The 55,638-nt window shown below is 63.7% G+C and carries 55 protein-coding genes and 1 tRNA gene (1 of these 56 only partly in view); 28 read left to right on the top strand and 28 right to left on the bottom strand.

The annotated features are described in order from the left end of the window. Nucleotides 1-53: 53 nt before the first annotated feature. Entirely contained in the window at nucleotides 54-230 is a 177-nt protein-coding gene (locus VSR68_RS17730; RefSeq protein WP_342941086.1) for a hypothetical protein, read from the bottom strand. Nucleotides 231-285: 55 nt separating this feature from the next. Between VSR68_RS17730 and imuA the strand changes: the two genes are divergently transcribed. The 3 genes from imuA to VSR68_RS17745 are packed head-to-tail and all read left to right on the top strand — an operon-like array spanning nucleotide 286 to nucleotide 5,548. Continuing rightward, nucleotides 286-993: a translesion DNA synthesis-associated protein ImuA gene (gene imuA / locus VSR68_RS17735; protein ID WP_342941087.1), complete on the top strand. Its 708-nt coding sequence runs from the start codon at nucleotides 286-288 to the stop codon at nucleotides 991-993. Next, complete coding sequence (locus VSR68_RS17740) at nucleotides 923-2,392, top strand: DNA polymerase Y family protein (RefSeq protein ID WP_342941088.1); 1,470 nt, start codon at nucleotides 923-925, stop codon at nucleotides 2,390-2,392. Before imuA ends, VSR68_RS17740 begins: the two co-directional genes overlap by 71 nt. Before the next feature lie 6 nt (nucleotides 2,393-2,398). Beyond that, entirely contained in the window at nucleotides 2,399-5,548 is a 3,150-nt protein-coding gene (locus tag VSR68_RS17745) for an error-prone DNA polymerase (protein WP_342941089.1), read from the top strand. 5 nt (nucleotides 5,549-5,553) lie between these two features. Here VSR68_RS17745 and VSR68_RS17750 read toward each other — a convergent pair whose 3' ends face one another. Together VSR68_RS17750 and VSR68_RS17755 are read right to left on the bottom strand one after the other, a co-directional pair. Further along, entirely contained in the window at nucleotides 5,554-6,468 is a 915-nt protein-coding gene (locus tag VSR68_RS17750) for an SDR family oxidoreductase (protein WP_342941090.1), read from the bottom strand. 14 nt (nucleotides 6,469-6,482) lie between these two features. Beyond that, complete coding sequence (locus VSR68_RS17755) at nucleotides 6,483-6,692, bottom strand: heavy-metal-associated domain-containing protein (protein ID WP_342941091.1); 210 nt, start codon at nucleotides 6,690-6,692, stop codon at nucleotides 6,483-6,485. Between the two features lie 134 nt (nucleotides 6,693-6,826). On the opposite strand from VSR68_RS17755, the gene cueR reads away from it, so the two are divergent. The 4 genes from cueR (at nucleotide 6,827) to VSR68_RS17775 (ending at nucleotide 9,459) form a co-directional block, all read left to right on the top strand. Beyond that, nucleotides 6,827-7,252 (top strand): Cu(I)-responsive transcriptional regulator, encoded by a 426-nt coding sequence (cueR, locus tag VSR68_RS17760; RefSeq protein WP_342941092.1) that lies wholly within the window; start codon nucleotides 6,827-6,829, stop codon nucleotides 7,250-7,252. A gap of 281 nt (nucleotides 7,253-7,533) precedes the next feature. Next, nucleotides 7,534-7,680: a DUF3563 family protein gene (locus VSR68_RS17765; protein WP_152760862.1), complete on the top strand. Its 147-nt coding sequence runs from the start codon at nucleotides 7,534-7,536 to the stop codon at nucleotides 7,678-7,680. A 198-nt stretch (nucleotides 7,681-7,878) separates the two neighbouring features. Then, complete coding sequence (locus VSR68_RS17770) at nucleotides 7,879-8,226, top strand: hypothetical protein (protein WP_342941093.1); 348 nt, start codon at nucleotides 7,879-7,881, stop codon at nucleotides 8,224-8,226. A 198-nt stretch (nucleotides 8,227-8,424) separates the two neighbouring features. Next, nucleotides 8,425-9,459, top strand: a complete 1,035-nt coding sequence (locus VSR68_RS17775) for an ABC transporter substrate-binding protein (RefSeq protein ID WP_342941094.1) — start codon at nucleotides 8,425-8,427, stop codon at nucleotides 9,457-9,459. Nucleotides 9,460-9,572: 113 nt separating this feature from the next. On the opposite strand, the gene VSR68_RS17780 is transcribed toward VSR68_RS17775, so the two are convergent. Together VSR68_RS17780 and VSR68_RS17785 are read right to left on the bottom strand one after the other, a co-directional pair. Next, the gene (locus VSR68_RS17780; protein WP_342941095.1) at nucleotides 9,573-10,418 is read right to left on the bottom strand and encodes a 23S rRNA (adenine(2030)-N(6))-methyltransferase RlmJ; all 846 of its coding nucleotides are present in this window, start codon (nucleotides 10,416-10,418) and stop codon (nucleotides 9,573-9,575) included. Between the two features lie 243 nt (nucleotides 10,419-10,661). Continuing rightward, nucleotides 10,662-11,633, bottom strand: coding sequence for an aldo/keto reductase (locus VSR68_RS17785; RefSeq protein ID WP_342941096.1), 972 nt, complete (start codon nucleotides 11,631-11,633; stop codon nucleotides 10,662-10,664). A 212-nt stretch (nucleotides 11,634-11,845) separates the two neighbouring features. Between VSR68_RS17785 and VSR68_RS17790 the strand changes: the two genes are divergently transcribed. Further along, entirely contained in the window at nucleotides 11,846-12,643 is a 798-nt protein-coding gene (locus VSR68_RS17790) for a 3-hydroxybutyrate dehydrogenase (protein ID WP_342941097.1), read from the top strand. Nucleotides 12,644-12,658: 15 nt separating this feature from the next. Beyond that, complete coding sequence (locus VSR68_RS17795) at nucleotides 12,659-13,909, top strand: patatin-like phospholipase family protein (protein ID WP_342941306.1); 1,251 nt, start codon at nucleotides 12,659-12,661, stop codon at nucleotides 13,907-13,909. A gap of 203 nt (nucleotides 13,910-14,112) precedes the next feature. On the opposite strand, the gene VSR68_RS17800 is transcribed toward VSR68_RS17795, so the two are convergent. Continuing rightward, on the bottom strand, nucleotides 14,113-15,312 hold the full coding sequence (locus VSR68_RS17800; protein WP_342941098.1) for an amino acid aminotransferase: 1,200 nt from the start codon (nucleotides 15,310-15,312) through the stop codon (nucleotides 14,113-14,115). A 375-nt stretch (nucleotides 15,313-15,687) separates the two neighbouring features. Between VSR68_RS17800 and uvrB the strand changes: the two genes are divergently transcribed. The 6 genes from uvrB (at nucleotide 15,688) to VSR68_RS17830 (ending at nucleotide 21,865) form a co-directional block, all read left to right on the top strand. Then, on the top strand, nucleotides 15,688-17,781 hold the full coding sequence (gene uvrB / locus VSR68_RS17805; RefSeq protein ID WP_342941099.1) for an excinuclease ABC subunit UvrB: 2,094 nt from the start codon (nucleotides 15,688-15,690) through the stop codon (nucleotides 17,779-17,781). 361 nt (nucleotides 17,782-18,142) lie between these two features. Further along, a complete protein-coding gene (locus VSR68_RS17810; RefSeq protein WP_342941100.1) occupies nucleotides 18,143-18,691 on the top strand; it encodes an iron transporter in 549 nt (182 codons plus the stop codon). 75 nt (nucleotides 18,692-18,766) lie between these two features. Further along, a complete protein-coding gene (locus VSR68_RS17815; protein WP_342941101.1) occupies nucleotides 18,767-19,099 on the top strand; it encodes a cupredoxin domain-containing protein in 333 nt (110 codons plus the stop codon). Between the two features lie 66 nt (nucleotides 19,100-19,165). Next, nucleotides 19,166-20,011 (top strand): FTR1 family iron permease, encoded by an 846-nt coding sequence (locus tag VSR68_RS17820; RefSeq protein WP_342941102.1) that lies wholly within the window; start codon nucleotides 19,166-19,168, stop codon nucleotides 20,009-20,011. After that, nucleotides 20,008-21,414 (top strand): 4Fe-4S binding protein, encoded by a 1,407-nt coding sequence (locus VSR68_RS17825; RefSeq protein ID WP_342941103.1) that lies wholly within the window; start codon nucleotides 20,008-20,010, stop codon nucleotides 21,412-21,414. The genes VSR68_RS17820 and VSR68_RS17825 overlap by 4 nt, the downstream gene beginning before the upstream one ends. Before the next feature lie 43 nt (nucleotides 21,415-21,457). After that, on the top strand, nucleotides 21,458-21,865 hold the full coding sequence (locus VSR68_RS17830) for a heme-binding protein (RefSeq protein ID WP_342941104.1): 408 nt from the start codon (nucleotides 21,458-21,460) through the stop codon (nucleotides 21,863-21,865). Nucleotides 21,866-22,164: 299 nt separating this feature from the next. Here the strand turns inward: VSR68_RS17830 and hemP are convergent, their stop codons facing one another. From hemP to VSR68_RS17850, 4 genes are all read right to left on the bottom strand, one after another. Next, entirely contained in the window at nucleotides 22,165-22,449 is a 285-nt protein-coding gene (gene hemP, locus VSR68_RS17835) for a hemin uptake protein HemP (RefSeq protein WP_342941105.1), read from the bottom strand. Nucleotides 22,450-22,588: 139 nt separating this feature from the next. Next, nucleotides 22,589-23,080, bottom strand: coding sequence for an SRPBCC family protein (locus VSR68_RS17840; RefSeq protein ID WP_342934869.1), 492 nt, complete (start codon nucleotides 23,078-23,080; stop codon nucleotides 22,589-22,591). Nucleotides 23,081-23,117: 37 nt separating this feature from the next. Next, nucleotides 23,118-23,516: an OsmC family protein gene (locus VSR68_RS17845; protein WP_342941106.1), complete on the bottom strand. Its 399-nt coding sequence runs from the start codon at nucleotides 23,514-23,516 to the stop codon at nucleotides 23,118-23,120. Between the two features lie 185 nt (nucleotides 23,517-23,701). Beyond that, a complete protein-coding gene (locus tag VSR68_RS17850; protein WP_342941107.1) occupies nucleotides 23,702-24,574 on the bottom strand; it encodes a pirin family protein in 873 nt (290 codons plus the stop codon). A 122-nt stretch (nucleotides 24,575-24,696) separates the two neighbouring features. On the opposite strand from VSR68_RS17850, the gene VSR68_RS17855 reads away from it, so the two are divergent. Continuing rightward, the gene (locus tag VSR68_RS17855; protein ID WP_342941108.1) at nucleotides 24,697-25,677 is read left to right on the top strand and encodes a LysR family transcriptional regulator; all 981 of its coding nucleotides are present in this window, start codon (nucleotides 24,697-24,699) and stop codon (nucleotides 25,675-25,677) included. A 434-nt stretch (nucleotides 25,678-26,111) separates the two neighbouring features. Here the strand turns inward: VSR68_RS17855 and VSR68_RS17860 are convergent, their stop codons facing one another. From VSR68_RS17860 to VSR68_RS17900, 9 genes are all read right to left on the bottom strand, one after another. Continuing rightward, nucleotides 26,112-26,531 carry a biopolymer transporter ExbD gene (locus VSR68_RS17860; RefSeq protein WP_342941109.1) on the bottom strand — a complete coding sequence of 140 codons (420 nt, stop codon included), beginning with the start codon at nucleotides 26,529-26,531 and terminating at the stop codon, nucleotides 26,112-26,114. A gap of 15 nt (nucleotides 26,532-26,546) precedes the next feature. Further along, entirely contained in the window at nucleotides 26,547-27,278 is a 732-nt protein-coding gene (locus VSR68_RS17865) for a MotA/TolQ/ExbB proton channel family protein (protein WP_342941110.1), read from the bottom strand. Between the two features lie 38 nt (nucleotides 27,279-27,316). Then, nucleotides 27,317-28,069 carry an energy transducer TonB gene (locus VSR68_RS17870; RefSeq protein WP_342941111.1) on the bottom strand — a complete coding sequence of 251 codons (753 nt, stop codon included), beginning with the start codon at nucleotides 28,067-28,069 and terminating at the stop codon, nucleotides 27,317-27,319. 239 nt (nucleotides 28,070-28,308) lie between these two features. Then, the gene (locus VSR68_RS17875; RefSeq protein ID WP_087736062.1) at nucleotides 28,309-28,545 is read right to left on the bottom strand and encodes a (2Fe-2S)-binding protein; all 237 of its coding nucleotides are present in this window, start codon (nucleotides 28,543-28,545) and stop codon (nucleotides 28,309-28,311) included. 291 nt (nucleotides 28,546-28,836) lie between these two features. Beyond that, nucleotides 28,837-29,748, bottom strand: a complete 912-nt coding sequence (gene murI / locus VSR68_RS17880; RefSeq protein WP_342941112.1) for a glutamate racemase — start codon at nucleotides 29,746-29,748, stop codon at nucleotides 28,837-28,839. A 104-nt stretch (nucleotides 29,749-29,852) separates the two neighbouring features. Then, entirely contained in the window at nucleotides 29,853-30,332 is a 480-nt protein-coding gene (gene bfr / locus VSR68_RS17885) for a bacterioferritin (RefSeq protein ID WP_342941113.1), read from the bottom strand. A gap of 179 nt (nucleotides 30,333-30,511) precedes the next feature. Then, complete coding sequence (locus VSR68_RS17890) at nucleotides 30,512-32,035, bottom strand: fumarate hydratase (protein ID WP_342941114.1); 1,524 nt, start codon at nucleotides 32,033-32,035, stop codon at nucleotides 30,512-30,514. A gap of 55 nt (nucleotides 32,036-32,090) precedes the next feature. Next, entirely contained in the window at nucleotides 32,091-32,696 is a 606-nt protein-coding gene (locus VSR68_RS17895; protein WP_342941115.1) for a TIGR00645 family protein, read from the bottom strand. 449 nt (nucleotides 32,697-33,145) lie between these two features. Continuing rightward, complete coding sequence (locus tag VSR68_RS17900) at nucleotides 33,146-34,045, bottom strand: DMT family transporter (RefSeq protein WP_342941116.1); 900 nt, start codon at nucleotides 34,043-34,045, stop codon at nucleotides 33,146-33,148. Between the two features lie 486 nt (nucleotides 34,046-34,531). On the opposite strand from VSR68_RS17900, the gene acs reads away from it, so the two are divergent. The 4 genes from acs to VSR68_RS17920 all read left to right on the top strand — a co-directional run bounded on the left by acs (nucleotide 34,532) and on the right by VSR68_RS17920 (nucleotide 39,229). Further along, a complete protein-coding gene (acs, locus tag VSR68_RS17905; RefSeq protein ID WP_342941117.1) occupies nucleotides 34,532-36,514 on the top strand; it encodes an acetate--CoA ligase in 1,983 nt (660 codons plus the stop codon). 182 nt (nucleotides 36,515-36,696) lie between these two features. Then, nucleotides 36,697-37,062, top strand: coding sequence for a DUF4212 domain-containing protein (locus tag VSR68_RS17910; protein WP_342941118.1), 366 nt, complete (start codon nucleotides 36,697-36,699; stop codon nucleotides 37,060-37,062). Beyond that, a complete protein-coding gene (locus VSR68_RS17915; RefSeq protein WP_342941119.1) occupies nucleotides 37,059-39,077 on the top strand; it encodes a sodium:solute symporter family protein in 2,019 nt (672 codons plus the stop codon). The genes VSR68_RS17910 and VSR68_RS17915 overlap by 4 nt, the downstream gene beginning before the upstream one ends. 61 nt (nucleotides 39,078-39,138) lie before the next feature. Then, nucleotides 39,139-39,229: transfer RNA gene (locus VSR68_RS17920), tRNA-Ser, on the top strand. A 93-nt stretch (nucleotides 39,230-39,322) separates the two neighbouring features. Here VSR68_RS17920 and VSR68_RS17925 read toward each other — a convergent pair. Next, the gene (locus VSR68_RS17925; protein WP_342941120.1) at nucleotides 39,323-39,484 is read right to left on the bottom strand and encodes a hypothetical protein; all 162 of its coding nucleotides are present in this window, start codon (nucleotides 39,482-39,484) and stop codon (nucleotides 39,323-39,325) included. A gap of 199 nt (nucleotides 39,485-39,683) precedes the next feature. On the opposite strand from VSR68_RS17925, the gene VSR68_RS17930 reads away from it, so the two are divergent. After that, the gene (locus VSR68_RS17930; RefSeq protein ID WP_090861544.1) at nucleotides 39,684-40,055 is read left to right on the top strand and encodes a DUF2591 domain-containing protein; all 372 of its coding nucleotides are present in this window, start codon (nucleotides 39,684-39,686) and stop codon (nucleotides 40,053-40,055) included. An 18-nt stretch (nucleotides 40,056-40,073) separates the two neighbouring features. On the opposite strand, the gene VSR68_RS17935 is transcribed toward VSR68_RS17930, so the two are convergent. Beyond that, on the bottom strand, nucleotides 40,074-40,346 hold the full coding sequence (locus tag VSR68_RS17935; RefSeq protein ID WP_090861546.1) for a hypothetical protein: 273 nt from the start codon (nucleotides 40,344-40,346) through the stop codon (nucleotides 40,074-40,076). A gap of 478 nt (nucleotides 40,347-40,824) precedes the next feature. Between VSR68_RS17935 and VSR68_RS17940 the strand changes: the two genes are divergently transcribed. Continuing rightward, on the top strand, nucleotides 40,825-42,465 hold the full coding sequence (locus VSR68_RS17940; RefSeq protein WP_342941121.1) for an acyl-CoA synthetase: 1,641 nt from the start codon (nucleotides 40,825-40,827) through the stop codon (nucleotides 42,463-42,465). A gap of 42 nt (nucleotides 42,466-42,507) precedes the next feature. Here VSR68_RS17940 and VSR68_RS17945 read toward each other — a convergent pair whose 3' ends face one another. Next, nucleotides 42,508-43,050 (bottom strand): Lrp/AsnC family transcriptional regulator, encoded by a 543-nt coding sequence (locus tag VSR68_RS17945; RefSeq protein WP_342941122.1) that lies wholly within the window; start codon nucleotides 43,048-43,050, stop codon nucleotides 42,508-42,510. A 174-nt stretch (nucleotides 43,051-43,224) separates the two neighbouring features. Here VSR68_RS17945 and mdeB point away from each other — a divergent pair, with 174 nt between their 5' ends. Then, nucleotides 43,225-45,939, top strand: a complete 2,715-nt coding sequence (gene mdeB, locus VSR68_RS17950; protein WP_342941123.1) for an alpha-ketoglutarate dehydrogenase — start codon at nucleotides 43,225-43,227, stop codon at nucleotides 45,937-45,939. A 37-nt stretch (nucleotides 45,940-45,976) separates the two neighbouring features. On the opposite strand, the gene VSR68_RS17955 is transcribed toward mdeB, so the two are convergent. Both VSR68_RS17955 and VSR68_RS17960 read right to left on the bottom strand, forming a co-directional pair. Continuing rightward, on the bottom strand, nucleotides 45,977-46,363 hold the full coding sequence (locus VSR68_RS17955) for an SgcJ/EcaC family oxidoreductase (RefSeq protein WP_342941124.1): 387 nt from the start codon (nucleotides 46,361-46,363) through the stop codon (nucleotides 45,977-45,979). A 71-nt stretch (nucleotides 46,364-46,434) separates the two neighbouring features. Next, nucleotides 46,435-47,385 carry an EamA family transporter gene (locus VSR68_RS17960; protein ID WP_342941125.1) on the bottom strand — a complete coding sequence of 317 codons (951 nt, stop codon included), beginning with the start codon at nucleotides 47,383-47,385 and terminating at the stop codon, nucleotides 46,435-46,437. Nucleotides 47,386-47,485: 100 nt separating this feature from the next. On the opposite strand from VSR68_RS17960, the gene VSR68_RS17965 reads away from it, so the two are divergent. Next, entirely contained in the window at nucleotides 47,486-48,403 is a 918-nt protein-coding gene (locus VSR68_RS17965; RefSeq protein WP_342941126.1) for a LysR substrate-binding domain-containing protein, read from the top strand. Between the two features lie 276 nt (nucleotides 48,404-48,679). Beyond that, the gene (locus VSR68_RS17970) at nucleotides 48,680-48,883 is read left to right on the top strand and encodes a hypothetical protein (RefSeq protein WP_342941127.1); all 204 of its coding nucleotides are present in this window, start codon (nucleotides 48,680-48,682) and stop codon (nucleotides 48,881-48,883) included. A gap of 240 nt (nucleotides 48,884-49,123) precedes the next feature. On the opposite strand, the gene VSR68_RS17975 is transcribed toward VSR68_RS17970, so the two are convergent. Further along, nucleotides 49,124-49,285 carry a DUF1328 domain-containing protein gene (locus tag VSR68_RS17975; RefSeq protein ID WP_028368672.1) on the bottom strand — a complete coding sequence of 54 codons (162 nt, stop codon included), beginning with the start codon at nucleotides 49,283-49,285 and terminating at the stop codon, nucleotides 49,124-49,126. Between the two features lie 162 nt (nucleotides 49,286-49,447). Here VSR68_RS17975 and VSR68_RS17980 point away from each other — a divergent pair, with 162 nt between their 5' ends. Then, the gene (locus VSR68_RS17980; RefSeq protein WP_342941128.1) at nucleotides 49,448-50,383 is read left to right on the top strand and encodes an endo alpha-1,4 polygalactosaminidase; all 936 of its coding nucleotides are present in this window, start codon (nucleotides 49,448-49,450) and stop codon (nucleotides 50,381-50,383) included. A gap of 45 nt (nucleotides 50,384-50,428) precedes the next feature. Here the strand turns inward: VSR68_RS17980 and VSR68_RS17985 are convergent, their stop codons facing one another. Continuing rightward, nucleotides 50,429-51,052, bottom strand: coding sequence for a LysE/ArgO family amino acid transporter (locus VSR68_RS17985; RefSeq protein WP_342941129.1), 624 nt, complete (start codon nucleotides 51,050-51,052; stop codon nucleotides 50,429-50,431). A 97-nt stretch (nucleotides 51,053-51,149) separates the two neighbouring features. Here VSR68_RS17985 and VSR68_RS17990 point away from each other — a divergent pair, with 97 nt between their 5' ends. Continuing rightward, the gene (locus VSR68_RS17990; protein ID WP_342941130.1) at nucleotides 51,150-52,043 is read left to right on the top strand and encodes a LysR family transcriptional regulator ArgP; all 894 of its coding nucleotides are present in this window, start codon (nucleotides 51,150-51,152) and stop codon (nucleotides 52,041-52,043) included. A gap of 29 nt (nucleotides 52,044-52,072) precedes the next feature. Here VSR68_RS17990 and VSR68_RS17995 read toward each other — a convergent pair whose 3' ends face one another. Beyond that, nucleotides 52,073-53,425 (bottom strand): NAD(P)/FAD-dependent oxidoreductase, encoded by a 1,353-nt coding sequence (locus VSR68_RS17995; protein WP_342941131.1) that lies wholly within the window; start codon nucleotides 53,423-53,425, stop codon nucleotides 52,073-52,075. Nucleotides 53,426-53,551: 126 nt separating this feature from the next. Here VSR68_RS17995 and VSR68_RS18000 point away from each other — a divergent pair, with 126 nt between their 5' ends. Further along, on the top strand, nucleotides 53,552-54,505 hold the full coding sequence (locus tag VSR68_RS18000) for a LysR family transcriptional regulator (RefSeq protein ID WP_342941132.1): 954 nt from the start codon (nucleotides 53,552-53,554) through the stop codon (nucleotides 54,503-54,505). Nucleotides 54,506-54,586: 81 nt separating this feature from the next. On the opposite strand, the gene VSR68_RS18005 is transcribed toward VSR68_RS18000, so the two are convergent. Then, on the bottom strand, nucleotides 54,587-55,638 hold the 3' portion of the coding sequence (locus tag VSR68_RS18005) for an MFS transporter (RefSeq protein WP_342941133.1). The gene runs 217 nt beyond the window's last position; only the last 1,052 of its 1,269 coding nucleotides appear in the window; its start codon lies off the right edge, out of view; the stop codon is at nucleotides 54,587-54,589.

The raw sequence follows: 55,638 nt of genomic DNA on the forward strand, positions 1-55,638 counted from the left end.
CATCCTATTGCCCCGCCGACGCGGCGCCGCCGGTGGTTCGTCGTCTCCGGCGGCTACGCCGCCTGCGACTCCTCACCACCGGCCAAAACAAACGTCAACGACCGGCCACGATAATTGTCGCCGCCCAATTGAAGCGCCTTTAAAGGCTCCAAAGCACAGAAAACCCAATCAGCCACAGCATTTAATTCATAAGAAAAGCAAGCCCAAACCAAAAAAGGGGCGCGATTCATTTCGCAATTTTCCGTGTAGGATACTGTATAAATATACAGGTATTTTCCTACGTCGATGTCAGCTCCCGCCACCCGTGCCGAAGAGATTCATCCGTCGCTATGGCGAGCCTCACAGCTCGCGCGCGGCGGGCGGCGCACGCTCGACACCGGCTATCCCGCGTTATCGACGGAGTTGCCCGGCGGTGGCTGGCCCATCGGCGCGCTTGTCGATTTGCTGGTCCAGGTGCCGGGCGTCGGCGAGATGCGGCTGTTGCGGCCGGCATTGAGCTCACTGGGCGATCGGCCCGTTGCTCTCGTTCAGCCGCCGCATATTCCGGACGGCCTGGGCCTCAATTACATTGGGCTCTCGCTCGACAGGCTGCTGCAGATCAAAGCCCCCAAAAGCGCCGACGCCTTCTGGTCCGCCGAACAGATCCTGCGTGCCGGCAGTTGCGGCGCGCTGGTCCTGTGGGCGCAGCATGCGCAGGCGTCGTCGCTGCGGCGTCTCCATCTGGCCGCGCAGTCGTCGGAGACGCTCTTCATCATGGTCCGGCCGCTCGCCTCGGCTCAGGACTCATCGCCGGCGCTATTGCGGCTGGCGTTACGCCCCTCGGCCGACGGTCTGATGGTCGACATTGTGAAACGACGAGGCCCAACACGCGCGGAGCCTCTGTCGATTCCTCTTCAACCCACTCCTGTTCTGCTTTCTCGCCATGCGCGTCTTTCTCGCCGTCCATCTGCCGAAGTTGCCGCTCGAAGTCTTTCGACCGAGGTGGTCGCCTGAGCCCGTGCACGGCAGCGCGGTGCTGGAGAAGGACAAGGTCGCGATTGCCGACAGCGCGGCGCGCGCGGCAGGCGTGCGACTGGGCATGAAGCGCGGTGGCGTGCTGACGCTGTCACCGGAAACGGCCCTGTACGAGCGCGACATCGCACGCGAAAACGCGGCGCAGCGCGAAGTCGGCGTGGCGCTGATGAAGTTTTCGCCCGATGTCGCGTTGCTCGGCGAAGCGACGGTGCTCGTCGAAGTCGGCGCGAGCTTGCGGCTTTTCGGCGGGTTGTTGTCGCTATGCCGTCAGGCGAAGGCGGTTCTCGACGCGCTCGGCTTGACGGCGCGCATCAGCGCCGCGCCGACCGGGCAGGGCGCATGGCTTCTGGCGAAACACGGCAACCGGCGCGTGCTGCAACTCGCGTCGCTCGAGCGCGTGCTCGCGCCGCTGCCGATGCTCGCCGTGCCGGAGATCCGTCCGTTTGCCGACTGGTTCGGCGGCTTGGGCTGCGAATCGATTGCCGATGTGCGCCGTCTGCCGCGCGCCGGTCTGCAGCGGCGCTGTGGCGAGCATCTGCTGGATTCGCTCGACCGCGCGTTCGGCACCGCGCCGGAACTGTTCGACTGGCTCGAGCTGCCGCCCACGTTCAGCGCGCGCCTCGAATTGCCCGATCGTCTGGAGCATGCGGATGGCGCCGTGTTCGCCGCGCATCGTCTGATCGTGCAGCTGTGCGGCTGGCTGTGCGCGAAGCAACTGGCGGTGATGGCGATCACGTTGTCGTTCGAGCACGAGCGCGGCCGCGAAGCCATCGCACCGACGTCGATCGACATTGCACTGGGCGAAGCCGCCTGGCGCGAAGACCATCTGCTGCGCCTCGTGAAGGAGCGGCTGCATCGTCTCACATTGGATGCACCGGCTATTGCGGTGCGGCTCGATGCGTCGAAGGTCGATACGGCCGCGCCCGCCACCGATCAGCTCTTTCCCGAGCCGGGCGGCTCGCCGGCGGATCACGCGCGGCTGATCGAGCTGCTGGTTGCGCGTCTCGGAGACGAAAACGTATTGCGTCCCGCGCCGACGGCCGACTACCGGCCGGAGATCGCGAACCGCTGGGTGCCCGTGAGCCACGCGGAAAAAAAGATGCAGTTGCCGAAGGGCCTGCCGCGTCCGACATGGATGCTGGCGACGCCCGTGCGTCTGCTGATGCGTCAGCACCGGCCGTTTTACGGCTCGCCGCTGAAGATGGTGTCGCCGGGCGAGCGGATCGAAGCGGGCTGGTTCGACGGCGCATTCGTCACGCGCGATTACTTCGTCATGCAAGGCGAAGACCGCAGTTGCTATTGGGTTTATCGCGAGCGCATCAGCAGCCGCGATGCCGAAGAGGAGCCGCGCTGGTTCCTGCACGGCCTGTTCGGATGACGCGCGATGGACACCACATTCAATGCGTTGCCGGCCTACGCCGAGCTGTTCTGCTTTTCGAACTTCACGTTCCTGCATGGCGCGTCGCATGCGGAAGAACTTGCCGGGCGCGCGTTTCAGCTGGGTTATTCGGGGCTTGCCATCACCGACGAATGCTCGCTCGCGGGCGTCGTGCGCGCGCATGTCGCGGCGAAGGAAGTGGGCTTGCCGCTCGTCATCGGGTCGTATTTCCGGTTGCGTAATGCCGATGGCACGCCCGCGTTCGGCCTGATTCTGCTCGCGCAGAATCGCGAGGGCTACGGCAATCTGTCGGAGCTGATCACGCTCGCGCGCACGCGCGCGCCGAAGGGCGAATATCGCCTGACGCCGCACGATCTGTCGCGGCCCGATCGCGAGAATGCACATCTGCGCGGCATGCCCGATTGCCTCGCGATCCTCGTTCCCGATTTTCCCGCGGACGAAGAGGCGCTCGAAGCGCAGGTCGAATGGCTCGACGAAACGTTTCCCGGCCGCGCATGGGTCGGGCTCGTGCTGCATCAGCGCGCGATGGACGACATTCATCGCGGCGCGCTCGAATATGTCGCGGGCAAGCAGAACGTGCCCGTCGTCGCATTGGGTCACGTCGTGATGCATGTGCGCTCGCGCAAGCCGCTGCAGGACACGATGACGGCGATTCGCGTCGGCAGGCCGGTGCACGAGTGCGGCTACGAGCTTGCGCCGAATGCAGAACAGCATCTGCGTTCGCGTCTGCGCATTGCGAATCTGTATCCCGAGCATACGTTGCGCGAGACGATCAGCGTGCTGTCGCGCTGCGCGTTTTCGCTCGACGAACTGCGCTACGAATATCCCGACGAACTCGTGTCAGAAGGCTACACGCCGACGCAATACCTGCGTCAGGAGACGTATTTCGGCGCGCAGCGGCGTTTTCCTTCGGGCATTCCGCACAACGTGCAGGAGCAGATCGAGCACGAACTCGCACTGATCGCGGACCTCGGCTACGAGCCGTACTTTCTGACCGTCTACGACATCGTGCGTTACGCGCGCAGCCAGCACATTCTGTGTCAGGGACGCGGATCGGCGGCCAATTCGGCTGTGTGTTATTGCCTTGGTGTCACCGAGGTCGATCCGGCGCGCGGCAACATGCTGTTCGAGCGGTTCATCTCGAAGGAACGCGGCGAGCCGCCCGACATCGACGTGGACTTCGAACACCAGCGGCGCGAAGAAGTGATCCAGTACATCTATCGCAAGTACGGACGCGACCGCGCGGCGATCGCGGCGGCCGTGTCGACGTACCGGCCGCGCGGCGCGTTGCGCGAGACGGGCAAGGCGCTCGGCATCGATCCGCAGATCGTCGATGCCGTCGCGAAGTCGCATCACTGGTTCGATACGAGTCACGATCTGCTCAAGCGCTTCGAAGAGTCGGGGCTGGATCCGGAGAAGCCGCTGATTCAGGCGTGGGCGCGGCTCGCGTCGCAACTGCTCAATTTTCCGCGCCATCTGTCGCAGCATTCGGGCGGCTTCGTGATCAGCCGGGGCAAGCTCACGCGGCTCGTGCCCGTCGAGAACGCGGCGATGGCCGATCGTTCCGTGATCGAGTGGGACAAGGACGATCTCGAATCGCTTGGCTTGCTGAAGGTCGATGTGCTCGCGCTCGGCATGCTGTCGGCGATCCGGCGCACGCTGGATCTTGTGTCGGAGCGGCGCGGCGAGCGCTTCGAGATGCAGGACATTCCGCCGGAAAACAAAGAGACCTACGACATGATCTCGCGCGCCGATACGATCGGCGTGTTTCAGATCGAATCGCGCGCGCAGATGAGCATGCTGCCGCGTCTGAAGCCGGAAACGTTCTACGATCTCGTGATCGAAGTCGCGATCGTGCGGCCGGGGCCGATCCAGGGCGGAGCGGTGCATCCGTACCTGCGGCGGCGGCAAAGGCTCGAACCCGTCAGTTATCCGAACGACAAGCTGAAGGTCGCGCTCGAGCGCACGCTCGGCGTGCCGATCTTCCAGGAGCAGGTGATGCAGGTCGCGATTATCGCGGCAGGTTTCACGCCGGGCGAAGCCGATCAGTTGCGCCGCGCGATGGCCGCGTGGAAACGCAAGGGCGACCTCATCAAATATTACGACCGCATCGTCAACGGCATGCAGGAGCGTGGCTACCCGCAGAGTTTCGCCGAGAGCATCTTCGAACAGATCAAGGGCTTCGGCGAATACGGCTTTCCGGAGAGCCACGCGGCGAGCTTTGCGCTGCTGGTCTATACGAGCAGCTGGCTGAAATGCCACGAGCCCGAGGCGTTTCTCGCCGCGATGCTCAACAGCCAGCCGATGGGCTTCTATTCGCCGTCGCAACTCGTGCAGGACGCGCGGCGGCATGGCGTGATCGTCTTGCCCGCCGACGTGACCGTCAGCGGCTGGGACTCGTCGCTTGAAACGGTGGCGGGCAGCGCGCGTCCCGCTGTGCGCCTCGGGCTGTCGCTGTTGCGCGGCATGAAGGACGGCGCGGCGGAGCGCATCGAAAACGCGCGCGCGGTGCGCCCGTTCAGGAGCGTCCACGATCTCGCGCGCCGGGCGCAACTCAACCGGCACGACCTGCATGTGCTCGCCGATGCGAATGCGCTGTCGTCGCTGGCGGGCAACCGACGCGAGGCGTTGTGGCATTCGGTCGCTGTCGTGCCCGACAAGGACATGCTGTCCGCCGCCGCCGTTCAGGACGACACGCCCGAACTGGGCGCGCCGTCGGAGGCGCAGGACATCGTCGCGGATTACCGGTCAGTGGGGCTGACGCTCGGCCGTCATCCGCTGGAACTGCTGCGGCCCGTGTTGCTGGAGCAGCGTTTGATGCCCGCGTCGACGTTGCGCAGCTATCGCAATGGGCGCCTTGCGCGCGGATGCGGGATCGTCACCGTGCGGCAGCGGCCCGGCACGGCGAAAGGCGTGCTGTTCGTGACACTCGAGGACGAGACGGGCAACGTCAATGTGATCGTGTGGCCGAGCCTGCTGGAGAAGCAGAGGCGGGAAGCGCTGGGCGCATCGCTGCTCGCCGTCTACGGCACGTGGCAATGCGAGGGCGAAGTGCGGCACCTCGTGGCGCAACGGCTCGTCGATATGTCGCATCTGTTGGGCGGGCTGCAATCGACGAGCCGCGATTTCCACTGATCGCGCTAACCGCGCCACGGAAACTGGGCGAGCACCTGGCGGATCGCCGTATCGAATGGTGTGCGCCGACCGATGCCGAGCGCTTCGAGCCGCGACGAGTCCAGATGGCAGTTGTGCGGACGTGGCGTCGAGTCCGCTGGCGTGTGCTGCGGCGTGAGTTGCGCGTCGATTTGCAGCGCGTCTGCGAGGCGTTGCGCGATGTCGTACTTCGTCATCGGCTCGTCGCCAGACCACTGCGCCGTGCCGCACACCGCCTCGCCGTGCGCGTGCCGCTCCAGCAATTGCCGCACGACGACGGCCACATCCGGCGTATAGGTCGGATAGCGGATCGCCCACGCGTCCATCACGGCGGCCTTGGCGTCGGGCGCCGCGCTTGCCGACGCGGCAATCGCGGGCACGAGACTCGTCACCGCCGACTCCTGCCAGCCGACGATCGGCCCGAACAGCAGCGGCAAGCGCAGCACGCAGCCCAGGTCAGTCGATTCGCCGAGCGCCCGCTCGCCCTCCAGCTTGCTGCGGCCATACGCGTTGATCGGCGATGGCGTCGCGTCGTCGCGATAGGGCGGCTGCGTGCCGTCGAACACGTAGTCGGTGGAAATGGACAGCACCCACGCGCCGCGCCGCCGCGCAGCCGACGCAATCGCGCGCACGGCGTCGACGTTCAACGCGCGCGCGAGCGCCGGATCGTGCTCGCAGACATCCGGTCGGCGCTCGGCCGCTGCGATCACGATGGCATCGGGTTGCTCGCGCTCGACGAACTGCGTGACGGCATCCACATCGCGGATGTCGAGCCTCACGCTTTGCGGGCCCGGATGGCTGAACGCGGTCTGCACGAGTTGCCAGTCACGCTGCCGGGCGAGCTCGCCGACGACGGCCCGCCCCAGCAGACCCGATGCGCCGATAACGGCAACCTTGAACATCTGCGTTCCCTGGCTCAATGGCCGTCGACGGCGACGACCGTGTAGCCGGCTTCGTCGATGGCGGCCTTGAGCGTGTCGACAGATGCGCCCGACTGGACGGCGACCTTGCCCGCAGGCAGATCGACGTGAACCTGCGCGTGCGCGTCGTGTTCCTGTATGGCACGCGTAACGGCCGCGACGCAATGCTGGCAGCTCATGCCTTCTACCTTGAATTCGATGCTCATGCTTTTTCCTTTGGCTTGTCAGTTCTGCAACCTTGAATTATGCCTGTCGACCGGCAACTAGATGATTGACCTTCCCATCGTGGGAAGGTCAAGAATCGTGCAACATATCGTGCAAGCAGAGTGGGGAACGGGCGATGAATATCGGTCAAGCGGCGCGCGCGTCGGGCGTGACGGCGAAAATGATCCGCTACTACGAGAGCGTCGGGTTGCTCGCGGCAAAGGAACGCACGTCGGCGGGATATCGGGTTTACGGCGCGCAGGAGGTGCATTCGCTGCGCTTTATCCGCCAGGCGCGGCGGCTGGGCTTTCCCGTCGAGGACATTCGCAGGCTGCTCGCGCTGTGGCACGACCGGACGCGCACGAGCGCGGAAGTGAAATCGATCGCGCTGGAGCACGTCGCCGAACTCAATCACCGCATCGCCGAACTGACCGAGATGCGCGATACCCTGGCGCATCTCGCGGAGCATTGCCATGGCGATGACCGGCCGGATTGCCCGATCATCGAAGGCCTTGCCGCCGCTGATCCGGTAGACGGCGCGCCCGATTGTCACAGTCATTGAAAAACAGCGACGCGACGTTGTGCGCAATCGCACGGATTGCACTGAATTGGTGCGTTTATAGTGCCTGTTCCGGGCGATTTTGCGACTAATCTTAAAAATCTGTCGAAAATCAACGGTTTGCCTACGGGATTAAGATGCACCATTCCAAAACGGAATGCACATCATTCGGGCAATTCACTGGCAAGGTTGCACCAGATCGCTATAATTCGGGTTAACCCTCTTACGGGAAATCCCTGATGTCCAACCCACCGGGGATTCTTCATTGATCCTTGGAGTTCATCATGATTGCGTTTCTGGTCGAAAAGCTGAGCAACTGGTTTGAAACTGCCGAACGTAGCCGCCGTGAGGCTTACCTCGCAGCGTCGTCGGATATCGTTCAGCTCGAGCAGCGTATTCGCTCGCTCGAAACCAACGGCTACTCGCTGTAAGCCGATCGCCCCGGCCAAGCGGCACGCTGTTCGCCGCGAGCCCAAAGCGATACGAAAGCCCCGCCATGCGGGGCTTTGTCATATCTGGCGCCAGCAGATCGTGCGCGGCGGCTTCGACGACTAGCCGGAACGCCGTCGTCGCGGTAATGTAGGATGTTTTTGCGATAACCGGCATTCCTACAATCAACCGGGGCGCTCATGTTTTCCAACCAATCGATGTTTCTGCTGCGATCCGCAGCGACCGTCGTGCTGCTGGGGGCGGCATCGGCGGTGTTCGCCGCTTCGCCGGCGAGCCGTCAGCCGCTGATTCTCGATACGCAGAGCGGCATCAGCGACGGCCAGAGCGGCACGATATTGCAGACGGGACCGCTTTCGACGAGACGCATCGTCGAAGCCGAGCCGATCGCGGCGCCCGAAGAATTGCCGTACAACAACGGCTCGACACCACCGTATGTGGTCGCGCCGTATATCCAGGTGCCGGGTGGCGCGCCGGCGCCGTATCCGCCGCCACAGCCGCATCCGCGGCCCGCGCCTCGCTCGCAATAGACCGGCTGGCTTGCCTCGCGCAAGTATTCCTCACTTGTGCGCGGATTGATCACCCATCATTCGGGTTTCGGCGCATGGCGCGCGCCGGATCATCCGACGACAATCGTTGCGCAATCATCGCTCGCGGCACACGCGCGCACACGTTCAGCGCGTCCAACGCAGCGAGACGGACAACTCGAAAAAGACAGGAGACGACGAATGTCTAACCTCTGGTTCCGGCGCGCGATGGGCGCATGTGCAGCGCTGCTCGCGCTCGCGACGTATCCCGCCATCGCGAAAGAGACGCCCGAGAAGCCGAAGCTCACGATGGCCGTCGGAGGCTTGCCCGGCCTCTACTACCTTCCCGTGTTGACTGCGCAGCAACTGGGCTTTTTCAAGGACGAAGGCCTCGACGTGACGCTCGAGGATTTCGCGGGCGGCTCGAAGGCGCTGGAAGCCGTGGTCGGCGGCAGCGCGGATGTCGGCGCGGGTGCCTACGAACACACGATCTTCATGCAGGCGAAAAGCCAGCACTATCGCGCGTTCGTGCTGATGGGCCGCGCGCCTCAGATCGTCGTGGCGGTGACGAAAGAGAAGGCCGGCACGCTGAAAACTCTGGCCGATTTCAAAGGCGCGAAGGTCGGCGTGAGCGCGCCGGGCTCGTCGACTGACCTCGTTCTGACAGTCGCACTGCGCAAGGCAGGAGTGCAGCGCAGCGATATCTCGGTGATCGGTGTCGGCAGCGGCGCGACGGTGATTTCCGCCGTGAGCAACGGACAGGTCGATGCGCTATCGAACGTCGATCCGATGATGACCAAGCTGCAGCGTTCGGGCAACATCAAGGTGCTGGTCGATACGCGCACTGTGAAGGGCACGCAGGAAGTATTCGGCGGAACGATGCCCGCGGCGACGCTCTACGCACCAGATAGCTTCATCCAGAAATATCCGAAGACGACTCAGGCTCTGGCCAACGCGATCGTGCGCGCGGACCGCTGGCTTCAGACGGCCAGCGACGCCGACATCGTGAAGATGGTGCCCCCCGCTTATCTGCTCAACGACAAGGCGTTGTATATCGATGCCTTTCACAACGTCCGCGAAGCCTATTCGCCGGATGGCCTGATGCCCGCAGACGGGCCGCCGACGGCCTTGCGCGCGCTTTCGTCATTCGATACACGGCTCGACGCGTCGAAGATCGACCTGAAGGCGACTTATACGAACGATTTCGCGCGCAAGGCGGACGAGCAAGCCAAGTAGTTCGGGCGTTGCGAGCGAGCAGTGCCTTGTGTGCTGGCTCCTCCTTCTCTAATGCACGCGCTTGTTTTATCGCTTAAGGCTGAGTCCGCGATCGGCGATCGGCCTGACGCGGCTCAGTCGCCGCGATGTTCGATCTTGAACTGCGCGGCCTTGTCTTGACCGAGCGTCTCGACGAGCCACGGCAGCGTTTCCTTCATCATCTTCGGCAGCGTGTAGGGCGGATTCAGAATGAACATGCCGCTGCCGAAGAGTCCAAAGCCATCGCTGGGCGGGCTGCTGACCGTCAGCGACACATGCAGCCAGTTCTTGTCCTGCAGCCGTTTCAGCTGCTCGGGGAAACGCTGCGACTCCGGACGCGCGACTTGCGGATACCAGACCGCATACGTTCCCGTCGCAAAGCGCTTCAGACTTTCTTCGACACACGTCAGCGTGCGCGCGTAGTCGCGTTTGTCTTCATAGGACGGATCGACGAGCACGAGCGCGCGGCGTGGCGCGGGCGGCAGCAGCGTCTTGATGCCATCGAAGCCGTCGCCCGCGAACAGCATCGCGCGCCGGCCGGCATCGCGGAAGTTATGGCGCAGCACGTCGATTTCGGTGCTATGCAATTCGAACAGGCGCATGCGGTCCTGCTCGCGCATCAGCCGCCACGCGAGATAGGGCGAGCCTGGATAGAAACGCAACTCGCCGTCGGCATTCAGCGCGGACACTTCATCGACATACTCCGCAATCACAGGCGGCAAGTCCTTGCGATTCCACAGCTTCGCGATACCCGTTTCGAACTCCGCGGTCTTGGTCGCGTACCCTTCTTTCAGCGAATACACGCCCGCGCCAGCGTGCGTGTCGATATACCAGTACGCCTTGTCCTTCTGTCCGAGATAGCGCAGCAGTTGCACGACGACTGCGTGTTTCAGGACGTCGGCGTGATTGCCTGCATGAAAAGCGTGGCGGTAACTGAGCATGGCGATGAAAAGCGCTAGAAGAGGCGGGTTATGCGGCCGCGTATTGTACGTGAATGAGGTACGCGAACGAGGTACGTGAACAACGTACGCGAACGAGGCAAGCGAACGAGGCAAGCGAACGAGGTGCGCGAGCGGCCAGCGCGGCCGGCGCAGGCGGTGCGCCGTGCCGGCCGGACGCATGATCGGATCGGCGGGTGCCCGATCCGCGCTTGACCCATGTCCGATCCCCGTCCTTTCGAAAGCCTAGTCGTAAGCGTCGCCGACAATCGCTTCAATGTTGAACTTGATCTCCGACGTGATCTGCTCGGCGACATCCTGCGCCTTCATGTTTTCCTCGACCTGCTCGACGCGCGACGCGCCCGTGATGACCGTGCTGACGTTCGGATTCGTCAGGACCCATGCAAGCGCAAGCTGCCCCACGGTGCAGCCAAGTTCATCCGCGAGTTCGCCGAGCTGGCCGACGATGTTGTTCCTGCCCGCGTCGGTGACTTCCTTGCGCAGCCAGTCGTAGCCTTGCAGTTCCGCGCGGCTGCCGGCTGGCACGCCGTTGCGGTACTTGCCCGTGAGCAGTCCCGAAGCAAGCGGGCTCCACGTCGTGAGACCGAGGCCGACGTCCTCGTAGAGCCGTCGATATTCGTCTTCGACGCGCTTGCGGTGGAACAGGTTGTATTGCGGCTGCTCCATCACGGGCTTGTGCAGATGATGCCGCTCGGCGATTTCATAGGCCGCGCGGATCTCGTCGGCGCTCCATTCCGACGTGCCCCAGTACAGCGCCTTGCCGCGCGCGATCATGTCGCTCATCGTCCATACCGTCTCTTCGATGGGCGTGTGCGGGTCAGGACGATGACAGAACACGAGGTCGACATAATCGAGTTGCAGACGCTTCAGCGAGCCGTCGATTGCGTTGAGCAGGTACTTGCGATTGAGCGTGTGATACTGATTGGGCGCTTCGTTGAGCCCCCAGAAAAATTTCGTGGAGACGATATAGCTCACGCGCGGCCAGTTCAGTTCCTTCAGCGCCTCGCCCATGATTTCTTCGGATCGACCACCCGCATAGACTTCGGCGTTGTCGAAGAAATTGACGCCCGCGTCGCGCGCAGCCGCCAGCGATTCCCGCGCGGCGCGCCGGTCCACCTGATTGCCGTAAGTCACCCATGAGCCGATGGACAGCTCGCTGACCTGAAGGCCGGAACGGCCGAGACGTCGGTAGTTCATCCAGATCTCCTTGTAAGTGTCGTCGCCGGAACATCACACATTAATCCGATTCCGCGAGACGTGCCTTTGGTGTTTCATTCGCTTCGGTTCATGCACAATAGCGAAGTCGGCCGCAGCGCAACAATCGGCCGAACGGCATATGCCGTTCGGCCAGCTTCACGCTATCTGCGCGCCATGTTCTCATTGCTCAATCAACCGCATGGAGGTTCTGGATGTCGTCATCGAATGAGAGTCTGAAAGGCAAGGTCGCCGTCGTCACGGGCGCGGCGAGCGGCATCGGCAAGCAGATCGCGTTGACGCTGTCGGCGGCAGGCGCGGCCGTCGCGATCGCTGACCTGAACCAGGACGGCGCAAACGCCGTTGCCGAAGAAATCACGAAAGCCGGCGGCAAGGCGCTCGGCATCGCAATGGACGTGACGAGCGAAGACGCCGTCAATCAGGGCATCGACAAGGTCGCGGCCGAACTGGGCTCAGTGGATATCCTGATCTCGAATGCCGGCATTCAGATCGTCAACCCGATCGAGAACTACTCGTTCTCCGACTGGAAGAAGATGCAGGCGATTCACGTCGACGGCGCGTTCCTCACGACGAAGGCCGCACTCAAGCACATGTACAAGGACGATCGCGGCGGCATCGTGATCTACATGGGCTCGGTGCACTCGCACGAAGCGTCGCCGCTGAAGTCGGCGTACGTGGCCGCCAAGCATGCGCTGCTCGGTCTCGCTCGCGTGCTCGCGAAGGAAGGCGCGAAGCACAACGTGCGTTCCCATGTCGTATGTCCGGGCTTCGTGCGCACGCCGCTCGTCGACAAGCAGATCCCCGAGCAGGCCAAGGAGCTGGGCATCAGCGAGGAAGAAGTGGTCAAGCGCGTGATGCTGGGCAGCACGGTGGACGGCGTATTCACGACCGTTGAAGATGTCGCGCAGACGGTGCTGTTCCTGTCGGCATTCCCGACGGCTGCGCTCACAGGCCAATCGTTCATCGTGAGCCACGGCTGGTACATGCAATAAGAACGGAGGGTGATGATGGCGCAACGCGAATCACAACGCAGCGTGAAGCGGGAGCGCGCCGGCGGCGCCGGTGCAGAGGAGGGCGAACGGATGGGCGCGTCGCCCGGCGTTCGCGCCAGTCATCACATCGAGCTGCCACAGTACGAAACGGTCGCGCTGGTGCTGCAGGGCGGCGGCGCGCTCGGTGCATATCAGGCAGGCGTCTATCAGGGGCTCGACGAGGCGGGCATTTTGCCGAACTGGCTCGCGGGCATTTCGATCGGCGCGCTGAACACGGCGATCATCGCGGGCAATGCGCCCAGGCATCGCGTCGAAAGGCTGCACGAGTTCTGGGAGACGATCTGCCAGCCGGCCTACGGTCCGCCCGTGCCGCCGTCCATCGAGCACGCGCTCTTCAACTCGAACGACTCCGTGCGCAAGATGTTCACGGCGATGCAGGCAGTAGGCGCGCTCGTCGACGGGCAGAAGGGTTTCTTCACGCCGCGCTTTCCGCCGCCGTTGCCTGCCGTGTCGGTTCCGCCTCAAAACGCGAGCTACTACGACACGACGCCGCTCAAGGCGACGCTCGAGCGGCTATGCGACTTCGACCGGATCAATTCGAAAGAGATGCGCGTGTCGGTCGGCGCGGTGAACGTGCATACGGGCAACTTCGCGTACTTCGACAACACGCATACGACGTTGACGCCCGAGCATTTCATGGCATCAGGCGCGTTGCCGCCGGGCTTCGGGGCCGTGGAGATCGACGGCGAGTACTACTGGGACGGCGGACTGATGTCGAATACGCCGCTTGCCGAGGTGGCGCAGGCAAGCCCGCGCCGCGATACGCTCGCCTTTCAGGTCGATCTGTGGAGCGCGATTGGCCCCGTGCCCGACAACATCACCGACGTGCAGGGGCGTGTCAAAGACATCCAGTATTCGAGCCGGACGCGCTTCGTCACCGACACGATGCAGCATTCGCAGCGCTTTCGGCATGTACTGCGCGAAGTGCTCGAGCGCGTGTCGCCCGAGCATCGCAACGATCCGTGGTGCAAGCTCGCGGAGCAACTTGCCTGCTCGAAGCGCTACAACATCATTCACCTGATCTACCGGGACAAGGAGTACGAAGGGCACTACAAGGACTACCAGTTCGGCTTGTCGACGATGCATCAGCATTGGGAAAGCGGTCTGGACGATATCCGCAACTCGCTTGCGCAACCGGGTTGGCTCGACATGCCGGACAACGACGCGAGTTTCGTCACGCACGACATTCATCGCGATTCACGTTGAGCGCATTGGTTCGGCGCGTGGTGATGACGTGTGGCATTGAACGCACCGTTGCCGTCGCGTCGGCATGTGACCGCGAGTCGGCGTGAGGGCAAGTGGACGAGTGGGCACGACATGAAAAAGGCGCTCACGGGAGCGCCTTTTGACTGGCAGCATTAACTGCCATGAGAGAAGAGACGGCGTCATACGCCGTCTCCCGTCACGACTTAGTTCAGGACGGCAGCAACTGCGTTGGCCACAACGTCCAGATTGCGCGTGTTCAGCGCGGCCACGCAGATACGGCCCGTGCTGACGGCGTAGATGCCAAACTCTTCGCGCAGACGGTCGACTTGCGGCGCCGTCAAACCCGAGTACGAGAACATGCCGCGTTGCGCGTTGACGAAGCTGAAATCGCGGTCGACGCCCGCCGCCTTCAGACGCTCGACAAGACCATTGCGCATCGCGCGGATGCGGTCGCGCATTTCGCCCAGTTCCGCTTCCCACGTTGCGCGCAGTTCCGGCGAAGCGAGCACCGCTGCGACGATGGCGCCGCCATGCGTCGGCGGGTTCGAATAGTTCGTGCGGATCACGCGCTTGAGTTGCGACAGCACGCGCGCTGCCTCTTCCTTACCGCCCGTGATGATCGACAGTGCGCCGACCCGCTCGCCGTACAGCGAGAACGACTTCGAGAACGACGACGACACGAACACGTTCAGCTCCGATTGCGCGAAGAGGCGCACGGCAGCCGCGTCGGCGTCGATGCCGTCGCCGAAGCCCTGATAGGCGATGTCGAGGAACGGCACCAGTTCGCGTGCCTTCACGACTTCGACGACCTGGCGCCACTGGTCGACGGAGAGATCGACGCCCGTCGGGTTGTGGCAGCACGCGTGCAGCACGACGACGGTGCCCGGCGCGTAGCTATTGAGCGCCGACAGCATGCCTTCGAAATTCACGCCATGCGTCTTCGCGTCGTAGTACGGGTACGACACGACCGCGAAGCCTGCGCTTTCGAACAGCGCGCGGTGGTTTTCCCAGCTCGGATCGCTGATCGCGACCTTCGCCGCCGGATTGAGACGCTTCAGGAAATCCGCGCCGATCTTCAGCGCGCCCGTGCCGCCCAGCGCCTGCGCCGTCACGACGCGGCCGGCGGCGATCAGCGGCGAGTCGTTGCCGAGCAGCAGCTTCTGCACCGCTGCGTCATAGACGGCGATACCTTCGATCGGCAGATAGCCGCGCGGCAACGCAGCTTCGATGCGCGCCTTTTCCGCTTCGCGGACGGCGCGCAGCAGAGGAATCTTGCCTTCTTCGTTGGTGTACACGCCGACACCCAGATTGACCTTGGTGGTGCGCGTGTCGGCATTGAAGGCTTCGTTCAGGCCCAGAATCGGGTCGCGGGGAGCAAGTTCGACGGCGGAGAACAGAGACATGATGATTCGGCAGTAGTGAAAAGAGGGACGACTTCGGATGCTGCTAGGAACCGCATGCGGCGCGGGCGGCCAGGTTCGGACTATGCGACGGGAGCCATGCTCGGGTCCCGATCAAGCATTCGACGACAGCCGCGCGGGCGCGAACGTGCCATTGTAACGAATCTCGCCGGGGTTTTTTGCGCTGGTCGCGTTGGCAGATGGATTAATTTGCAATGAAAACAGCGATCTGGCGATGTTTTCTGGCTGTGCGCACGCTATTTTCGGTGCAACGGCGTGGGTGGTCCGGCGCGGTTCCAGACGCGAGGCGGGGCGTCGGCTCGACCGTTCGCAAAACGCTAGAATAGTCGTTTGCTCCGGGGCCGAGGTGCCGCTTCCATGTCCGAACATCATCTGAGTGAAGTCAACGACGCTCTCGACGAATCCAAATTCGTCACGTTCAAGGACTCGCCGTTCAGGCTCTATCAGCCGTATCCGCCTGCCGGCGACCAGCCGACGGCGATCGACACGCTCGTCGAAGGCGTCGAGGACGGTCTGTCGTTCCAGACGCTGCTCGGCGTGACGGGCTCCGGCAAAACGTACACGATGGCGAACACAATCGCGCGTCTGGGCCGGCCGGCAATCGTCTTCGCGCCCAACAAGACGCTCGCAGCGCAGCTGTACGCGGAGTTTCGCGAGTTTTTTCCGCGCAATGCCGTCGAGTATTTCGTCTCGTACTACGACTACTACCAGCCGGAAGCATATGTGCCGCAGCGCGACCTTTTCATCGAAAAGGACTCATCGGTCAACGAGCACATCGAGCAGATGCGTCTGTCGGCGACGAAGAGTCTGATGGAGCGGCGCGATGTCGTGATCGTCGCGACGGTGTCGGCGATCTACGGTATCGGTAATCCGTCGGAATATCATCAGATGATTCTGACGCTGCGCACCGGCGACAAGATCGGACAGCGCGACATCATCGCGCGTCTCATTGCGATGCAGTACAACCGCAACGAGGCCGATTTTCAGCGCGGTTCGTTCCGCGTGCGCGGCGACACGATCGATATTTTTCCGGCGGAGCATGCGGAAATGGCGGTGCGCGTCGAATTGTTCGACGACGAAATCGACACGCTTCAGTTGTTCGATCCGCTCACGGGCCGCGTGCGTCAGAAGATTCTGCGCTTCACCGTGTATCCGTCGTCGCACTATGTGACGCCGCGTGAGACCGTGATGCGTGCCGTTGAGACGATCAAGTCCGAACTGCGTGACCGGCTCGAGTTCTTCTACAACGACGGCAAGCTCGTCGAAGCGCAACGGCTCGAACAGCGCACGCGCTTCGATCTGGAAATGCTGCAGGAGCTGGGCTTCTGCAAGGGCATCGAGAACTACTCGCGGCATTTCTCGGGCGCCGCGCCCGGCGAGCCGCCGCCGACGCTCGTCGACTATTTGCCGACCGACGCGATCATGTTCCTCGACGAATCGCACGTGCTGATCGGCCAGTTGAACGGCATGTACAACGGCGACCGCGCGCGCAAGGAAAATCTCGTCGACTATGGTTTCCGGCTGCCGTCCGCGCTCGACAACCGGCCGCTCAAGTTCAACGAGTTCGAGCGAAAGATGCGCCAGGTCGTATACGTCTCGGCGACGCCCGCCGACTATGAGAAAAAGACGGCGGGGCAGGTGGCCGAGCAGGTTGTGCGTCCGACGGGTCTCGTCGATCCTGAAATCAACGTGCGGCCGGCGCGCACGCAGGTCGACGACGTGCTGGCCGAGATCAACGAGCGCGTGGCCGCCGGCGACCGCGTGCTCGTCACCGTGCTGACCAAGCGCATGGCCGAGCAGCTGACGGAGTTTCTCGCCGATCACGGCGTGAAGGTGCGCTACCTGCACAGCGATATCGATACCGTCGAGCGCGTCGAGATCATTCGCGACTTGCGGCTGGGCACGTTCGACGTGCTGGTCGGGATCAATCTGCTGCGCGAAGGACTGGATATTCCGGAAGTTTCGCTGGTCGCGATTCTCGACGCGGACAAGGAAGGCTTCCTGCGCGCCGAGCGTTCGCTGATCCAGACGATCGGCCGCGCCGCGCGCAACGTGAACGGCAAGGCCATTCTCTATGCGGACCGGATCACGGATTCGATGAAGCGTGCGATCGACGAAACCGAGCGGCGGCGCGCGAAGCAGATCGCGTTCAACGAGAAGATGGGCATCGTGCCGCGCGGCGTCGTGAAGCGGATCAAGGACATCATCGATGGCGTCTACAACGTCGACGAGGCGCGCGCCGAACTGAAGGAGCAGCAAGTCCGTGCGAAGTTCGAAGACATGTCCGAGAAACAGATCGCGAAGGAGCTCAAGCGGCTTGAGAAGCAGATGATGGAGCACGCGAAGAATCTCGAATTCGAAAAGGCGGCTCGGGTGCGCGATGAGATTGCCCTGTTGTGCGAGCGGGTGTTCGGTGCGAACGTCGGCGATCATCTGACGGGCACGGATTAGGCTTTCGCAGCGTTCCTCAAGACGCACAGATGATCCGGTGCGGCGCTTTGCCGCCGCGCCCACCCGTTCGCTGGATCGCAACGACGGCATCCTTCTGAAAACGCTGCTTAAGCTTCCCGTAAGACCCTGTTGCAGCAAGGCTTTCCACGCATTCGCATTTGTTCTTCCACTTGAAGAGTGATAAACTGAATCACGTATTGAGAATAGTTCGCATTACCGTTCGTTACTGTTTTCGCACTTGCGCTGACGGCATCGAACAATTGGCGAAAGACGTGAAGAAATGCGCATGCGAAATCTCTGCGACGCGCGTTTTCGTTTTCGGTTTTTCCTTGCTTCAGTCTAAAAAAACAAAGGAGTTTCAATGCGCGTTTCGTCAATTCTGAGCGGCGGGGTTGCTGTCCTCGCTGCCGTTGCCGCGATGTCGGCGTCGGCCGCTGAATATCCGATCGGCAAGCAGCAGATCCAGGGCGGCATGGAAATCGGCGCCGTGTATCTGCAGCCGATCACGATGGATCCCGAAGGCATGATGCGTAAGGCATCGGATTCCGACATCCACCTCGAGGCCGACATCCATGCAGTCAAGAAGAATCCGACTGGTTTCGCCGAAGGCGACTGGATGCCTTATCTGCAAGTGCGCTACGAGCTGACCAAGCCGGGTTCGAGCTACGACCAGAAGGGCGATCTGATGCCGATGGTTGCCGACGACGGTCCGCACTACGGCGACAACGTCAAGCTCGCCGGCCCGGGCAAGTATCACCTGAAGCTGATCGTCGAGCCGCCGATGCAGACGGGCCATATGGCGTTCGGCCGTCACGTCGACAAGGAAACGGGCGTTGGTGCGTGGTTCAAGCCGTTCACGCTCGAGTACGATTTCGCGTTCGCGGGCATCGGCAAGAAGGGCGGTTACTGATCGCCGTCGATCGCATCGCGATCCCCAATGAAGTGAGCGGCGTGTGAGAGCGCGCCGTATTTCTAGGAAGGGTGCATGAGAGTCAACAAGAAGATCGCCGTTCTAGCCTTGGCGGCATCGTTCATCGGGCTGGCGCACGCGGACGAAGCCGTGACGTTCAAGCTGGAAATGACGGACGGCAAGCTGAATCCGGCGCGTATCGAAGTGCCCGCCGGCAAGCGCATCAGAATCGAAGTGAAGAATACGGGTAAGGGCGCGGCGGAATTCGAGAGCGTCGAGCTGCGCAAAGAGAAGGTTCTGGCGCCGGGCGCCGAATCCGTCGTCGTGATCGCTCCGCTCGATCCCGGTACGTACAAGTTTTTTGACGATTTCCATCAACAGGCGCAGGGCGTGATCGTCGCCAAGTGACGTCGTCGCGGCAGCACGAGCCGTAACACGGGCGCGCGGCGTCCACTGAGGCAGTTGGAGGTTTCGATGGGTCAGGTAGTGTTCATCGTTTGGCGGGAGAGCGTCGAGGCGCTGCTCGTCGTCGGGATTCTGTACGCGTGGCTGAAGAATGGCGACGAGCAGGCGCGTCATGGTCTGCCGTACCTGTGGGCGGGCGTGGGGGCCGGCGTGCTGGCCGCGATCGGCCTGGGCGCGGCGCTGGTCGGATTCACCGAGGTGCTGTCAGGCGATGCGCAGGACTATTTCCAGACCGCGATGGTGCTGATCGCTTGCGTGCTGATCGTGCAGATGGTGCTGTGGATGAAGTCGCACGGACGCACGCTCAAACGGGACATGGAACAGTCGCTCAAGAAGAGCACGCAGGACGCGAACTGGTGGGGTGTCGCGGTGCTCGTCGCGCTCGCGATCGCGCGTGAGGGCAGCGAGACGGTGATCTTCCTGTACGGTCTCGGCTTCGGCCAGTCGGGTCATGTGGACGCGAGCCAGGTGATCGCCGTTGTCGTCGGCCTCGGCCTTGCGTTCATCACGTTCTACGTGCTGCAACTGGGCGGCAAGATCTTTTCGTGGCGGCTCTTTTTCCGCATCACGGAAATCATGCTGCTGTTCCTCGGCGCGGGTCTGTTCCAGACGGGCGTCGACAAGCTGATCGACAAGGAAATCCTGCCGACCATTGTCGACCGGCTGTGGAACACGTCGATGATTCTCGACGACTCCAGCACGTTCGGCTCGCTCGTCGCGACGCTCACCGGCTATCGCGCTCATCCGGCGTTGATGAACCTGATCACCTACGCGCTGTACTGGGCCGTCGTCTGGTTGCTGCTGCGCCGCGCGAAGCGTGGCCCGGCGCGGCAACCCGCGGGGCGCGCGGCATGAGCAGTGTCGTTGCGAATCGCCGCAGCCGGCTTGTGGAAGTCGGCCACTGGATGCAGCGCCACGGCGCTGTCATCCGCGGCATTCAGTGGGTGGTCGTCGGCGTCTACGCGTTTCTGATTCTCGTGCCCGCGTTCACTGAACTGCCGGGCGACACCGCGCATCTGTGGAACAACCTGACGCTCGCCGCGCAGTTCGTTTTCTGGGGCATCTGGTGGCCGTTCGTGCTGCTGTCGATGGTGATGCTCGGACGCGTCTGGTGCGGTGTGCTGTGCCCCGAAGGCGCGCTGTCGGAATTCGCGAGCAAATACGGACGAGGCTGGGCCATTCCGCACTGGATGCGCTGGGGCGGCTGGCCATTCGTCGCATTCGGTCTGACGACGATCTACGGCCAGATGGTCAGCGTCTATCAATATCCGAAAGCGGTGTTGCTGGTGCTCGGCGGTTCCACGTTGGGCGCGATGGTCATCGGATTGCTCTATGGCCGTGAGAAGCGCGTCTGGTGCAAATACCTGTGCCCCGTGAACGGGGTCTTTTCGCTTCTGGCGCGCCTCGCGCCGTTTCACTACAAAGTCGATGAAGACGCGTGGCGCCGCTCGTACAAGCAGGGCGAGCACGGTCATCGGGTCATTCCCATCAACTGCGCGCCGCTCGTGCCGTTGCGCAACATGAAGGGCGCGTCGTCGTGCCATATGTGCGGCCGTTGCAGCGGGCACCGCGACGCGATTGCGCTGACGTGGCGCAAGCCGTCGTCCGAAGTGGTCGATCTCGGCGACAAGCAGGCGAGCGCCTGGGACACGGCGCTGATCCTGTATGGCCTGCTCGGCATCGCGATCGGCGCGTTCCACTGGACGGGCTCGCCGTGGTTCATCGACGTGAAGCAGACGCTCGCCACGTGGTTCATCGATCACGACATCATGTGGCCGCTCGACACGAATGCGCCGTGGTTCGTGTTCACGCACTATCCGGAGCAGAACGACGTCTTCTCGTGGCTCGACGGCGGGATGATCATCGGCTACATCCTCGCGACGGGCGCGTTCTACGGCACGGCGCTGCTGGCGCTGCTGGCGGGCGCGGCGCGCACGCTGGGCCGCTTCGACACGACGCGCCTGCATCACCTCGCGCAGGCGCTGATTCCGATCGCGGGCACGGGCGTGTTCCTCGGGCTCTCGGCGACGACGCTGTCGCTGCTGAAGGCCGAGCATGTGCCCATCGACTGGGCCTCGGACGTGCGCATTGGGATTCTTATGATCGCGAACGCATGGAGCGCGTGGCTCGCGTGGCTCGTGACGCGCCGCTATACCGCGCGCATTTTGCAGCGCGGGCTCGCGATGGTATGGTTCATGGCGGCATTGGCGGTCGTCGATAGTGCGTGGTGGCTGATGTTCTGGGGCTGGACGCACTGAAGGCGCGCCGCGTTTTCCACCGCGTTTTCCAGCGAGGCAGCCTGTGAGAACCAAACCCATACTGACCGACGAAGACGTCAAGAAAATGGCGGCCGCCGCCGAAGCGCACGCGGTAGCCAATCACTGGATCGTGACAATCGCCATCCTTGACGACGGCGGTCATCTGCTCCATCTGCACCGGATGGACGGCGCCGCGCCGGGCACAGTCGACATGGCGACCGCGAAGGGGCGCACGGCCGTACTCGGACGCCGCGAAACCAAGGTCTACGAAGACGTGATCAAGCAGGGCCGTACGGCCTTTCTGAGCGCGCCGATCACGGCGATGGTCGAGGGTGGCGTGCCCATCGTCGTAGACGGCGAGACGGTCGGCTCGATCGGTGTATCCGGTGTGAAATCCGAGCAGGATGCGGCTGTCGCGCGCGCGGGAATCGCCGCGCTGGAGATCGGCTGACACCGTTTTTCTGTCGTCGGCTGAGGTCCGCGATTCCGCGCGACACGCCTTCAAAGACAAAAGCCGTGCGGATGTGCTCATCCACACGGCTTCATATCGTTTGAGCGTCGCGCGATTCGTCGCGCGCTTTGCGGTGCTATCCGCGGTGAGAACCCAAAAAAGCGGCCTGGCTGGCTGAGACGGCTGGCTTGGTGTCTGCACGAAGGGGTCTAGATCTCGCGTGCAAGCCGTCGTGGCTGGCTAGTGCCCAACACCTCTCGGAGAGGTGGTCCCCACAATACCCGGTTCTGCTGCAATCGTTACTTGGTCAGGATCAGCTTGCCCAGGCGCGTCGCGCGCAGCTGATACGTCTCGCCGTTGTGCACGATGCTTACGTGGCTGCGGCCCTGAAGCAGCGCGTCGCTGGTCACTACGCGCTCAGTCGGCCCGGCGGGCTGTGTGGCGTTACTGCCGCTGCCGCTGTCGTTGCCGGTTCTGCGTTCGGCGGACGCCGTCGTGACGGACTTCGTCGGGCGGCCGGTCGTCAGTGCCGCGGCCGCGGGGCGGCGCAGGCTGAGCGTGGAAGAGCGCGTCGTGTTCGTCATGCTTGCCATTGGTTCGTCGATTTGTTGGATTGATTCTAAATGATAACCATTCCTATTCACAAGACTGCGAAATCAATCGGTGGGGCGTTTCGATAGGCAGGGGATTGCGCCGCGCGGAGTGTCCGGCGGCGCGCAGGATTTAATGCAGCTGGTCAGGCGTATTGCGCGCGCTGACGTACTGGCGGATCAGCCGGACAGTGTCGATGTCCGACTCGCGATACGCCGATTTCACGATCTCTTCTGTCTGACGCGCGTCGGGATCGCCGTTGTCGTCGGCGGACGGCAGGCTCGTTTTGTACTCGAAGCGCAAAAAGAGCTGCAACTCGTCAGGCTGCTCGATCGTCATCGTCAGCGAACCGCCGACGTATTCGGCCGTCGCGAGGATGTCGTAACGCACGCTGTCCTTCGGCGTGAGCGTTACGTGATCGCGCACGGTCGCCTGGCCGTAGTGCAGTTCGCGCTCCATCGTGCTGTCGGTGCGCGACAGAATCGAGCAGCTGTCGAGGCCGATGACGAACAGCTGCGGTTGCTCGGCGCGCAGCACGAGCCCTTCCCACAGTTGCTCGCGCGTCAGCGATTCGACGAGCGGATTCAGCGGATCGTTGATCTGGATCAGATGTTCGAAGTTCAAGACGGCAGCTTCCTTCTAAAGCCCAAGGTTTATAGCATCAAGCAACAGCCAGGCCCGTACGGATCGAAATCGGATTGCTCAGGATCTTGTGCACGGGACACGAATTGGCGATCTGCAGAAGCCGTTCCTGCTGCTCGTCGGACAGATCGCCCGTCAGCACGATCTGGCGGTCGATGGCCGTGCCGTCGCCTTCCTTCTGCATCGACAGCGTCACGCGCACTTCTTCGAGCGGCCAGCCTTTGCGCTGCGCATACATCTTCAGCGTAATCGACGTGCACGCGCCGAGGCTCGACAGCAGCAGCGAGTTCGGCGTGGGGCCGCGATCGCCGCCGCCGAGCGACTCGGGTTCGTCGGCGATCCACGTATGCGCGCCGTCGTCGAACATCACCTGATAATTCGCCGAGCCGATGTGTGCCGTGACCTTCGTGTCTGCCATGCGCGCTCCTTGTGTCCTTGTGCGGGAAAGGTACTGCCGCGCGGCGCATTACGCGGCGCGCGGCCAGGTTGCTTTTCTCAGGTTGCTATTGTGAACGAATTTGCTGCGATTCGCGGATAGGGCGGGCCGCGCGAAAAGCTGAAACCTCAGGGCGAGACGGCGCTGATAATGCGCTGATAAGGCGCTCAATGCGTGATCTGTCCCATGCGACCCGCCTGATAGTCGATCACGGCCTGACGGATTTCCTCCTCCGTATTCATCACGAACGGGCCATAGCGCACGACGGGTTCGTTCAGCGGCACGCCGCCGAACAGCAGCACGTCGAGCGGCTCGGCGCCGGCGGCCATCGTCACCGTGTCGCCGTCGTTGTCGAACACGATCATCTGCTGCGGTCCGATTTCGAGCTGCTCGTCGCTGTAGAAGCCTGTGCCCGCAAGCCCATAAGTGAACACGCGATAGTCGCGCGGCACGGGTTGCACGATGCGCGCGCCCGGCTGCAGCGTGAAATGCTGGTACAGAATCGGCGTGCGCGTCTCGATCGCGGCCTTCACGCCGAGCGCCTCGCCGGCGATCACCTTCACGCGCACCTTGCCGTCGCCGGATGTCGCGACGGGAATGCCCGCCGACGGCATCTCCTGATAACGCGGCGCGATCATCTTGTCGCGCTTCGGCAGGTTCACCCACAGTTGCAGCCCGTGCACGCGGCCGCCCGTCGCAACGAACGACGGGTCCGGCATTTCGCTGTGCACGACGCCGGAACCGGCTGTCATCCATTGGACGTCGCCCGCTCGCAGCGTGCCCGAGTGGCCCGCCGAGTCCTTGTGGCCGAACTGGCCTTCGAGCACGTAGGTCACCGTTTCGAAGCCGCGATGCGGGTGATCGGGCGCGCCCTTCGCCTCGCCGGGCGCATAGTCGACGGGGCCCATCTCGTCGAGCAGCAGAAACGGATCGAAGTCCATCAGCATGCGTGTCGGAAACGGGCGGTGGACGACGAAGCCGCCGCCTTCAACCGTGCGAACAGAAGGGTACGTGCGTTCGATCGTGCGGGTCGCGCTCATCAAAGTCACCTCGAAAAATGGGGAATAGCGTTATTTCTGAAACATGCAGCTATTATATGGACCGATTTTGACCAAAACAGGCCGCCCGTCGCAATGGATTGTTCTGCCAGTGAAACGATGACATGAAGATCGATTCGCATAACCTGAATGACCTGATGTACTTTTCGCAGGTCGTCGAACATGGCGGTTTTTCCGCCGCCGAACGCGTGCTCGGCATTTCGAAGTCGCGTCTGTCGCGGCGCCTGACGGAACTGGAGGCGTCGCTGGGTGTGCGTCTTTTGCAGCGCTCGACGCGCAAGCTTGCGCTGACGGAAGCCGGGCAACTCTTCTACGAGCACTGTCAGGCGATGCTCTCGGAGGCGCAGGCGGCCGTCAACGTCGTGCAGCAACTGCGCTCGTCGCCGCGCGGCACGGTGCGCGTCAGCGTGCCCGTGACGATGTCGCAGACCATCCTGTCGCAGATCCTGCCGGAATTCATGCATCGCTATCCCGAAGTGCGCGTCGTGATGCGCGTGACGAACCGCGTCGTCGACCTGTTCGAAGATTCGATCGACGTTGCATTGCGCGTGCGCTCCGAGCCGCCGGAGAGCGCGAATATCGTCGTGCGGCCGCTGTGGCGCACGCAACAGATGCTGGTCGGCGCGCCGAGTCTGCTGAGCCAGAATGCGCCGCCGCTCGCGCCCGCCGATCTGAACCGTTTCGAGACGCTCGACACGCCGACGGGCGACGGCCGCCACGTGTTCAATCTGATCGCGCCGGACGGCACGCGTCACGCGCACGAGCACGAACCGCGCCTCGTGACAGCCGATCTGATGATGATCACGGAAGCGGCGCTCGCGGGCGTCGGCATCGCGGCGCTGCCGGAGATGATGTATGGCGCCGCGTTGCGCAGCGGGCGCCTGTCGCCCGTGATGCCGGGCTGGACGCTGCCGTCGCCGCAGCTGTACGCGGTGTTTCTGTCGCGTCAGGGGATGGTGCCGGCTGTGCGGACTTTCGTCGATTATCTGGTCGAGATGCTCGATCCGGACACGGGCAAGCATATCCAGCAGGAATGCCCCGAGCGCGCAGCGAAGCCGGCGCGTCTGAAGGCGGAAGCGATCTGACGCATCGACATCGCATCGGATCGCTCGCGCCGTCTCCACGCGAGCGGGCGAACGCGAACGTAGCGCACGCCACACGGCAAATATCGTTTTTGCCATTTAAGCGCGAACGGCGATGGATACTTTCAATGGCCGCAGACTTGTACGCACGCGCCCACGGGCTTATATTGAAATCCCTTCGCTAAGGAGTGTCCTATGCGAAAACTGACGGCCGCTTTGATAGTGAGCCTGATAGGGCTGACCGCGCTGTCCGTGTCAACCACGGCTGCCGCATGCGGTGATCAGATCCAGAGCAGAAGCGATGGCAAATGATCCCGCCGCCCGAAGGCGCCGAGTGCGCACGAAAAAAGGCCTTCATCCGACGATGAAGGCCTTTTACATTTAAGCCCTGAAAAACAGGGCTTTTCTTCGTAGAACGACGAACGCGGGCGGCGCGCTCAGTGCGCTTTCGGCTGCGTGACGAAGCCGATCTTCGTCAGGCCGCCCGCCTGGGCCGCCGACATCACGTCCGCCACCTTCTCATACGCAACCTTGCGGTCCGCGCTCAGATGCAGCTCCGGTTGCGGACTCTGCTGCGCAGCTGCGGCGATTTTCGCCGGCAGCGCGTCGTCGGCGATTTTCTGGTCGTCCCACAGCACGTTGCCGTCGGCGTCGATCGACACCGTCACCTGCGCGGGCTTCGTGTCTTCCTTCTGGCTGCTCGCGTGCGGCAGGTCGATCTTCACCGCGTGGCGGATCACCGGGATCGTCACCATGAAGACGATCAGGAGAACCAACATGACATCGACGAGCGGCGTCATGTTGATTTCGTTCATGAGGCCGTCGTCATCGTCGCCGGCAAAAGGGCTCATTGCCATCGCCATGCCTCCTGGTTAGTTGGCGCGGGACGCGAGCCGAAGACCGTCTCCGCGCTTCGTCGACGACAGGCGCGCGCCCGTCACGAAGAACGCGTGGAGGCCATGAGCGAAGCGGCTCAGCTTGCTGACGATCGCCTTGTTGGCGCGCGTGAGCGCGTTGTAGCCGAGCACGGCGGGAATCGCGACGAAGAGGCCAAAGGCCGTCATGATGAGCGCCTCGCCGACGGGGCCCGCGACCTGATCGATCGACGACTGGCCCGTCGCGCCGATGGTCAGGAGCGCGTGATAGATGCCCCACACCGTGCCGAACAGGCCGACGAACGGCGCCGTGCTGCCGATCGACGCAAGAATCGCGAGGCCGCTCTGCATCCGCGCGATGCTATCGTCCATCGTGTCCTTCAGGCATCGCGTGACCCAGTCCGACACGTCCATGCGGTCGTGCAGATGCGGCTGCGTCTGATGATGATGGTCGGCGGCTTCCTGGCCCGACAGCGCGAGCGCGAGGAACGGGTTTTCAGCCGGCGACGACTTATCGCTGCCGAGCTTCTTCATGCCGTCGTTGAAGTCGTCCGAATGCCAGAACGCCTGCTCGGCGTTTTTCGTCAGACGCTTGAGACGCATGACGTTCCAGCTCTTGATGACGATCACGCTCCAGGACAGCACCGACATGATCAGCAGTGCCAGCGCGATGCCGCGCGTGACGAAATCCCCTTGTGCCCAGACGTGGGCGATACCGTAGTTCTGCATGGCAATTCCTTTTCTTCTTTGAAATCCGTTCCGGCGGATCAGTTGCTAAGGCTGAAGGCGAAAGGCTGGGTGTACGCGGCGCGGACGGGCTCGCCGTTCTCCAGATACGGCTTGCACGAACTGGAGTGCATCGCGTCGAGGGCGGCCTGGTCGAGGCGATCGTAGCCGCTGCTCTTTTTCAACTCGATGTTCTCGATCTTGCCCGTCAGCCCGACGACGAAGTGGATCATTGCCGTCCCTGTCTCGCCGCGTCGGCGCGAAAGGGCGGGATAGTCGGGCTGGACGATGCTGCAATCGAGGTGGGACACGTTCTTCGGCGCGGACAGCGCCATCGTCGGCTTGCCGACGGCAGGCGCGGCGGGGGCAGCTTGCGTCGCGGGTGCGGGAGCGGCCGGCGTGGGCGAAGGTGGTGGCGCGGGCTCGGCGGGCGCGGCGATTTCATGCTGCGACGGCGCCTGCGCAACGGGCAATGGGTCGGGTGCGGGCTTCGGCGTCGGGTGCGGCTGCACTTTCGGCCTGACCTTCTGCACGGGCGTGGGCTTCGGCGGAGGCGGCGTCGGGATCGACTGGATCGCGGCCGGCGCGGCGACGGGCGCCGGGCTGATCAACTCGGCCGTGATCGTGCGCGATTCGATCGGTTGGAACGGCGGCGCTTCGCGCATCGTGAACGCGACAGCGAGCGCAACGACATGAAGTCCGATGACGATGCCCGTCACCGTGACGATACGCGGATTGATTCGGGCGGAAGCGTCTGGCGCGAAGCCGGTTGGGAGAGTAGGCGTGGCCTGCATGTTAGCGTGGCGGCGCGCCGTCGATGCAGCACGGCGTCATTTTCGGAATATCAGCAGTGAAATGCACAGGGTGGTCACGAAACCGATCAGCAATTCCATTTCGAGCTCCTCGAAGAATGGCGTCGCTGGCTGGTCTCGGACTGGCTTGCTGACGGCGGAAAGAAAACTGAAGCGCGTGCGATGCTAGCGCGCTTTTCAGCGCGCAACATGAAGATGCGTCAAGGCTGACGGACGCAGTGTCAGGCGGCCTTGCGTTCGTAGAACGTCAGCGGCACGGCTTGCGTGTGGTGCTCGACGCCGCAACGGCTCGCGCAGACGCCGCTTTCGGCCATTACATCCCGTACGGATTGTTCGCACTTGCCGCAGCACATCGCGACGCCCAGCTCGAATTGCAGCTCGTCGAAGGTGTCGATGCCCTCGGCGATCGACGCGCGGATCTTCCGGTCGGATACAGACTTGCACACGCAGACAATCATGACGGCTCGCGATAGCTAACGTTAATGCGAATTATTATCATTATGTTTGGGTGCTTTGGCAAGCGTCCGTCGCAAATTTTTGTAACAAAACCAGCCTACTGGAAGGGTTTCGTTCTCGCGGCCTTTATGTGGCGGGCGCCGCCGGGATGCCGCGAGTGGAGGGCCAGCCGCGTGGTCTTTTGCCACAGCGAGCGGTCGGTGGGCGCGTTTCTTTCGTGAAACGGTGGCGCAATGCAGCCGGCGCGGCACATCAAAAGCGAAAATATCGCGCGCGGGCCAGCTAACGAGGAATCAGGCGGCGTGCGAATCCGTGGTGGCTGTACGACGCGACGGAATGTGCACGCGCTCGACGGGCGCGTCGATTTGCAGCAGTGTCGCCGCAAGCTGCCTGAGATGCGCGCCGTCGCTGGTCGAGCAGAAGCGGGGCTGGGGCGCGGCATTGCGCTCGGGCGAACGTAGACCCTGCTGGCCGAGCACGCGCTCCAGCTGGCGGGCAATCGCAATGCTCGTGTCGATCAGCGCAAGCCGGTCGCCGGCGATATCGCGAATCGCGGCGTCGAGAAACGGATAGTGCGTGCAGCCGAGCACGAGCGTATCGGCGCCGGCCTCGAGCATCGGCTGGAGGTAGCTTTCGAGCAGCGCGCGCAGTTCCGGCGAACCGATATCGCAGCGCTCGACGGCCTGCACGAGCCCGTGGCCCGGCTGGCACAGAAAACGGCAGTCGGCGGCGTGGCGTTCGAGCAGCGCCTGAAAGCGCGCGCTGCGCAGCGTCACCTGCGTCGCGAGCACGCCCGCCACTCGCGAGCGCGATTGCAGCGCTGCGGGCTTCACGCCCGGCTCGACGCCGATCAGTTGAATGGGCAGCTTTTCGCGCACCAGTGCGATCGACTGCGCCGTCGCCGTGTTGCACGCGACCACCAGCGCTTTCGCCCCTTGCGCGACGAGCCATTCGCCGATCGCCAGCGTGCGGTCCGCGATGAAGTCGTCGTCGCGCTCGCCATACGGGGCGTAGAGCGAATCGGCGACATAGATGATCGCTTCGCCCGGCAGTTGCGCGCGCACCGCGCGCAACACCGACAGGCCGCCCAGGCCCGAGTCGAAAATGCCGACGGGCGCGCGCGGATCGAGCGGAGCAATCGCAGGCAGCGAAGAGAGCGCAGCGGAGGCGGGGGGCGAGGCGGTCATGGATTCAATGGAAGCCATATAAGAAAATCCGCGCAGCGCGTTCGAAAGACGTTGCGCGGATAGGACCGCAGAAGTGTAGCAGGAGTCGCAGGACTGGCAATGCCGCCGTCTTGCACGCGATCTTATTCTTCGGGCGAACCCATCGCGGACTGCTGGTAATTCTGGATACCGACTTTGTCGATCAGGTCGAGTTGCGTTTCGAGCCAGTCGATGTGCTCTTCGGTGTCGTCGAGAATCGTCGTGAAGATTTCACGCGACACGAAATCGCGCACCGACTCGCAATAGGCGATCGCCTCCTTGCACGTGCCCTGCGAGATCTGCTCGAGCTTCAGATCGCATTCGAGGATTTCCTTCGTCTCTTCGCCGATCAGCAGCTTGTGCAGATCCTGCAGATTCGGCAGGCCGTCGAACATGAAAATGCGCTCGATCAGCATGTCGGCGTGTTTCATCTCGCCGATCGATTCGTCGTATTCATGCTTGCCAAGCTTGTCGAGACCCCAGTGCTTGTACATCCGCGCGTGCAGGAAGTACTGGTTGATCGCGGTCAGTTCGTTCTTCAACTGGGCGTTCAGATATTCGATGACCTTTTTATCGCCTTGCATGATTTTCCCCTCGCTGGAGCCTAGTTTTCCAAGAACAATAAACGGCTGAACCCGAAAAGCCAAGGACGGATGCGGTTGATGAGAATTGCTCACGCAATAGTGTTGCGTTCCGCGCGAGCAAATAAAAAGCCGGGACTATAACGCCCCGGCTTCCGTAAAACAAACAGACACAAACAGACTCAGACCGTCGCGACGGGGATCTTGCCGATCTTCGCCTGCCATTCCTTCGGGCCCGTCTGATGAACCGACGTACCGCTCGAATCGACGGCCACCGTCACGGGCATGTCCTGCACGTCGAACTCATAGATGGCTTCCATGCCGAGGTCTTCGAACGCGAGCACCTTCGCGCTGCGGATCGCCTTCGACACCAGATACGCCGCGCCGCCCACGGCCATCAGATATGCGGCCTTGTGCTTCTTGATCGCGTCGATCGCGACGGGGCCGCGCTCGGCCTTGCCGATCATCGAGATCAAGCCGGTTTGCGCGAGCATCGTCTCGGTGAACTTGTCCATGCGCGTTGCCGTGGTCGGGCCTGCGGGGCCGACTGCTTCGTCGCGCACGGGATCGACGGGGCCGACGTAGTAGATCACGCGGTTCGTGAAGTCGACGGGCAGCTTCTCGCCCTTCGCGAGCATGTCGGCGATGCGCTTGTGCGCGGCGTCGCGGCCCGTCAGCATCTTGCCCGACAGCAGCAGCGTCTGGCCCGGCTTCCACGACGCGACTTCTTCAGGCGTCAGCGTGTTCAGGTCGATGCGCTTGCTCGTTTCCGTGTTGGGCGCCCACGTGACCTTCGGCCATGCGTCGAGCGGCGGCGGCGTGAGCTTCGCGACGCCCGAGCCGTCGAGCGTGAAGTGCGCATGGCGCGTGGCCGCGCAGTTCGGGATGATCGCGATCGGCTTCGATGCCGCGTGCGTCGGCGCTGCCATGATCTTCACGTCGAGCACCGTCGACAGGCCGCCCAGGCCCTGCGCGCCGATACCGAGCGCGTTGACCTTCTCGTGCAGTTCGACCCGCAGCTCTTCGATCCAGTCCTTCGGGCCGCGCGCAATGACGTCCTGAATGTCGATCGGGTCCATCAGCGATTCCTTCGCCATGACCATCGCCTTCTCGGCCGTGCCGCCGATGCCGATGCCGAGCATGCCCGGCGGGCACCAGCCCGCGCCCATCGTCGGCACGGTCTTCAGGATCCAGTCGACGATCGAGTCCGACGGGTTCAGCATTGCGAACTTCGACTTGTTCTCCGAGCCGCCGCCCTTGGCCGCGACCTGCACATCGACCTTGTCGCCCGGCACGATCTCGTAGTGGATCACGGCCGGCGTGTTGTCCTTCGTGTTCTTGCGGCCGCCTTCGGGCGGGCTCACGATCGACGCGCGCAGCACGTTGTCCGGGTGCGTGTAGCCGCGGCGCACGCCTTCGTTGATCATGTCGGTGACGCTCATCGTCGCGCCGTCCCAACGCACGTCCATGCCGACCTTCACGAACACCGTGACGATGCCCGTGTCCTGGCAGATCGGGCGCTTGCCTTCGGCGCACATGCGGCTGTTCGTGAGAATCTGCGCGATGGCGTCCTTCGCGGCGGGGCTCTCTTCGAGCTCGTACGCGCGGCCGAGTGCCTGGATGTAATCGAGCGGATGGTAGTAGCTGATGTACTGCAGCGAATCCGCAATACTCTGGATCAGGTCTTCCTGTTTGATGACGGTCATGGCTAGGCTCAGTGGGGTGGCGCTCGTTATCGCGACTGCGCGGCTGCGTGGTCGGTCATGCGCTTTCAGGGGAGTGGGAAATCTTCTGCTTCAACGTGCGCGCCGCTGCGGGCTCGTGGAAATGCTCGGGGTGCGTGTGCGTCGTGAGGCGATCGACGTAGGCCATCGCCAGCGCGGACACGAGAAACGCGATGTGGATGATCACCTGCCACATCACCGCGTGCATCGTGTGCTGGTCCGGGTCGATGAAAGTTTTCAGCAGATGGATCGACGAGATGCTGATGAGCGCCATCGACAGCTTCACCTTCAGCACGCCCGCATTCACATGGTCGAGCCATTCGGGCTCGTCGGGATGGCCCTCGACGCCGAGTCTCGACACGAACGTTTCATACCCGCCGACGATCACCATGATCAGCAGGTTCGAGATCATCACCACGTCGATCAGGCCGAGCACGACGAGCATGATGCTGGTTTCGTCGAGCGTCATCGACGCGCTGACGAGGTGCCACACTTCCTTCAGGAACAACACGACGTACACGCCTTGCGCGACGATCAGGCCCAGATAGAGCGGCACCTGCAGCCAGCGGCTCATGAAGATCACGGAGGGCAACGGGCGCATGCGTCGATGCTGGCTGGAAGGAACGGGGCGCAGGGCGGTCATGGGGCGTCGGTCGGCGTAGTGTTGGCGCTTCGTAGTATCGGATAACTGCGGGATCACTGCGGGATGACTGGGGCACGGGCGCGCTCGCATCGACGACGGCGGATCACGCGGAAAGCGAACAACCGACGTTCAGGCAGCCGGCGATGAAACCGGCCGGCGCAGCGCGCTGGGCGCGTTATTGTACAGCGTGATGCGTGACGGCCGTGTCGAAGCGGGCAGGAGCGGGTGCAAGCGGGGTAAGCGGGGCAAGCGGGGCAAGTGGGGCAAGCGGGGCAAGCGGGCAGAAGCAAGCACGAGAGCTGGCGCGGAGCCGCGCGAGGCCCGGCACACCCGCGCACGAGGCGATGCGTGAGGCCGATGCACGAGGCCGATGCGTGAGGCCGATGCGTGAGGCCGATGCGTGAGGCCAAGCGTGAGGCCGAGTCGCGACGCCGAAGCATGAGCCTCCACTACGACGCGACGGGCGGCACGCGCCTGACCTTGAGGCTTGCGAGCGCGATGCCCGCGATCACGCACGCGAGCGCGACGCCGTGCGCGAGCGTCGGCCGTTCGTCGAGGAACACGATGCCGTAGACGGCGGCCGCGACGGGCAGCACCGCGCTGAACACGCCCGCAAGGCTGCCCGGCACGTGGCGGATGCCCTTCATCCAGAGCCAGAACGAGAAGATGCTCGCCGACAGCCCGTACCACAGCACGAGCGCCCAGATGCTGACGGGCGTGCTCGCATAGTCGAATGCGAACAGCGCCGACACGCCGAGCGGCAGCATCAGCAACAAGCCGAACAGGTGGGTGTACGCGCAGATGTCGATCGGCGCGAGCGTCTGCGTGAGTCGGCGTGACAGGATCACATACAGCGATTCGCAGCAGACGGCGCCCAGCACCATCAGATTGCCGGCGAACGAGCTTGTGCTCGCGGTGCCCGCGGCATTGTCGGCGTGCGCGAGATTGACGACGACCACGCCGGCGATCGCGAGTGCAATCGAGGCCAGCGCCCGCCCATCGGGTTTCTCTTTCAGGAAGATCCACGAGAACAGCGCGACGACGGCGGGTATCGTGCTCGTGATGACGCCCGCCGCGACGGCGCTCGTCCGATGCACGCCGTTGAGCATCAACAGCGTAAACCCGAATGTGCCGAACAGGGCCTGCAGGAACAGATTGACCCACTCGCCCTTTTTCACGCGGCGCAGCTTGCTGACGCGCAGCAACGGCCACAGCACGGCCATCGCGATCACGAAACGCAGCAACGCGAAGAGAGGAACGGGAACGAACGCGACAATCGACTTGCCAATGCCGACGTTGCTGCCGACGAGCAGCATCGCAGCGATGAGAAACAGTGAATAGCGGTTCAAGCTGGAATCCATGTGGCTAGTTCAGTTAGCATTGTAAAAGGGCGCATAACAACGGCAAAGCAAGCAGCAAATGCACTAGGACGTGTGCAAGACACCCGAGCGGCAGGTAGGCTCGATGCTTGCGAGATTTGCGGTGTGCCTGCATCGCGACGCGTCGGCGGTCATGGCGCCTGGTGTTTTGCCTGACGTGCAGCCGGTCCGCGCGTAAGTACGCGGTAAGTTGCAACGCTTATCGTGGGAAGCGATCGAAGCTGTTGAACGGGCAGGCGGCCCGCGCGATGTTGCGACGCCGCACCTGGCATGCGTTGTGATTCGCAGTGTGCCCGCCGTTGCGGATGGGCACGAGGGTGGGAGACACGCCGCGGCCGATGTCACGCGCGGCGCCACTATGACGACACGGAGCGACGCCTTGCGCCCGCTGGACGGGCATGCATCGCGAGCGCGCCGGCACAGGATTGATGTTTCATCTTCACCAAGGGGTAGTCGATGTCTGCGATTGAATCGGTTCTTCAGGAACGCCGCGTGTTTCCGCCTTCCGCCGAAATGACGGCACAGGCAGCAGTGTCCGGCATGGACGCATACCGGGCGCTCGCCGCCGAAGCGGAGCGCGATTACGAAGGCTTCTGGGGCAGGCTGGCGCGCGAAACGCTCAGCTGGAAAAAGCCCTTCTCGAAGGTGCTCGACGAATCGGATGCACCTTTCTACAAATGGTTTGAAGACGGCGAACTGAACGCGTCATACAACAGCATCGACCGGCATGTCGAAGCGGGCAACGGCGATCGCGTCGCCATCATCTTCGAAGCCGACGACGGCACCGTCACCCACGTCACGTACAACGACATGCTGCAGCGTGTGTCGCGCTTCGCGAATGCGCTGAAGAAACGCGGCATCAAAAAGGGCGATCGCGTCGTCATCTATATGCCGATGTCGATCGAGGGCATCGTCGCGATGCAGGCCTGCGCGCGTATCGGCGCGACGCACTCGGTCGTGTTCGGCGGGTTCTCGTCGAAGTCGCTGAACGAACGTCTCGTCGACGTGGGCGCGGTCGCGCTCGTCACGTCCGACGAACAGATGCGCGGCGGCAAGGCGCTGCCGCTCAAGAACATCGCGGACGAAGCGCTCACGATGGGCGGCTGCGAGGCCGTCAAGAGCGTAATCGTCTACAAGCGCACGGGCGGAAAGGTCGGCTGGGACGACAAGCGCGATCTGTGGATGCACGAGATCACGGCGAACGAATCGGATCAATGCGCGCCCGAATGGGTCGGCGCCGAGCATCCGCTCTTCATCCTCTATACGTCGGGCTCGACGGGCAAGCCCAAGGGCGTGCAGCACAGCACGGGCGGCTATCTGCTGTGGGCCGCGCAGACAATGAAATGGACCTTCGACTGGAAGCCGACGGATGTCTTCTGGTGCACGGCCGACATCGGCTGGGTCACGGGCCACAGCTACATCACGTATGGTCCGCTCGCGCTCGGCGGCACGCAGGTGGTGTTCGAAGGCGTGCCGACGTATCCGAACGCGGGCCGCTTCTGGGACATGATCCAGAAGCACAAAGTCTCCGTGTTTTACACCGCGCCGACGGCGATCCGCTCGCTGATCAAGGCTGCGGAAGCCGATGCGAAGGTACATCCGAAGAGCTACGACCTGTCGTCGCTGCGCATCATCGGCACGGTCGGCGAGCCGATCAATCCGGAAGCATGGGTATGGTACTACGAGAACGTCGGCGGCTCGCGCTGCCCGATCGTCGATACGTGGTGGCAGACGGAAACGGGCGGCCACATGATCTCGCCGCTGCCGGGCGCGACGCCGCTCGTGCCGGGTTCGTGCACGCTGCCGCTGCCGGGCATCATGGCCGCGATCGTCGATGAAACGGGCCAGGACGTGCCGAACGGGCAGGGCGGCATTCTCGTCGTCAAGCGTCCGTGGCCCGCGATGATCCGCACGATCTGGGGCGACCCTGAGCGCTTCAAGAAGAGCTACTTCCCCGAAGAGCTCGGCGGCAAGCTGTACCTCGCCGGCGACGGCTCGGTGCGTGACAAGGAGACGGGCTACTTCACGATCATGGGCCGCATCGACGACGTGCTGAACGTGTCGGGCCACCGCCTCGGCACGATGGAGATCGAGTCGGCGCTGGTCGCGAATCCGCTGGTGGCGGAAGCCGCCGTGGTCGGCCGTCCGGACGAGACGACGGGCGAGGCCGTGTGCGCGTTCGTCGTGTTGAAGCGCGCGCGCCCGGAAGGCGAAGAGGCCGCGAAGATCGCTGCGGAACTGCGCAACTGGGTCGGCAAGGAAATCGGTCCGATCGCGAAGCCGAAGGACATCCGTTTCGGCGACAACCTGCCGAAGACGCGCTCGGGCAAGATCATGCGGCGTCTGTTGCGCTCGCTCGCAAAGGGCGAAGAGATCACGCAGGACGTGTCGACGCTCGAGAACCCGGCGATTCTCGATCAGCTGGGTGAATCGCGCTGATCGATGAAAGTGCATGAACGTTTGAAGGCTTGAAAGCCTGAGGCATTTGCAAATCCAAACGGCGCATCCGATGACGATGCGCCGTTTTTTCATGCGCCGCGCGGCGCGCTTCGACCGGTGACGCAAGTCGTTGCACGGACAACCCCGATTGCCGATGCAACACGTTTTTGATACATAGGCGCATGGCCGCGCCACACCACACATCGCGTCACAACATCAATCCCTTGCCCGAGCCGCCGCCCGTGACGGAGGCGATGGCGCGCGCGCACGCGCGCTACTGGCGCTTCAACCTCGTGCTGATCGTCGCGTTGATGCTGGTCGGCTTCTTCGTGTCGTTCATCGTGCCGCTGATCGCGAGAGGGCTCGCGTCCGTGCGTTTCGCGGGTTTCAGCCTGCCGTTCTACATGGGCGCGCAGGGCGCGATCCTCGTGTACCTGATGCTGATCGTGATCTACATCGTGCTGATGCAGCGCGCCGACGCCGCATTGCAACGCGCGCTCGAAGCCAGCGCGCAGGACGACATCGCCGAGCGCACGGCCGACCGATGAAGCTCGCGCATCGGCTGATCCGTTCGTATTCGCTCTATACGCTGGGCTTTTTTGCGTTCATCTACCTGTTGTGGCGCATCGAGGCCGCGAACGGGCCGGGCATGTGGATCGGCTATGTGTTCCTGTTCGTGCCGATCGCCGTGTATGCGGTGATCGGCCTGCTGTCGCGCACCTCCGATCTCGTCGAGTACTACGTGGCCGGGCGGCGCGTGCCGTCCGCGTTCAACGGCATGGCGACGGCGGCGGACTGGCTGTCGGCGGCGTCGTTCATCGGGCTTGCCGGGTCGCTCTACGCGACCGGCTACGACGGACTTGCGTACACGATGGGCTGGACGGGCGGCTACTGCCTCGTTGCGTTTCTGCTCGCGCCGTACGTGCGCAAGCTCGCGCGCTACACGATTCCCGATTTTCTCGGCACGCGCTTTTCGAGCAACGCGGTGCGAGGGCTTGCGGCGCTGTCGGCGATTCTCTGTTCGTTCGTCTATCTGGTCGCGCAAATTCAGGGCGTGGGGCTGATCGCGACGCGCTTCATCGGCGTCGACTTTGCGATCGGCATCTTCTGCGGGCTCGCGGGCATTCTGGTGTGTTCGTTCCTCGGCGGCATGCGCGCAGTCACGTGGACGCAGGTCGCGCAGTACATCATCCTGATCGCGGCGTTCCTGATTCCCGTGTCGATGATCGCGCACAAGGATGGCCTCGGCTGGGTGCCGCAATTCGGCTATGGACGCCTGATGGAGCGCATCGAGACGATGGAGCGCGCGGTGCGCGATGCGCCTTCTGAGCAGTCGGTGCGCGACGATTACCGGATGCGCGCCGCGCTGATGCAGGCGCAGATCGACGGCCTGCCGCAGTCGTATATCGACGAGAAAGGCCGTCTGACCGATCAACTCGCCGACTTGCGGCGGCACAACGGACCGTTGCGCGAGATCGCCGATCTCGAACGCCGGATCGCGCGCTTTCCTCGCGACGCCGCGACGGCGCAGATCGTGTGGGCGCAGCAGCGCGACGAGATGATCCAGCGCGCGGCGGCGCCCGTGCAGATGCACGAGCCGTTTCCCGCCGCGAACGAAGCCGAGCGGCGGCTGCATCTGCGCAATTTTCTTTCGCTGCTGCTGTGCCTGTCGCTGGGGACGGCGAGCCTGCCGCACATTCTGACGCGCTATAACACGACGACCTCGGTGGCGTCGGCGCGGCGCTCGGTCGGCTGGACGCTCTTCTTCGTCGCGCTGTTCTATCTGACGGTGCCCGTGCTCGCGGTGCTGATCAAGTACGAGATCCTGTCGAATCTCGTCGGCCATCGGTTTTCCGAGCTGCCGCAGTGGGTGATGCAGTGGCGGCGGATCGAGCCGTACCTGATCAGCATCGCCGATGTGAACGGCGACGGCATCGTGCGCTGGAGCGAGGTCCAGATGCAGCCGGACATGGTCGTGCTGGCCGCGCCGGAGATAGCGGGGCTGCCGTATGTGATGTCGGGGCTGATCGCGGCGGGCGCACTGGCGGCGGCGCTGTCGACAGCCGATGGCCTGCTGCTGACGATCGCCAATGCGCTGTCGCACGATGTCTATTACCACATGGTCGATCCCGACGCATCGAGCCAGCGGCGCGTGACGATCTCGAAGATCCTGCTGCTGGGCGTGGCGCTGTTCGCGTCGTATGTGGCGTCGCTGAATACGGGGAACATCCTGTTTCTGGTCGGTGCGGCGTTTTCGCTGGCGGCGTCGAGTCTCTTTCCGGTGCTGGTGCTCGGCGTGTTCTGGAAGCGCACGACGCGGCTGGGCGCCGTCGCGGGGATGCTCGCGGGGCTGGGGGTGTGCATTTACTACATCGTGTCGACGTATCCGTTCTTCACGCAGTTGACGGGCTTCGTCGGCACGCGCTGGTTCGGCATCGAGCCGATCAGCTCGGGCGTATTCGGCGTGCCGGCGGGGTTTCTGGTGACGGTGCTGGTGAGCCTCGTCGACGCGAAGCCGGACGCTTACACGAGGGCGCTGGTGGACTACATACGGCACCCGTGACGCTGGCCGTCCGGCCGAGGTGGCAATGGCGCGAGAGTTTGCTATAATGCGCGTCCCCGCCGGAGAGATGGATGAGTGGTTTAAGTCGCACGCCTGGAAAGCGTGTATAGGTTAATAGCCTATCGGGGGTTCGAATCCCCCTCTCTCCGCCAGGACACCAAATGAATACGGGCCATTCGGCCCGTTTTTCGTTTCTGCCCGCCAAGGAACCCGCCGCACACAAAACAGCGCTTGTGCCCGGGTCATCAGTGCCTGTGGTGCATCAGATCGACGTAGTGCGTATCGAGCCAACGGGTTCCCCGTCCGTGGCCGGGCTTGCCGTGGTAATGCGCGACGATCCACAGTACAACGCCGACGATTGCCATTACGACGGGCCCTAGCAAGTACGCCATCAACGTTTCATTCACGGCGTGCCCTCCATCATGTCGTGGCCGAACTTACATTCTAGGCGACTGATTGGGAGAATGCTTGCCGTGCCCATTGCATCGCGAGCGTCCCTCAGCGGCGGTAGGGCCGCCCCGCAATTCGCAGCGTCACAAATCCCAACACGAACTTGATGCACAATCGATGCTGGTTCGCCACACACGATCTCCACGAGGAGCAAAGATGAGAGTTTCGGATCTGGAAGGCGCGTTGCTCGATTACTGGGTCGCGCGAGCGGACAATCTGCCGAAGCCGCGCGTCGACGATGGCTTTTGCTGGATCGAAGAACCGGCTTGCGACGGCGACCCGGAAGGGGCGCTCGAAGCCGCTTTCGCGCCGTCGACGGATTGGGCCCAGTGCGGCCCGATTATCGAGCGGGCCAGGATTCATCTCGTGCCGGCCGCGGCGGGCGAGCAGGCGACATGGACGGGCTCGGTCCCCGCAGGCACGGGCACGATCGAACAGACGGGCGCCACGCCATTGATCGCCGCGATGCGCGCGTTCGTCGCGAGTCATTTCGGCGATACCGTCGCGGATCAATCGAATACGGCCTGATCGCCGTTCATCGCTTCGTCAGAAGCACTCGAACACAACTTCGACACTCTGATTGCCCGCGCTGCGCACGCCGTTCGTATGGATTTCGACGGTGTGCATCTGCATGTTCTGGTCGCGGCAATAGGCCTTCGCGTGCTTGAGCCCTGCGTTGCGGATGCTGTTCCACGATGCCAGGCTGGTGCGTCCGCGACTCGTGACCGAGAGATAGCCATTCTGCTTCTTGTCCACGCTCGATACCGCGGTGCATGCCGCGAGCACGCCAATCCCCGCGAGCAGAATGCACTTCTTCATAGTCCTCCCCTGGTTGGCGCATTGTGGCGGCCGATGCCCATAACAAGCAATCGAAAAAAATCCTGGTCTGACTCGGGGCGCCTGTGCGAACCACGCATCGCATCCATGTTATTGCATCGTGCTTCCGATGCCGGGCGCGGCAGGCAGATTGCGCTTTATAGAGCGCGAAACAAGAATTGAGCAAAGCTCAGGAACTCGCGCTCCATGATTGTCATCATCGCTCGACAACTTCGAAATGATTCGCAGAAAAAGGCCGATTGTTCTATCCGTTGCTTGACGCGAAAGATGAGATAAACTCAAATAAAGACGCGCGTTCCCTGCGAGCTCGCAATACGCAACCTGTGCGCGATTCAATGTTCGACATCGAGATCCATGAGCCGACGCGTTGTGCGGGCCATTCGCGTCGCACGCGGAGTAGCATGACATCGAGCGCATTGCCGCACGTACCGCACGTATAAGCAACATTCAGGAGACACTGATGCTTCCCGCCGCTGACACATACGACGGTCTCATCGCCGCATTCGAATGGCGCATTCCACAGCAATACAACATCGGCGTCGACGCGTGCGACAAGTGGGCTGACGGCAGCGGCCGTCTCGCGCTGATCTGCGAGACGCGCGAAGGGCACACGACGCGCTACACGTTCGACGAACTGAAGTCGCTGTCGGATCGCTTCGCGAATGCGCTGCGGCAAAGTGGCGTGAAGAAGGGAGACCGTGTCGGCATTTTTCTCGCGCAATCGGTCGAGACGGCCATCGCGCACCTTGCCGTCTACAAATGCGGCGCGATCGCCGTGCCGCTCTTCGCGCTGTTCGGGCCCGATGCGCTTCAATACCGCTTGTCGGATAGCGGCGCGCTCGCGCTCGTCACGGACCTGAGCGGCGCGCAGAAAATCGCCTCGGTGCGCGCGGCATTGCCCGAGCTGCGCACGATCTTCTGCGTCGATGCCGACCATGCCGATCCCGCATCGCAGGTCGAATCGTTCTGGACCGTGCTCAACGATGCGCCGCCCGTCTTCAACGCGGAGACGACGTCCGCGGACGATCCCGCCGTCATCATCTACACGTCCGGCACGACGGGCAAGCCGAAGGGCGCGCTGCATGCGCACCGCGTGCTGCTCGGCCATCTGCCCGGCGTCGAGATGCCGCAAGCGTTTTTCCCCGCCGATGCGCGGCTGATGTGGACGCCCGCCGACTGGGCGTGGATCGGCGGTCTCTTCGATGTGCTGCTTCCGGCATGGCATCACGGCGTGGCCGTGCTCGCGCGGCGCTTCGAGAAGTTCGACGGCGAAGCGGCCTTCGACCTGATGCAGCGTCATGCCGTCACGCACACGTTCCTGCCGCCCACCGCACTGAAGATGATGCGCGCCGTCGAGCGTCCGGAGCGATGGACGCTCTCGCTGCGTGCCGTCGCGAGCGGCGGCGAGTCGCTCGGCGCGGAGCTGATCGACTGGGGGCGGCGCGCACTCGGCGTGACGATCAACGAGTTCTATGGGCAGACGGAGTGCAACGTCGTGGTGTCGTCGTGCGCGACGCTGTTCGAGCCGCGTCCCGGCTCGATCGGCAAGGTGGTCCCCGGGCATCGCGTCGCGATCGTCGACGACGCGGGGCAGACCGTCCCGCGCGGCGAGCCCGGCAACATTGCGATTCGCGCGCCAGACCCAGTGATGTTTCTCGGCTACTGGCGCAACGAGCCGGCCACGCGCGACAAGTTTCGCGGCGACTGGCTGCTGACGGGCGACATGGGCCTGATGGACGCGGACGGTTTCATCCGCTTCGTCGGCCGCGACGACGACGTGATCACGAGCGCCGGCTACCGGATCGGCCCCGCGCCGATCGAAGACTGCCTGCTGCGTCATCCCGCCGTGCGGATGGCGGCCGTGGTCGGCGCGCCCGACGTGCAGCGCACCGAAATCGTCACCGCCTTCGTCGTGCTGAATCCCGGCTACGAACCCGGCGATCTGCTCGTGCGGACCTTGCAGGAGCACGTGAAGACGCACCTCGCTGCGCATGAGTATCCGCGCGCGATTCATTTCGTCGAAGCGCTGCCGATGACGGCGACGGGCAAAGTGATCCGCCGCGAACTGCGCGAGCGCGTTTCGCCGCCGCAGCAGCGCTGAGTCCGCGCGGGCAAGCGGCGCGCGAGCGGACCTAAGCCTTCTTTAAGCCCATTCGCGCGGCACGTCGTCATCGGCGGCGAGCGTGAGGCCCGCGACAGGCAGCGGCAACGCCGTCTTGTAGCGCACCTGCTTGAGCGCGAAGCTCGATCGGATGTTCGACACGCCGGGAATCTTCGTGAGCCACTGCACGATGAAGCGTTCGAGGCTCTGCATGTCGGGCACGACGACGCGCAGCAGATAGTCGGCGTCGCCCGTCATCAGATAGCACTCCATCACCTCGGGCCGCTCGCCGACTTCCTGTTCGAAGCGGCGCAGCGCGTCTTCGACCTGTTTTTCGAGGCTCACCTGAATGAACACGTTGATGCGCAGCCCGAGCGCCTCGGCATCGAGCAGCGTGACCTGCTGACGAAACAGCCCCAGCTTTTCGAGCGCGCGCACGCGGTTGAAGCAGGGCGTCGGCGACAGGTTCACGGCACGCGCCAGTTCCGCGTTCGTGATGCGCGCATTCTGCTGCAGCTGCCGGAGAATCGCGATGTCGATACGGTCGAGCCGCCGCGCGGTGGTGGATCTGGCTTCGGATGTCATAGTGTAAACATTCCATGTGAGGCCGAATTTCAGGAATAAATACACTATCTGAAAGCGCGAGAGCAAGCAAAAGAGACGCACATTTTGTCGCTGCATGGGTAAGCTGATTCGACATTCCGCTGCTTTTCACGTCTTTTCACGCCTTTCACGCCTCTCTTCTGCCGGAGTCGCGCCATGACCGATTTATCGAGCGGTGCTCAACCCGTTCAAGCCCTCACTCAAGCTCGCGTCGACAGCGACCCGCAGGAAACGGCCGAATGGCTCGCCGCGCTGGATGGCGTCGTCCAGCATGTCGGCATCGAGCGCGCGCAGTATCTGTTCGACCGGCTCGCCGCGCATGCGCTGTCGAACGGCGTGGCGTCGGCGCGCGTGAGCGTCACGCCATACGCGAACACGATTCCCGTCGATCGGCAGCCTCCCTATCCCGGCGATCTCGACACGGAAGAACGGCTGGCCGCCGCATTGCGCTGGAACGCGCTCGCGATGGTCGTGCGCGCCAATCGCGCGTACGGCGAGCTGGGCGGCCATATCGCGAGCTATGCATCGGCGGCCGATCTGTTCGAAGTCGGCTTCAATCATTTCTTTCGCGGCCCGGACGATGCGCGCGGCGGCGATCTCGTCTACTTCCAGCCGCATTCGTCGCCGGGCGTGTATGCGCGCGCGTTTCTCGAAGGCTTCTTGAGCGAGACGCATCTTGAGCACTACCGGCGCGAGATCGCCGGGCCGGGGCTGTGTTCGTATCCGCATCCGTGGTTGATGCCGGACTTCTGGCAGTTCCCGACGGGCTCGATGGGCATCGGGCCCATCAACGCGATCTACCAGGCGCGCTTCATGCGCTATCTGCAGAATCGCGGCCTGCTGAAGACGGAAGGCCGCAAGGTGTGGGGCTTTTTCGGCGACGGCGAGATGGACGAGCCCGAATCGATCGGTGCGCTGTCGCTGGCGGCGCGCGAACGGCTCGACAATCTCGTGTTCGTGATCAACTGCAATCTGCAGCGGCTCGATGGTCCCGTCCGCAGCAACGGCCGCATCATCGACGAGCTCGAAGCGCAATTCACGGGCGCGGGCTGGAACGTGATCAAGGTGCTGTGGGGCTCGGACTGGGATGCCCTCTTCGCGCGCGATCGCACGGGCGCGTTGCTGCGCGCGTTCGCGCATACCGTCGACGGACAGTTCCAGACCTTCTCGGCCAACGACGGCGCCTACAACCGAGAGCGCTTCTTCGGCCAGAACCCGGAGCTTGCCTCGCTCGCCGCGCATCTGAGCAACGACGACATCGACCGTCTGCGGCGCGGCGGCCACGACGTGCGCAAGCTGCATGCAGCGTATGACCGCGCATCGAAGCACGGCGGCCAGCCGACCGTGATTCTCGCGAAGACGATGAAGGGCTTCGGCATGGGCTCGATCGGCCAGGGGCGCATGACGACGCATCAGCAGAAGAAGCTCGACGTCGAGCAGCTGAAGGCGTTTCGCGATCGCTTCCGTTTGCCGCTCTCCGATGACGACGTCGAGCAGCTCAGGTTCTACAAGCCAACGCAAAACAGCCCGGAAATGCAGTACCTGCATGCGCGCCGGGCTGCCTTGGGAGGCTATCTGCCCAGAAGGCGGAGAGCCGCATCGCAGACGCCGACCGTGCCTGCGATGCCGTCCTGGGGGCAATTCGCGCTGGACGCGAACGGCAAGGACATGTCGACGACGATGGCGATCGTGCGCATGCTCGGCAGTCTCTTGAAGGACGCGTCGCTCGGGCCGCGCACCGTGCCCGTCGTTGCGGACGAGGCGCGCACGTTCGGCATGGCGAACCTGTTTCGCCAGGTCGGCATCTATTCGCCGCTCGGTCAGCTGTACGAGCCCGAAGACATGGGCTCGATGCTGTACTACCGCGAAGACACGCGCGGCCAGATACTCGAAGAGGGCATTTCGGAAGCGGGCGCGATATCGTCGTGGATCGCGGCGGCGACGTCGTACAGCGTCCACGATCTCCCGATGCTGCCGTTCTACATCTACTACTCGATGTTCGGCTTCCAGCGCATCGGCGACCTGATCTGGGCCGCCGCCGACCAGCGCGCGCGCGGCTTTCTGATCGGTGCGACGGCGGGCCGGACGACGCTCGGCGGCGAAGGCTTGCAGCACCAGGACGGCACGAGCCATCTGGCGGCATCGACGGTGCCGAACTGTCGCGCATACGATCCTGCGTTCGCATACGAGATCGCGATGATCGTCGACGAAGGCATGCGCGAGATGATCGAGCGTCAGCGCGACGTGTTCTATTACCTCACGGTCACGAACGAAAACTACGCGCAGCCCTCATTGCCAGCGACGCCCATTGATACGGTGCGCGACGGCGTGCTGAAGGGCATGTATCCGCTCGATGCGGCAGCGCTCGACACCGCGCAGGTTCAATTGCTCGGCTCAGGCGCGATACTCGGCGAGGTGCAGGCGGCGGCGCGCATGCTGAAGGACGACTGGCAGATCGACGCAGCCGTATGGAGCGTGACGAGCTTCACTGAACTGCATCGCGACGGCGTCGCATCGGAGCGTGCGGAGCGCCTGTTCGATGCCGACGACAACAAGATGCCTTATGTCACGTCGGCGCTCGCCGCATCGCGCGGCCCCGTCATCGCGGCGACCGATTACGTGCGCGCCGTGCCCGAGCTGATTCGCGCGTATGTGCCGCGCCGCTACGTGACGCTCGGCACCGACGGCTTCGGGCGCAGCGACACGCGCGCGGCCTTGCGCGCGTTCTTCGAGGTGGATCGTGTGTCGATTGCGATCGCGGCGCTGAAGTCGCTCGCCGACGACGGCGTTGTTTCGCGCGATACCGTGCGGCAAGCGCTCGGACGCTATGGCAGGCTCGACGCGGATCGGCGCGCGCCCTGGGAGAAGTGAGCCGCCGTTGCCGCGATTCGCGTAGCGGTCGTCTATGTCACTGCTGCGGCACGAGCAGATTGGCGTCGCGCGCGAGCAGCCAGCGGCCGTCGGTTTCCTTGCGCAGGATCGTCAGCGTGTTGCCGACGCGGCGCATCGGCGGCGAGCCGTCCTTCGGCGTGACCGTGACTTCAAGATGCGTGCGCAAGAACGCCCAGTCGCCGAGCACCTGAAGTTCGAGAATGTCGCTCTTGCCGTCGATGTCGATGTTCTTCTGTCCTTCGGATGCCGCCATGAACGCGGCCTTGCCGAAAGGCTTCTGGCCCGCGACCATGAACACGGCGTCGTCCGTCATCAGGCTCAGCACGGTTGCCGTGTCGCCTGCCTTGCTGGCGGCGAGCCATGTGTCGATCAGCTGGCGGATTGCGCGCTCGTCTTCGGTCATGATGCTGTCCTCGATGGTCGGATGTGATCCGTCGATTGTAGACCGTCGATGCGAAGCGTCAGCGCACCGCGTTATCTCGACGTGACGATCACGCCGACGCTCGCACTCACGACGAACAGCGTGCCCGCGAGTTGCAGCGCCGTCATCGGCTGATGCAGCACCACAAAGCCCGCGAGCGCGCCGATCGCCGGTTCGATGCTCATCAGAATGCCGAACGACGACGCGGGCATGTGCCGCAGCGCGATCATCTCCAGCGCGTAGGGCAGAAGCGGCACGAGCAGCGCGAGCCCCGCCGTCGCGGCCAGTTGCATCGATGCGATGTGCAGGCCGTGCTCGACAAGCCCGAACGGCGTCGCGACGAGCGCCGCCGCGATCAGCGACACCGACAGTCCTTCGAGCCCCTCGAAGAGCGCGCCCGTCTTCTTCATCAACACGATGTAGCTGCCCCAGCCGCACGCCGCGCCCGCCGCGAGCAGCATGCCGATCGGGTCGCCGATCCAGCCCGCGCGGTCATGCGCGAGCAGCAGCACGCCCGCGACGGCGAGCAGCGGCCACAACAGTGCGCGCAGACGCCGCACGCCGAGCGTCGCGACGGTGAGCGGGCCGAGAAAGTCGATCGCGACGGCGAGGCCGAGCGGAATGCGCTCGATCGCCGAGAAGAAGCACAACGTCATGCCCGCCATCGCGACGCCGAGCACGCCCGCCGCGACCCAGTGCGCGCGCGAGTAGCGGCGCAGCCGGGGACGCACGACGAGCGCGAGAATCGCCGCCGCCCACGCGAGCCGCAGCCAGGTCGTGCTGAATGCGCCGAATGCGTCCATCGTCGGCGCGGACAGCGCGGCGCCGAACTGCACGCACGACATCGACAGCAAGCCGAGCAGCGCGGCCACGCCGACATGCCGCTTCGGCGCGGCAGGCGTAGGCGCTGCCGTCTCAGGCGCGGCTGGCGCGGGTTCGGCCGTCGCTCGAGGCGAAGGCAACGCGTCGAATGCGGCGGGATCGGCGAGCGTCGAGTCTTTCATGGGTTCTTTTCAATGGGCGCGTAGCGGGCATGGAAGGGCGGAAGCACGACAGATCCCATCATATCGGCGAAACGAGCGTTAAGATAAGCTGATATTTCTTATGCCGCCATCACGGACGCTAATAGTGCGCGACTTCGACAGCAGTCTTCTCAGAGCCTTCGTGACGGTCGCGGAGACGGGCGGCGTCAGTGCCGCGGCTGCGCGGCTCTCGCGAACCCAGGCGGCCGTCAGCATGCAGTTGCGCCGTCTGGAGGACGACATCGGCCAGCGTCTGCTGGAGCGCACGCCGCGCGGCGTGCGCCTGACGGAGGCGGGCCATCGGCTGCTGCCCTACGCACACGCGATTCTCGGCGCGGGTGAAGATGCCCGCCGCGCGCTCGATGCGGGCGATGTGGCGGGCACCGTGCGTCTCGGCATGCTCGAAGACGTCGCGGTGGGCCGCTTGCCTCGCGCGCTGCGGCGTTTTTCGGCGGCGCATCCGCAGGTCGCGCTGGAGATCGTCGTCGATGCGAGCGCGGCGCTGTCGCAGCGTCTTGCCGACGGTGCGCTCGACGTGCTCGTCGGCGATCCGGCGATGGTCGATGCGACGCCGCTCGTCGCGTGGACGCAGCCGCTCTATTGGGTCGGCGCGCGCGGCTATGTGGCAGGGCGCGATGCGCCGCTGCCGCTCGTCGCGTTCGGCGGCACATGCCTGTGGCAGCAACACGTGATGACGATCTTGCGGCGCGCGGGCATCGCGTGGCGCGTCGTCTGCACGAGCACGAGCCTGCCCGCCGTGCAGTCGGCTGTCGAAGCAGGGCTGGGCGTATCGGTGCTGCTGGAGGGGAATATCCGCTACGAATCGATGCGCGTGCTCGGCGCCGCGGACGGCTTGCCCGAACCGCCCGCAGCTGAACTCGGCCTGTTCACGCGGAACATGGCGGGCGCGCAGAGCGCCGCCGTCGATGCATTGCAGACCTTTCTTTGCGAAGAACTGGATATCGGCCTCAGCGAGCGTTCATCGAAAGAGCGCCGCTAGCGCCGGAATGCGGCAGCGGATGCCATGCACGCGCGGCTTGCGCGAAAAGCGGCAGTTTGACGAGCGCGTGAAAGCTGTGAGGATTCCTCGTATACACAACGGTGGGCAAAAGTGGACTTGCCGACGTGTTGGTCAAGTTGTCATATTGCCCATTCATAGTCGATTCGAGGGCCGCGATGGCTTGAGCGCGTGAGCCCGCTTCAGCACATATCAATTCGACACAGCCGCGACAGCATGACGAGGTGATCCGCGCGGACGGTGCGATCGGGGAAAGGCATGAACCATCATCAGCTTGAGTCGGATCTCGAGCATCTCGAGCATGTCCTGGTGCGCATTTCCGGTGCGGAGCCCATTCCGCTTTCGTACTGGCGCAAGCGCGTGGACGACGTCAATGCGGCCGCGCGCATTCCTGCGCAGAAGAGCCGCGCGCAGAGGCTTCACGAAGCGTTGAACGCGCTGGAGTCTCGCACGGGGACTTGAGCGTTTGCCTGTTTGCGATGCGTCGCCTGGGTGCTCTCGCTGGCATCCGCGTTAGCGCCTCCTGGCGCATTGCGGATGCTCACGACCGGCAACGCGAGCCACGAAACACCCACGCAACACGAAAGGCAGCCGCAAACGGCTGCCGGCAACTATTGCAAAGCGCGGCAAAAGCGGCAAACGTGCTGCGCACAAATTGCAAGCACCACGATTAGCCGTTTGCCGGAACAAAGGCACGCGCGCTCAGCGTCTGATCACGCCCATCAGCAGTGTCACGAGGAAGATCACGATAAAAATAAAGAACAGCACCTTCGCGATCTCGGCGGCGCCGGCGGCGATGCCGCCAAATCCGAAGACGGCCGCGATAATGGCAATGACGAAAAAGATGGCAGCGTATCGAAGCATGGCAGTCTCCATCGTTGGATTGCTGGACAGGTCGATGCAGCATCGACCGATACTCGGGAACCGCGTCGGCAGCCACAGGCGCCGCCGTCACGGCATCGAGCAACACCCGTGCCCATCATGCCATCATAGGAAGCCTGGTGGCCCCTATGCAATTGGCGACTCATGACAGCCCATTTTCTCGCTCAGATCGGAGTTTCGTGGATCGTCATCGCCTGCGTGGTGATGGCGATACTGCTGCTGTCGGTTGCATGGCTGCGGCCCGCGATCACCGCGTGCAAGCGGGTTTCGGCGACGGGCATCGGGTCGGTCGCGTTCTTTTACGGCGCGAGCGTGCAGGCCGAGCAGTTCGAGCCGTTCGATACCGTCGTGCTCGAACCCGATAGCGGATTCGATCCGCTCGCGCACACAGCGCACTGTCCGAACTGGTATGCGTATGTGAGCGTCGGCGAGGTGACGAAGCAGCGCGCGTACTACGCGAAAATGCCGCCGACGTGGTTTGCAGGCCGCAACGAAGCATGGGCGTCGACGGTCGTCGATCAGACGGCGGCAGGCTGGCCCGAGTTCGTTGTCCGCGAGACCATCGGGCCGCTGTGGGAGCGTGGCTATCGCGGCTTTTTCCTCGACACGCTCGACTCGTATCAGCTCGTCGCGAAGACGGATGCGGAGCGGGCGCGGCAGCAGGCAGGGTTGATCGCGGTTTTGCGCGCATTGAAGGCGCGCTATCCACAGGCTCAGCTGATCCTGAATCGCGGCTTCGAGATTCTGCCGCGCGTCCACGATCAGGTCGCGGCCGTTGCGTGTGAATCGCTGTTCGGCCGCTGGGATCAAGCGAACCAGCGCTATGACGAAGTGCCCGGCAACGACCGAGAATGGCTGCTCGACCAGGCGCGCATGATATGCGAGCGTTACAGGCTGCCCGTCATTTCAATCGACTATTGTCCGCCGGATGACGACGCACGCCGCCGCGAGATCGCGCTGAAGATCGCCGCGCTGGGCCTCGAGCCCTATGTAACCGACGGCGCGTTGCAGACAGTGGGCGTGGGCAGCGCAGCCCTTGAAGACATCGCGCGGCCCACGAAGGTGACATTCAAACGTTGACGAGCCGGCGCGTCAGTCGACGCGATCCGGCACACGTCAGCGGCCTTAGCGCAACTGCGTGACGGCCAGCAGCAACACCATGCTGCCGATCGCGCCATCCAGCACGCGCCAGGCAGTCGCGCGCCTGAAGAGCGGCGCGAGAGCCCGCGCCCCATAGCCCAATGCAACGAACCAGACCGCGCTGACGAACATCGCGCCGATGGCGAACGCGGCGCGCGTGCCTTGCGCTTCGCGGGCGCCCGCCGTGCCGATCAGCAGAAACGTATCCAGATAGACGTGTGGATTGAGCCACGTGAACGCGAGCGTCATCAGCACGATGGACCACGTGCGCTGAACGGGCGGCGCGGTGTCGCCTTTCGAATCGGTGTCGAGCACGGCATGCCCGGGGCGCAGCGCGCGCATCAGCGCGCTGATGCCGAACCAAGCGAGATAGGCGAGCCCCACGTACAGCAGCGCGTGGATGAAAGTCGGATAACGCTCGACGAGCACCGATGCGCCGCCGACGCCCGCGCCGATCAGCAGAAAGTCCGACAGCGTGCACAGCAACACGATCTTGCCGATATGCGAGCGCATGATGCCTTGACGCAGCACGAAAGCGTTTTGCGCGCCGATAGTGACGATGAGTGACGCGCAAAGAGCGGCGCCATGTGAAAAAGCCAGCCAGTTCATGATGTTTTGATAAGGTGAGTAAGTCGCGTGGCGTCAGTGTGCCGCGACCGCTAGAATAAGAGAAGCTAATTTCCATAATGCCGATTAAGGAACGCTAATGCTCGACTATGCACTGCTGGATGCGCTCGCGGCCGTCGTGCGTCACGGCTCGTTCGATCGCGCGGCGACGGCGCTCAACGTGACGCCTTCGGCCGTCTCGCAACGCGTGAAGCTATTGGAGGAGCGTGTCGGCAGCGTGCTCGTCAAGCGCGGGCAGCCGTGCACGGCGACCACTTCGGGCGCGCTGCTGTGCCGGCATACGGAGCGCGTGCAACTGCTCGAAGCCGAACTCACGGGCCGCGTGCCCGATCTTCCAGGCGCGATGCTCGAGCCGTGGCCGACGTTGCGCGTCGCCGTGAACGACGACAGCGTGGGCACGTGGTTTATCGATGCGATTGCGGACTTCTGCGCCGAGCGCGGCATGCTGCTCGATCTGGTGATCGACGATCAGGACCATACCGCACAGCGCATCCGCGACGGCAGCGTGCAAGGGGCCGTGACGACGCAATCCGAGCCCGTGCAGGGTTGCCGTTCGACGCGGCTCGGCAGGATGCGCTATCTCGCCGTCTGCACGCCTGCGTATTTCGAGCGCTATTTCAGCGAAGGTGTCGCGCGCGATACGCTGCGTCGCGCGCCGTGCGTCGATTTCAATCCGAAGGATCAGTTGCAAAAGCGCTTCGTGCGCAAGATCACGCGCGCCGAACTCGATGCGCCGACGCACTGGATACCGCACGTCTCCGGCTTTCTGCGCGCATGCTCGACGGGGCTGGGCTGGGGCATGTGCCCGGAGCGGATGATCGCCGCGCAACTGGAAAGCGGCGAGCTGATCGACATGGCGCCGGGCAAGCATCTCGACGTCGACTTGTACTGGCAAAGCTGGCGGCTGTCGATCGGCTGGCTCGACGATTTTGGCGCGGCGCTGCGCAAGCGGTCCGCCGAGTTTCTCGACTGACCGCTTGCATTCCTTCTTCCTGGCGAGAATCAATGCAGCCGGATCACAGGGTGCACGCGGCGGCGCAGCCAATGGCTCGCCGTATCGAGCGTCATGCGCGCGAAGCCGGTGAGCGTCATCACGTGCCGGCGATAGATCAGCCGGTAGACGACGGTGGCGAACCAGCCGTCGACGAACACAGGCCGCTCGCGCAACCCGCTCAGGCTGCCGATCGTGCCGACATCGCCGAAGCCGACCAGCGTGCCCGCATCGCGATACGTGAACTCCGGCAGCGTTTCGCCGCCGACACGGTACTTCAACGCGCGAGCCAGAAACATCGCCTGCTGATGCGCGACCTGCGCACGCGGCGCGAGAAAGCCGTCCGCATCTGACGGACAGGCCGCGCAATCGCCGAGCGCGAACACGTTCGCATCCGACGTCGTTTGCAGCGTGCGATTCACGAGCACCTGTGCGTTGCGATTCACGGCAATGCCGTCGAGCGTGCGCAACACGGGCGGACCTGCGATGCCTGCCGTCCAGATCGCGATGTCGCTGGCGAGTTGCTGGCCGTCGTGCGTGCGCACGGACTCTTCGCTCACTTCGGTGACGCGCGTATTCGTGAGCACATCCACACCGAGCCCGCCGAGAATCCGCTGCGCCCGCGCAGAAATGCGTTGCGACAACGCGGGCAATACGCGATCGGTGCCTTCGATCAGCCTGATGCAAAAGTCGCGCTCCGGATCGAGTGCGAAGAGGCTATAGCGATGCATCAGACGGCTGCTGTCGCGCAGCGCGGCCGCGAGCTCGACGCCCGTCGCGCCCGCGCCGATGATGTTGATCGACACGGGCTGCACGTGCTGCGCGCCGCTCACGCGCCGCAAGTGATTTGCCCGCGTGCACGCATCGAGCAGCTTGCGGCGAAACGATTCCGCGTGCGTGACGCACTCCAGCGGCAGCGCATGTTCGGCTGCGCCTTGCACGCCGAAATAGTTGGTCACGCTGCCCATCGCGAGCACGAGCGTATCGAATGCGACGTCGCGTGCGGGCAGCACTTCGCGGCCGTCCGCATCGCGCGTCGTGCCGATCGTGATGCGGCGCTGTGCGCGATCGAGCGATTGCAGCGAGCCCTGTTCGAACTCGAAGCCATGACGCCGCGCCTGCACCGCATATTGCAGCTGATGCGTGGCGGGATCGATCTGCCCCGATGCGGCTTCGTGCAGCAACGGCTTCCAGAAGTGCGTCGGCGAGCGGTCGACGAGAACGACCTGCGCCTGTCCGCTCTTGCCGAGCGATTCGCCGAGCCGTGTCGCGAGTCCCAGTCCGCCGACGCCTCCGCCAACGATGACGATACGGTGCGGCGCGTAGTGCGTTCTGCTTGCTGTGTGTCGATCGGTCGAGGCCATGGCGTGTACTCTCCTGAACGTTTTGAATTCGATTCATGCGGCAACTTCATCATTGAGGTCGAGTATAGAATCGGGGAAATCAGCAGCACAATTTAATGTTTGTACGAAACATATAGGTTTTTACTTATGTTAAAAGCGGCGACGTTTCGTCAATTGAAGGCGCTTCATACGGTGGCGAAGCTCGGCAGCGTGTCGGGCGCGGCGGAAGAGTTGCGCCTGACGCAGCCCGCCGTATCGCTGCAAATCCGCTTGCTCGAAGATGCAGCGGGCGCGCCGCTGTTGCAGCGCGTGGGCCGCGGCGTGCAACTGACGGCGGCGGGAGAAATCCTCGCGCGCTATGCGCTCGAAATCCTCGACTTGTGGAACGGCGCCGCCGACGATCTCGCCGCGTTGCACGGCGAGCAGGGCGGCACGTTGCGCATCGGCGCGATCACGACGGCCGAGTATCTGATCCCGCCGTTTCTCGTGCGTTTTACCGAGGCGCGTCCGCAGGTGAAGGTGCAGTTCAAGGTTGGCAACCGCGCGGACATCATTCGCATGCTCGCGACGCATGAAATCGATCTCGCCGTGATGGGCAGTCCGCCGCGCGAGTTGCGCACGGTCGCCACGGCCTTCGCGAAGCACCCGATGGCGTTCGTCGCGTCGCCGTCACATCCGTTGATGAAGAAGAAGCGCCTGACGCTCGGCGATCTGGAATCGGCGAACCTGTTCGTGCGCGAGCGCGGCTCGGGCACACGTTCGACCGTCGAGAATCTGTTCCGGCAGGCAGGGCACAAGATTCACATCGGCTCGGAGCTGTCGAGCAACGAAGCGATCAAGCAACTGGTGGAAGCGGGCCTCGGCATTTCGTTTCTGTCGCTGCATGCGTGCACGCTGGAATTTCAGGCGGGGCTGCTCGCGCTGCTGCCGCTGCCCGGCAACCCGATCGAGCGCGACTGGTATGTGATGCATGTATCGGATAAGCGCTTGCCGCGCGTCGCGAGCCTGTTCCGCGACTTCCTGATCGACGAGGGTATGAGGGGCAGTGTGCCGATTCCGATGCCGTCCGTCGCGGCCGCGAGGAAGCGGCGTCGCGTGTGAAATCTGCCGGCTCGCGTTGAGACTTCGCGCCGATGCGCGGCCGAGGCCGCGCATCGACGTTGCTTCGATTTTGCCGCGACGCTACTCCGCCCGCTTGAACTGCCCTTCGTCGGAAGAGGCGCCCTTCGTCTGCAGATCGTCGTTCGCGTCGCGCGTCTCGGGCATCGCGGCCCACACGAGCAGCACCGCAAGCGCGCCCGCGCCCGCGAGTCCGAAGAAGCTGATTGCGCTGCCGAAGCGGTCGGCGATGAAACCCGCGAGCGCCGTCGAGAACGTCGCGCCAATCCCCGCCGCTAGACCGAACAGGCCGATCGTGAGGTTGTAGCGGCCCTTGCCGCCTGCGACGTCGGCGGCGATCAGCGGCAGCATCACGCCGAACACGGCGGCGCTCACGCCGTCGAGCATCTGCACGGGCACGAGCAGATACGGGCTGCTCACGCCCGCGAACAGCAACGCGCGCAACGGCAATGCGGAGAAGCCGAGCAGCAGGATAGGGCGGCGTCCCCAGCGTTCCGCCGTGCGTCCGACCCACGGCGACAGCATCGCGACGATCGCTTGCGGCACGATGATGCAGGCGGCGATCACGAGTTGAACGTTTTCGCCCATGCCCGTCGTCACTTCGCCCGCTGCGAGGTTCAGCATTGCCGCATTCGACAGGTGGAACAGCACGACGCACGCCGCGAACACCAGCATGCGCTTGTCGCGCATCAGATCGAGCAGCGACTCTTTTTCCTCGTGCTCGTCTTGATCGTTCTTCGCGGGCACGTGCGCCGGCGTGTGGTGCGACGGCATCGTGATCATCGACAGCGCGAGGAGAGCGGGCGCCGCGAGCGCAGCCGTCAGCCAGAACACGGCGCGCGCCGAGAAGTACTCGCCGAACAGGCCCATCAGGCCCGCCGCGATGGCGCTGCCGATCGACGCCCAGCGCGCATTGCGTCCAAGCCGGTCGCCGAGATCGTGACGTCCGACGAGCGCGAACGAGATGGCCGCCATCGCCGGCACGAGCATGCAGCTCGCGAAGCCGTGAAAGACCTCGGCGGCCATCACAGGCAGCATGGTCGGACTCGCTGCGAGCAGCACGGCGCTCAGGATGATCGCGATGATCGCCCAGGCGGCGGCGCCCTTCTTGTTGT

This window comes from Paraburkholderia phymatum (assembly GCF_038900715.1).
In the GTDB taxonomy this organism is placed as follows: Bacteria; Pseudomonadota; Gammaproteobacteria; order Burkholderiales; family Burkholderiaceae; genus Paraburkholderia; species Paraburkholderia phymatum_A.

Bases quoted from the DNA above. Each gene is read 5' to 3' on its own strand.
- VSR68_RS17980 (WP_342941128.1), top strand. From the start codon at position 49,448: ATGACAGCCCATTTTCTCGCTCAGATCGGAGTTTCGTGGATCGTCATC.
- VSR68_RS17765 (WP_152760862.1), top strand. From the start codon at position 7,534: ATGATTGCGTTTCTGGTCGAAAAGCTGAGCAACTGGTTTGAAACTGCC.
- VSR68_RS17930 (WP_090861544.1), top strand. From the start codon at position 39,684: ATGAGAGTTTCGGATCTGGAAGGCGCGTTGCTCGATTACTGGGTCGCG.
- VSR68_RS17945 (WP_342941122.1), bottom strand. From the start codon at position 43,050: ATGACATCCGAAGCCAGATCCACCACCGCGCGGCGGCTCGACCGTATC.
- VSR68_RS17795 (WP_342941306.1), top strand. From the start codon at position 12,659: ATGGCGCAACGCGAATCACAACGCAGCGTGAAGCGGGAGCGCGCCGGC.
- VSR68_RS17755 (WP_342941091.1), bottom strand. From the start codon at position 6,692: ATGAGCATCGAATTCAAGGTAGAAGGCATGAGCTGCCAGCATTGCGTC.
- VSR68_RS17845 (WP_342941106.1), bottom strand. From the start codon at position 23,516: ATGGCAGACACGAAGGTCACGGCACACATCGGCTCGGCGAATTATCAG.
- VSR68_RS17940 (WP_342941121.1), top strand. From the start codon at position 40,825: ATGCTTCCCGCCGCTGACACATACGACGGTCTCATCGCCGCATTCGAA.
- VSR68_RS17890 (WP_342941114.1), bottom strand. From the start codon at position 32,035: ATGACCGTCATCAAACAGGAAGACCTGATCCAGAGTATTGCGGATTCG.
- imuA (WP_342941087.1), top strand. From the start codon at position 286: ATGTCAGCTCCCGCCACCCGTGCCGAAGAGATTCATCCGTCGCTATGG.
- VSR68_RS17935 (WP_090861546.1), bottom strand. From the start codon at position 40,346: ATGAAGAAGTGCATTCTGCTCGCGGGGATTGGCGTGCTCGCGGCATGC.
- VSR68_RS17810 (WP_342941100.1), top strand. From the start codon at position 18,143: ATGCGCGTTTCGTCAATTCTGAGCGGCGGGGTTGCTGTCCTCGCTGCC.
- VSR68_RS17910 (WP_342941118.1), top strand. From the start codon at position 36,697: ATGGCCGCGCCACACCACACATCGCGTCACAACATCAATCCCTTGCCC.
- VSR68_RS17820 (WP_342941102.1), top strand. From the start codon at position 19,166: ATGGGTCAGGTAGTGTTCATCGTTTGGCGGGAGAGCGTCGAGGCGCTG.
- VSR68_RS17850 (WP_342941107.1), bottom strand. From the start codon at position 24,574: ATGAGCGCGACCCGCACGATCGAACGCACGTACCCTTCTGTTCGCACG.
- VSR68_RS18000 (WP_342941132.1), top strand. From the start codon at position 53,552: ATGTTAAAAGCGGCGACGTTTCGTCAATTGAAGGCGCTTCATACGGTG.
- VSR68_RS17865 (WP_342941110.1), bottom strand. From the start codon at position 27,278: ATGCAGAACTACGGTATCGCCCACGTCTGGGCACAAGGGGATTTCGTC.
- VSR68_RS17990 (WP_342941130.1), top strand. From the start codon at position 51,150: ATGCTCGACTATGCACTGCTGGATGCGCTCGCGGCCGTCGTGCGTCAC.
- VSR68_RS17970 (WP_342941127.1), top strand. From the start codon at position 48,680: ATGAACCATCATCAGCTTGAGTCGGATCTCGAGCATCTCGAGCATGTC.
- VSR68_RS17915 (WP_342941119.1), top strand. From the start codon at position 37,059: ATGAAGCTCGCGCATCGGCTGATCCGTTCGTATTCGCTCTATACGCTG.
- VSR68_RS17895 (WP_342941115.1), bottom strand. From the start codon at position 32,696: ATGACCGCCCTGCGCCCCGTTCCTTCCAGCCAGCATCGACGCATGCGC.
- VSR68_RS17750 (WP_342941090.1), bottom strand. From the start codon at position 6,468: ATGTTCAAGGTTGCCGTTATCGGCGCATCGGGTCTGCTGGGGCGGGCC.
- VSR68_RS17800 (WP_342941098.1), bottom strand. From the start codon at position 15,312: ATGTCTCTGTTCTCCGCCGTCGAACTTGCTCCCCGCGACCCGATTCTG.
- murI (WP_342941112.1), bottom strand. From the start codon at position 29,748: ATGGCTTCCATTGAATCCATGACCGCCTCGCCCCCCGCCTCCGCTGCG.
- VSR68_RS17770 (WP_342941093.1), top strand. From the start codon at position 7,879: ATGTTTTCCAACCAATCGATGTTTCTGCTGCGATCCGCAGCGACCGTC.
- VSR68_RS17965 (WP_342941126.1), top strand. From the start codon at position 47,486: ATGCCGCCATCACGGACGCTAATAGTGCGCGACTTCGACAGCAGTCTT.
- VSR68_RS17875 (WP_087736062.1), bottom strand. From the start codon at position 28,545: ATGATTGTCTGCGTGTGCAAGTCTGTATCCGACCGGAAGATCCGCGCG.
- VSR68_RS17985 (WP_342941129.1), bottom strand. From the start codon at position 51,052: ATGAACTGGCTGGCTTTTTCACATGGCGCCGCTCTTTGCGCGTCACTC.
- acs (WP_342941117.1), top strand. From the start codon at position 34,532: ATGTCTGCGATTGAATCGGTTCTTCAGGAACGCCGCGTGTTTCCGCCT.
- VSR68_RS17740 (WP_342941088.1), top strand. From the start codon at position 923: ATGCGCGTCTTTCTCGCCGTCCATCTGCCGAAGTTGCCGCTCGAAGTC.
- VSR68_RS17790 (WP_342941097.1), top strand. From the start codon at position 11,846: ATGTCGTCATCGAATGAGAGTCTGAAAGGCAAGGTCGCCGTCGTCACG.
- hemP (WP_342941105.1), bottom strand. From the start codon at position 22,449: ATGACGAACACGACGCGCTCTTCCACGCTCAGCCTGCGCCGCCCCGCG.
- VSR68_RS17975 (WP_028368672.1), bottom strand. From the start codon at position 49,285: ATGCTTCGATACGCTGCCATCTTTTTCGTCATTGCCATTATCGCGGCC.
- VSR68_RS17960 (WP_342941125.1), bottom strand. From the start codon at position 47,385: ATGAAAGACTCGACGCTCGCCGATCCCGCCGCATTCGACGCGTTGCCT.
- VSR68_RS17870 (WP_342941111.1), bottom strand. From the start codon at position 28,069: ATGCAGGCCACGCCTACTCTCCCAACCGGCTTCGCGCCAGACGCTTCC.
- VSR68_RS17815 (WP_342941101.1), top strand. From the start codon at position 18,767: ATGAGAGTCAACAAGAAGATCGCCGTTCTAGCCTTGGCGGCATCGTTC.
- VSR68_RS17955 (WP_342941124.1), bottom strand. From the start codon at position 46,363: ATGACCGAAGACGAGCGCGCAATCCGCCAGCTGATCGACACATGGCTC.
- bfr (WP_342941113.1), bottom strand. From the start codon at position 30,332: ATGCAAGGCGATAAAAAGGTCATCGAATATCTGAACGCCCAGTTGAAG.
- mdeB (WP_342941123.1), top strand. From the start codon at position 43,225: ATGACCGATTTATCGAGCGGTGCTCAACCCGTTCAAGCCCTCACTCAA.
- VSR68_RS17785 (WP_342941096.1), bottom strand. From the start codon at position 11,633: ATGAACTACCGACGTCTCGGCCGTTCCGGCCTTCAGGTCAGCGAGCTG.
- VSR68_RS17825 (WP_342941103.1), top strand. From the start codon at position 20,008: ATGAGCAGTGTCGTTGCGAATCGCCGCAGCCGGCTTGTGGAAGTCGGC.
- VSR68_RS17780 (WP_342941095.1), bottom strand. From the start codon at position 10,418: ATGCTCAGTTACCGCCACGCTTTTCATGCAGGCAATCACGCCGACGTC.
- cueR (WP_342941092.1), top strand. From the start codon at position 6,827: ATGAATATCGGTCAAGCGGCGCGCGCGTCGGGCGTGACGGCGAAAATG.
- VSR68_RS17745 (WP_342941089.1), top strand. From the start codon at position 2,399: ATGGACACCACATTCAATGCGTTGCCGGCCTACGCCGAGCTGTTCTGC.
- uvrB (WP_342941099.1), top strand. From the start codon at position 15,688: ATGTCCGAACATCATCTGAGTGAAGTCAACGACGCTCTCGACGAATCC.
- VSR68_RS17775 (WP_342941094.1), top strand. From the start codon at position 8,425: ATGTCTAACCTCTGGTTCCGGCGCGCGATGGGCGCATGTGCAGCGCTG.
- VSR68_RS17855 (WP_342941108.1), top strand. From the start codon at position 24,697: ATGAAGATCGATTCGCATAACCTGAATGACCTGATGTACTTTTCGCAG.
- VSR68_RS17995 (WP_342941131.1), bottom strand. From the start codon at position 53,425: ATGGCCTCGACCGATCGACACACAGCAAGCAGAACGCACTACGCGCCG.
- VSR68_RS17730 (WP_342941086.1), bottom strand. From the start codon at position 230: ATGAATCGCGCCCCTTTTTTGGTTTGGGCTTGCTTTTCTTATGAATTA.
- VSR68_RS17860 (WP_342941109.1), bottom strand. From the start codon at position 26,531: ATGGCAATGAGCCCTTTTGCCGGCGACGATGACGACGGCCTCATGAAC.